A 57,216-nucleotide genomic window follows, 5' to 3' on the forward strand; every position below is an offset into this window, starting at 1 on the left:
GCAAAGATCGCGTCACAAAAATGTGTACAAGAGATTGGATTGACCTGATCAGTTAATTTTCCGGATTGGTATGAGTCTTATTATTCGTCTCAGAGTTTGTAGAGGCGCTTTACGTTGATCACGAGCTCTGATATTCCGACACTTATTATTAAGCTCTGCTCTCTCTAGCAGCGCTTGATTACGTAAGTTTATACTTGTGGCTATTGGTTCGTTGATTAACTTTTCCTGAGCGTCTTGAGAGCTCTATCTCCTACTAATTTGAACTGGCTGATAAAGATGCCTCGTTTCTAATAACAAGGTTTTGTTGGTCGGTAACTCTTGCTATCTCCCTCTACTTAATAGATTAATCTACAGGCAGTTACGTGAACTCCCCGGTTATAACGGTTTATAGTTGGAACGTTGATGGCTATTTAATTGTTAATTCAACGTGACTTTAAGTGGGCATCTGTCTGCGGGTAAATATCTTTAAGCGCCTTCTCTCAAGCTGATCTCCATTTGTTCTTGAACTTCAAGGTATCACTTTTCTCTATGACTCCTCTCGAACCTCTTATAAGGACTTGTTTATAAGAATGGTAAAACTACGTACAGACACAACTAAAGTCGTTCTCCGTGTGTTTGAGAAGCCCAGTTGAGCAATTTCATGGTTAGTTGGTATTGGGCAGGTAAGTGTTTGATGAGCTTGGTTTATAGCTATTGTAGAAGTTATCTAGGGTTAAATAGCAGATACAAAAAAGCCGATGCTAGACATCGGCTTAGTTTGAGTCGCTTAGAGTTAAGCGGGTTGAACTAGAGCGAGCGCTTTACGAGAAACCTCGTGAGCTGCTTTCGTTAAGTTTTGCTTCTCTAGTGCGTCAGATAGGTATCCGTAATCTGAAACATTTGAGCGAAGTGCTAGGGCTTTTTCGAAGTGGCTTTGTGCTTCCGCCCACTTCTGCTCTCTTAAGTAGAACTGAGCCAGCGCGCTGTGTGCTTCGGCATTACCACTGTCTTTACTAATTGCACGTTCTAGCATGACCACTACTGGGTGGTGATCGGCTAGGTTCAGCTCTGGAAGCAACATGTAGAGTTCATTTGACCCACTCTTTGCAATGTTCTCTTTGATCACAGTGAAGGCTTCTGAGTCAGCTTTGCGAGCGATAAGTTGCTTCACAAAGCAGGATACAAGGTGCGAACTTTGTTTCTGTTTTCTTGAAAGCTTGTTCCAATGGCTGATTAAACCTTCGCTACCTTGCTGTTGTGCCACATCATGAAGTAGCCCACATTGTGCTTTCTGTTCTAATTCACGTTGCTCATCAGCTGTTAGAAGTTTGTTCTTAACTAATTTAGGAGTTAACTCTAGCAATGGCTGCCATAACTTCAGTTGCAAGTAAGTGGCTTTTAACAGGCCAAGTACAGCAGTGTTATTAGGGTATGTGCCTTTTAGGGTCGAAAGTGTATCGAATGCAGCTTCGTAGTTTGACTCGCTGATTTGCTGTTTAGCTTTAGTTAGCTCAACCGCTAGTAGAGAGTCGTCCTGTTGGCTAGCAAGCTCGATGTACTTATCTCGCTCACTTGTATTACCTTGTTCGTGTGCCGCTTGAGAAGCGACTAAATAACAAAGTAGAGGCATGTCGTGATGGTTAGCCCAACGAGTTACTTTCTTCTCAGCGCCTTTCCAGTCACCTTCAAGTAGCTTGATAATGCCTTCATTGGTATAACGACGAGAACGTTTCAGCTTACGAACACTGAACCAGTTCCAAGTTGTCGAGCTTGCGTACATAAGCTTTTTAAATAGGTACTCTAAGCCGAATAGAGCCGCTAGAAGAGCAATGACAAAGATAACCAGTGTTGTCACGCTCATCTCAATAGTCTTATTCGCAATTGAGATCAGAACGTAGCCTTGTTGACCAGAGAACTGAGTACCAACAATTAACCCAGCACCTAGAACGAGAAAAAGAAAAATCCAACGAATCATTATTTTTCCTCCGTGGTCATAACGGTGACTTCACGACGTAGGCGCTCACGTATCACATCTGACAACTCATTTTGAGATTCAAGCTTTACAGGGTATTTCACAGAGATGTTCTGTTCACTTAGCTGTTTAATCGCTTTCTCAAATTCAATCACTGAGTTGTTATCTTGGTTTAGATACGCTTTCGACCACTCGCTAGCGGTATTAAGAGCTGCGCTATAGAGTTCACCTTGTTCTTTGTAGACGGCGCGAATCGCGGTTTCTAATTTACCTTTGATGTTTTCACGCAGGTAGAAGTGTTGTTCAGGAGAGAGTAGAGGGATAACTTCGCCATCACGACTACGGAAGGTAATGAAGTTTTCTGAGAAGTCTTTCATCGACGTCATCAGGTTGTTCTGCCAATCATTAATATCTTGCGATACCGCTTTTTTCTCAACAACCGCAGCTTCCGGAAGAATCGCATTGGCAAGCGGCAGTGTATCGACTTGCTGTTGCAAGCTTGTGATACGCAGAACTAAGCCGTCACGGTCGATCAGAGGAATAGTGCGAAGCTTGGTAATGTCATTGGTCATTGATTGACGCAGTGACACTAAGCTCGGGTCATTCAGTGCTGCGATACGTTGATCGGCGCTTTCCATTAACTTGGTTGCGCTAACGGCATCATGCTCGAGGAACAGTTTACGTCCTGCTAGTTTCACAAGGTAATCGGCTTCGGCAAGTAACCAGTCATTCGGGCGGCGACCTTTCACGTCAGCCACTGCTAACTGCAGGCTTTGAATGCTCTTCTGCTGTTGAGATTGCACGACCTGAGTTTTCTCCACCGCGTGTGAGGCTTCTTGGATAGTCTCTTGCTTGATGGTTTGTAGGTCTTTATTTACCGCAGATTGGGTATTTTGAAGTTGTGCTTGAAGAGCGGCTATTTGAGCCGAGTATTCAGCGCTCTTTTGCTGCATTTGAAATGCGATACCGCCACTGAAGATAATTGAAATAGCGATCGCAATAGCGCCTAGTTTGACACCGCGCTTACCTTGCTTTTCTGCTTTCTCTATTTGCTCTTTATGCTCAGCTTGAGGCTGCTCATTTTTAGCGGTATTTGAAGCAGAGGCATCAAGCTTCTGCTCAGGTTGTTTTGTCTCTGTAGAGTCAGCTTTTTCGTTTTCAACAACTACTGGCTGAGTATCTTGTTTCTTTTCAGGTTCAATATGCTCATTATTTTTTTTGCTTGTCATGCTTATTTCCTGTTTCTAGCTAGGGCCGGAGAGCAGCCAGTAATATTTGGTTCGTAGCACTGTGAGTATTGGTCACATTCGAGAAGCCGAGTTGTTGTGCTCGTTCTACAATGCGCTGGCTTGGGACAAATAGATGTCTTGTTGAAAGCCAAGCCAAATACTCATCAGGGGTAATTGAGCAGAGATACTCCAATTGTTCCTGACTAGTGATGACAACTTTGGACGTTTTTTTGTTTATCCATGTTTGATAGGTATTGTGGTCGCTAATAGGAATATATTCTCTACGGTAGGTCTCACAATAAGAGACTTGTGCACCTCGATTGAGTAGAGAATCCCTAATGAGCTCACGCCCACCATTGCCACGTAGTATCAAAATGGACTTATTTTCTACGCCATTAAGTTCAGTAAGTTTAAGAAGATGTTCACTATCACTAACTTGAGGATAGTTTACTTTTTGTTTACAGACTTTGCTTAAAACGTGCGCAGTTTTTTGACCAACGCCAAGATAAAGCGGCGAAGTAGGCCAAATGGATGAGGTTTTTGAAAGGATGCTTTGGGCAGCCGCCACGGCGTGGTGACTGACTGCAATAATGATATCGCTGTTATTAAGCTGGGTGCTTAAATCCGCAGAGTTGGGATTATCCACGATACGAATCAGCGGATGATGGATTGCTTGAACCCCTTCATCCGCTAGTTGTTGGCAAAGCGATTGTCCCTCTGAACCGGGACGAGTCACCAACACTGTCATGATTATTCTTGGTCAACGTAGAGCTTGGTTAAGATTTCTCTCGCGCCATCATCCAGCAATTGATTTGCCAGAGTCACGCCAAGTGCTTCTGCATCTTTGCGAGGGCCAGAGATCTCACCACGAACCATCTTAGAACCGTCCGGTTCACCAACTAATGCACGTAGCCAGATGTTTTCGCCATCTAATAATGAGTAGCTGCCGATAGGAACCTGACAGCCACCTTCTAGGGTAAGGTTCATTGCACGTTCGCACAGTACACGATCAGCCGTGTCTTTATGATTCAGTGGTTCAAGGAGTTTAATCAGACGCTCGTCATCAAGGCGACACTCAATACCAACAGCGCCTTGGCCAACAGCAGGGAGAGACTGCTCTGGTTCGATGAAGCTACGAATACGCTCTTCTAGCTCTAGACGTTTAAGACCTGCAGCAGCCAGTACGATCGCATCGTATTGACCATCATCGAGTTTACCTAGACGAGTACCAACGTTGCCGCGCAGCTCTTTGATGATCAGATCTGGGCGGTATTCTAACAGTTGGCATTGGCGACGCAGACTGCACGTACCCACGACAGCACCTTGTGGGAGTTCGTCGATGTTGTTGTAAGTGTTTGATACGAAAGCGTCACGCGGATCTTCGCGCTCACAAATTGTTACCAGACCTAGACCTTCAGGGAAGTCGACAGGTACATCTTTCATTGAGTGAACCGCTAGGTCAGCACGACCTTCTAGCATGGCTACTTCAAGTTCTTTAACGAACAGTCCTTTACCACCCACTTTAGCAAGCGGAGTGTCTAGGATGATGTCACCTTTGGTCACCATAGTTACCAACTCAACCTCTAAACCAGGGTGAGCAGCTTGCAGTGCATCCCTTACAAAGTATGCCTGCCAAAGGGCAAGAGGGCTTTTTCTGGTCGCGATACGGATTGGTGCTGAATTTGTCATGGTGTTTCCGATATAGGTTCTGTAATAGCCTAATCCTACCATTATGAGGCGAGAATTCTTACTGTTTGATCATTCCATACTTTGATAGCTGAGAGATTTTCATGAGTTCACCAAAATAGTGTGATTAGTATCTCATTTGAAACATGGGCTATTATTAGAAATAGTCAATAAAGAGGACACTACGGCGCCGTGAGTTTAACTTTCTGTCATCAAGGAATTGACCAGTATGACGGGTTCCTTTGCTTTACCATTAAGGGTAAAAGTGTTAAATTGATCACGTTTTGTTGCTCCTTTCGTTCAGTAACTAAACAGAACTGCACTTAACCTCAAACCAAGGACTTACCTTGCAGGCTTACACTCAAACTTTGATTCAACGATTAGACAATCTAAATCAGCAGCGCATTGATCGTGCGTTGGCGTTGATGAATGTGCAAGGCCAGCGAGTATTCAACCTTATTCCCGCACTGCTTCACTTCAATCACCCGATGATGCCTGGTTATTATGACCAACAAGTTCCTTTTGGAATTCGTAGCTTCACGCTTAATGAATTCCAAAAGCAATTTGTCTCTGATACCGAATTAACGCTGGGTGGCAAACTCACCGAGACGGATGAACCAGCAATCCTTGGCTTGTACACCATGGGTAGTACTTCTTCTATTGGTCAAAGCACTTCAAGTGATCTTGATATCTGGGTGTGTGTTTCCCCGGATATGGATGGCGCCTCTCGCGATAGCCTAACCAACAAGTGTCTCTTGATTACCGATTGGGCTGAAACCTTGGGAGTAGAAGCGAACTTCTTCTTGATGGATGAAGAGCGTTTCCGTTCGAACCATTCAGAAGAGATGACCGGCGATAACTGTGGTTCTTCACAGCACTTATTATTGCTTGATGAGTTTTATCGCTCTGCGGTTCGTTTGGCTGGTCAGCGTTTGTTGTGGCAAATCATTCCGCCAGAAATGGAAGAGTGTTACGACGAGTATGTTCAAGGTTTGTGTCAGGATGGCTATCTTGATTGCTCGCAGTGGATCGATTTCGGCAAGCTGAATCGCATTCCCGCTGAAGAGTACTTTGGTTCAAACCTGTGGCAGCTCTATAAGAGTATCGACTCACCGTATAAATCGGTTTTGAAGGCGATCCTGTTAGAAGCCTATTCATGGGAATACCCAAACACCCAACTGCTGAGTATTGATACCAAGCGTCGCTTCTTCGCGGATGAACCGGATCTGTATGGCATGGATAGCTACTATCTGATGCTTGAAAAGGTAACGCGCTATCTAGAACGCATTAACGACCACACTCGATTGGACTTGGTAAGGCGCTGTTTTTATCTTAAGACCCACGAGAAGTTGTCACGAGATGCGGGCATTGGCTCCGTTGCGTGGCGTCGTGAAGCCTTAACCGAGATGACTAAATCTTGGAATTGGGGACATGAAACCATTGCTGAGCTCGATAACCGCCGTAACTGGAAGGTTGAGCAGGTTAAAGTGGTGCACCATGCACTGCTTGATGCCTTGATGCTGAGCTATCGTAATCTGATTCAATTTGCGCGTCGTAACGACATCACTTCGGCAATCAGTCCACAAGATATCAGCATCTTGGCACGTAAGCTTTACGCTGCGTTTGAGGTATTGCCAGGTAAAGTGACACTGCTGAACCCACAAATCTCTCCGGATCTGCATGAACCCGACTTGAGCTTCATCGAAGTTCGTCAGGGTCAGTCGAATAAAGCAGGTTGGTACTTGTATAAGCAGCCACTGGTTGCACACCGCATTCTTGGTCAGCCTTCTCTAGAGCACCATGAGTACTTGAGTAAGTTGGTAGCATGGTCGTTTTTTAATGGCTTGATTACCGAGTCGACACGTTTGCACTCTGTGGTACGTGACGCTCACATCGATATCGATAAGTTCTATCAAATGGTGAGCGACCTGCGTAATACGTTTTCTTTGCGTAAGCGTCGCCCAAGTATGCAAGCACTGGCGAGCCCGTGTGAAATAAGCCAACTGGCGATGTTCATCAACTTTGAAAGTGACCCAACTTCTGAATTAAGTGGTCGTGCGTTGAAGGTTGATCTTAAGAACGCCGATATCTTCAGTTTTGGTGAAGAAGGTAAGAGTTTAGTCGGAAGTGTTGATCTGGTTTATCGTAACTCTTGGCATGAAGTACGTACGCTTCATTTCCAAGGTGATACTGCAATGCTTGACGCGTTGAAGACGGTACTTGGTAAAATGCACCAAGATGCGTTACCGCCAGAATCGGTCGATGTGTTCTGTTACAGCAAAAACCTGCGTGGTGTGATGCGTAATATGGTGTATCAACTGCTTGCTGAGTGTATCGACTTACGATTGAAACCGATTGAGCCGGAGAAGCGCCGCCGCTTCAAGGCTATTCGTCTGGCAAACAAGATGTTTGGCCTGTTCTTTGAACGTCGTGGTGTTTCGGTGCAGATGCTGGAAAACTCGGTCGATTTCTATCGTAGTATCTCGACGAATAAGCTCAAAGGCTCACCTTTACTGATGCTCGATAAAGAGCAAGAGTATCAGCTACCAGAAGTGGTGGATGGTTTTGCGAGTGAGGGCTTGATTCAGTTCTTTTTCGAAGATACCGACAAAGGCTTCAATATTTATGTATTGGACGAGTCGAACCAAGTTGAGGTCTACCACCAGTACAGCGGTGAAAAAGATGAGATGATCGCGAGCGTGAATTCTTTCTACACATCGGTAAAAGATGAGTCGAAGATGTCGTCTAAGTTGATTAACTTTAACCTACCTCAGTACTACCAAATCGTTCATCCTGAAGAAGGCAATTCTTACGTTGTGCCTTATCGTAACGATGCAACTTTAGCTTCTCGGAGCTCAAAGATAGTCAACATCTAGTCTTACTAAGCCCGATTGATATTGAAAAAGGAGTGATTGATTCACTCCTTTTTAGTTTTGCTTACAAATGATTAGACCCAATCAATCGCTTCACCTGCGTGCTTCACGCATTCTTCTTTAACCATCTCAAACAGCTCCATGCCCGTCTTTGAACATGTCCACTTGTCGTCAACTAGCTTGAAGTGAAAGCCACCAGATTTAGACGCTAACCAGATTTCTTTCATTGGTTCTTGGCGGTTAATGATGATTTGGCTGCGGTTCTCAAACTCCAGCGTCATCACGTTACCAGTCACTTCGTAATCAATATCTGCCTCTGATTCATCGATAGCTTCTTCGATGTTTTGCATCTGTATATCGACCAGCTGATGAAATTCAGTCTCGTTCATCCTTTCTATCCTATTGCTTTTCCTGAGTGTGGTGCGATTATAGGGGGCATTGAGTTAATAATCACGATATGCAAAATGAAAAAATTAATTGCTGCTCTATTTATGATGTCCGTTATTGGACTTTCTGGTTGTGGTCAAACGGGTCCTTTGTACGATCCTGATGAAGTTCAGCAAACCGAACAATCACAATAAGTGAAAACACGCAGAAATCGTTATTTATAAGGGATAAGAACTTTGGATTACTTCAACTATCAGGAAGATGGCCAGCTTTGGGCTGAGGACGTCGCACTTTCACAACTAGCAGAGCAATATGGTACACCGCTGTATGTATATTCTCGTGCAACATTAGAACGCCACTGGAATGCGTTTGATTCATCGGTTGGTGAGCATCCGCACTTGGTGTGTTATGCCGTTAAAGCTAACTCAAACCTTGGCGTGTTGAATACTTTGGCTCGTTTGGGCTCTGGCTTCGATATCGTTTCTGGCGGTGAGCTAGAGCGTGTGGTTGCTGCCGGTGGCGATCCAGCAAAAGTTGTATTCTCTGGTGTCGGTAAAACAGCCGCTGAAATGAAGCGTGCGCTTGAGTTGAACATTAAGTGTTTCAACGTAGAGTCTGAACCAGAACTAGAGCGACTGAATAAAGTAGCTGGTGAGCTTGGTGTTAAAGCGCCGATTTCACTGCGTATCAACCCAGACGTTGATGCGAACACTCACCCTTATATCTCTACTGGTCTGCGTGATAACAAGTTTGGTATCGCTTTCGACCGTGCTCCTGCTGTCTATGAGTTTGCAAAAACACTCGATAACTTGTCTATCCATGGTATTGATTGCCACATTGGTTCTCAGTTAACGGATATCGAACCTTTCATCGATGCAACCGATCGCCTGCTTGCGCTGATCGACCAGCTACGTGCTAACGGTATCAACATCAAACACCTTGATGTCGGTGGCGGTTTGGGTGTGGTTTATCGTGATGAATTACCACCACAGCCTTCTGACTACGCGAAAGCCTTATTGGCTCGCCTAGACAATCATTCTGATCTAGAGCTGATTTTCGAGCCTGGAAGAGCGATTGCTGCTAACGCTGGTGTATTATTAACGAAAGTCGAGTTCCTCAAGCCAACAGAGCACAAGAACTTTGCCATCATCGATGCAGCAATGAACGACCTAATGCGCCCAGCACTTTATCAAGCTTGGCAGGATATTGTTCCTGTTAGCCCTCGTCAGGGTGAAGCTGTGACTTACGATTTGGTTGGCCCAATCTGTGAGACAGGCGATTTCCTAGGTAAAGATCGTGACCTTGTTCTTGAAGAAGGTGATCTGCTAGCAGTTCGTTCAGCGGGTGCTTATGGCTTCGCGATGTCATCTAACTACAACACTCGTTCGCGTGCGGCTGAAGTGATGGTGGATGGCGATAAAACTCACTTGGTTCGTCAGCGTGAAGAGCTTACGAGTCTGTGGGAACTTGAAAACATTCTTCCGGAGTAATTTTAAGCGTTATGCACTTCCACTTTTCTAAAATGCATGGTTTGGGCAATGATTTCATGGTCGTGGACTGCATTACTCAAAATATTTTCTTTTCTCCAGATTTGATCCGTCGTTTGGCGGATCGTCACACTGGTGTGGGCTTTGATCAGCTACTTGTGGTTGAGGCTCCCTATGATCCAGAAACTGATTTCCATTACCGCATATTCAATGCGGATGGCAGTGAAGTGGAGCAGTGTGGCAATGGTGCACGTTGTTTTGCACGATTCGTTCGCATGAAAGGCTTAACGAATAAGTACAGCATCAACGTGAGTACCAAGAAAGGTAAAATGGTTCTCAAGATTGAAGAGAATGACCTGATCACGGTGAACATGGGCATTCCTGAGTTCGAACCCGGCAAGATTCCATTCAAGGCCAAGCAGCCAGAGAAGACGTATATCCTAAGAACGGATGTACACACCTTATTCTGTGGTGCGGTAAGCATGGGTAACCCACATGTGGTTACCGTGGTTGATGACGTCGACACGGCTGATGTGGACACCTTAGGCCCACTACTTGAATCACATGAACGTTTCCCTGAGCGTGTTAATGCTGGCTTTATGCAGGTCGTTAACCGTGAAGAAGTTCGTCTACGTGTTTACGAACGCGGCGCGGGTGAAACTCAGGCATGTGGCAGCGGAGCGTGTGGCGCAGTTGCAGTGGGTATCACTCAAGGCTTACTGGCTGAGAATGTGAAGGTTCGTCTACCAGGCGGTGACTTACACATTAGCTGGCAAGGCCCGGGTAAACCTCTGTTTATGACCGGCCCTGCAACGCATGTGTTTGATGGTCAACTTTCTTGCTAATAACGACCCAAAACAAATATATTCATAAAAATAAAGGATAGGTTTTGTCTTACGTTGAAGCCGACGCACTCACCGCAGAAGTGGTCGCGGAATATTTACGTGATAACCCAGATTTTTTCCAAGACCGAAAAGATTTGGTTGATCGCCTTGCTATCAATAACGTTGAGCAGGGCGCTGTTTCTCTGGTTGAGGTTCAGCTTAAACGCCAACGTCATCGAATCGAAGAGCTTGAAGAAGAGATCACTGGCTTGATGTCGTTGGCAGCAAATAACGATAAAACCTTCTATGAGTTTATGGATCTGCAAGCGCAAGTGCTGAAATGCAGTGACTTCATGCAGGTGATAAAAGCCGTTGAACAAAAAGCGTTAGATCTTGGGCTTAAGGCTCATGTTCGTATTCTTTCGCAATCTGGCTTTTATCAGTTGAGTGCTGAGGGTTACTCTAAGTTTTCGCTTAACCATTTCAATGGCAAAGATGCTTATCTTGGACGCTTGAGAAAAGCCGACAGACACGATTTGTTTGGTGATTATCCAGTTCCAGAGCTAGGCTCTTATGTAGTACTACCGCTTGCTAAGCAGTCTCCATTGGGTTTGCTCGCCTTTTCTAGTGAAGATGGCGGACATTTCCAACCCCATATGGATACGCTCTTTTTACGCCATTTAGCACTTGTTGTCGCTCATTTGGCGGACACCTTACCTTGGCAGATAAATAATGAGCCTAGAGCCCAAAATACCTCTTCCTAACAGCCTTCAAAAGCCACTTTCTCGCTTCTATGAATATCTCCGAAGCGAGAAGGGACTCAGCCTACACACCCAACGTAATTACAAACAACAACTTGAAACCATGGCCGGTCATTTAGTCACTCTAGGGCTAAAGGATTGGGGTCAAGTCGATGCGGCGTGGGTCAGACAACTGGCCAGTAAAGGCATGCGTGAGGGAATGAAAGCGAGCAGCATTGCAACGCGCTTATCGTCACTGCGCAGCTTCTTTGATTTCCTTGTGTTGCGTGGCGAAATGACCGCCAATCCAGCCAAAGGTGTCTCTGCACCTCGCAAACAACGCCCTTTGCCTAAAAACCTCGATGTTGATGAAGTGGGTCAACTGCTTGATGTGAATGAGGACGATCCATTGTCGATTCGTGATCGAGCGATGATGGAGGTGATGTATGGTGCTGGATTACGACTGGCAGAACTGGTCGGCATCAATCTGAAAGATGTGTTGGGTCGACAAGGCGAAATCCGAGTGATTGGTAAAGGCGACAAAGAACGCAAAGCGCCTTTTTCTGGTTTAGCTAAAGAGTGGGTCGATAAATGGCTCAAAGTTCGTGGTGAATTGGCTTCACCGGGTGAAACCGCGCTGTTTGTCTCTAAGCTCGGGACTCGTATCTCTCACCGCAGCGTGCAAAAGCGCATGGAAGAGTGGGGCAAGAAGCAATCTGTCGCGAGCCACATCAGCCCGCATAAACTGCGTCACTCCTTTGCAACGCATGTGCTGGAATCGAGCCAAAATCTTCGTGCTGTGCAAGAGTTGCTTGGCCATGAAAACATCTCGACGACCCAAGTGTATACCCACTTAGATTTCCAACACTTAGCACAAGCTTATGATCAGGCTCACCCGAGAGCTCGTAAGAAGAATAAAGATTAGATTAAAGGGTTTACTATGCGAATTTATCGAGGGTTAAAGCCCATCAAAGCCATGACCTTTGACTTGGATGACACCCTGTATGACAACTGGCCTGTGATCATGAAGGTTGAGAAAGAGATGGCACAGTGGCTTTATCAAAAGCACCCAGTGTCGGCTTCTTTATCGCTTGAAGAGTGGCAGGGCATTAAGCAGCAAGTCGCATCTGAAAACCCAGCTTTGAAACATGATGTCACCGTGTGGCGTGAAACTCAGATTAAGAGTGGTTTGCTGCAATTGGGTTACTCTCTGCAGCAAGCAGAGCAAGCGGCTCGAGAGGGCATTGAGCATGCCTTGTGGTTGCGTAATCAAGTCGATGTCCCTCAAGAAACGCATCGAGTGATGACTGAACTTAGCCAACGTATTCCTCTGGTTGCGATTACCAATGGCAATGTCGATCCACACAAAATTGGCTTAGGGCTGTACTTTCAATTAATCCTTAAAGCCGGCCCTGATGGCAGAGCAAAACCCTATCCAGATATGTTTGAAAAAGCTCAGCAACACCTAGGTTGTGACGCTGAGAATATTCTTCATGTTGGCGATCACCTCAAAACGGATGTCTATGGAGCCAAGCAAAATGGCTTCCAAGCGTGCTGGTTTAATGACACTGGTTCCAATTTATACCGCTCCCCGAAGGCGAGTGTGCTCCCTGATGTTGAAATAGACCAACTTAGCGATCTTATGCGACTAATTTAATGGCTCGGTAAGCTTATTGTGTCGCATTTATGCTATTGAATTGTTACATTAGTCGCCTATAAAAGCCTGATTAGGCTAGGATAATTGGCGACTACTTTTTATCGATTCATTTCAGTCATAGCAGTGGTTGCGGGTTGTTACTTCACTCGATTTTGAACAAGGGTTGGCATGCAAACATTTACATTTCTCGCAAATACTGAGGCGTTATTTAGAGCTCAATTTGATCAGCGAGAATGGTGTGACAGCAAACAGTACCTTATTCAAATTTTCTCAGCTCAATCTTCAGATCTAGCTCGTCAAATCGCGGGTGTTGCCCTCAATCGTTTAAATAATGCGACGCTAATTGGCCAGAGTGCTCGTCATGTTATCTGTGATAATTGCCTTGAAAGTGCATGCACCTTAGTCATCATCAGTGAGTTCAACGAAACCCATCTAACCTCTGCGGTCCAGCCTTTTTCCGGCAATCCAAATCAAGACAGCCAAGAGCTCGCTTCTCAACTAGATCTCTCGAAAGATGCTAAAACGGTCATCAGCCTATGCGATCAGGTTGAAGGGCGTGATTATCCTATTTATAGCGCTTTTGAAAATTTGCCTTACGCCTTGCCGATAGCTGGTGGACTGTGCCATGAGAATGAATTTGGCCGTTGGGTTATGTATAACGAGCAAACCTACCAGCACGCCTGTGTTGCTGTGGCTCTGACTAACCCAAGATTGAAGGTTTGGTCGGACGCGTACTCTGAGTGGAACCCGATTGGGATGAAGCTACGAGTCACACACGCAATCGGAAATCGCTTATACGCATTGAACGACAAGCCGGCTATTGAAGTATTTAAACATTACCTTGCGGATGGCAAAGACCTTCCTTTTAGCCAGCTGATGAGCTTTCCGCTTTATCGAGAACTTGGCAGAAAGAAGGGTATCTCGACGCCGCTACGTATTAATGATGATGGCAGTATCGAGTTTGATAGCCCTTGGCATGTCGGTGAAGAGGCGCAGTTTTGTTATAACCACCCATCTCTCACTGCAGAAAAGGTACGCCACGGGGCCGAGATGCTAGCCATGCATCAGCCTGAATCGGTGATCATTTATAACTGTGTATCTCGACTTGAGTTTATCGACAGTAAACTTGAGCTCAAGCCATTTGAAGGGATAGTGAATACATGTGGTGCCTACTGCATGGGGGAGCTATACCGTAATGAAGACCGCCAAGAGATACTGCACCATAGCCTGACTTATATCGCTATGCGCGAGTCTGACGAGATTAAAGAGTTTCATTGCGAAGACTTTCAGTGTGGCTCAACCGTGTCGCCATTGCTTAACCTTGTCAGAAATGCAGTCGCTGATCTTGACAGTATGAATACTCAGATGGAAAAGAAACTCCATCAACAAGCGCGTCGCTTAACCGAAAGCTATCGTATTGACTCGCGTACTGGTTTGCCGAACCGTATCGTATTGAAAGAACGCCTCAATACTATTCTGTTTAGTGAACACTTACTCACGTTAAAGCTCACGAATTTCCATCAAGTTAACGAAAAATACGGCTATCAAGTGGGTGACCAGTTACTGCTTGATCTGTCTAATCACTTCATCGAGCGATTGCAGCTTCGTGTCGTCAAAGAGCCTCGCGTGAAAGTAGAGCTGTTCAGTATTGGTGTCGGAGAGTGGGCGATTATCTTTAATGCCAGTGTTGGTAGTGCGAAAATAAAAGAAGGTTTCGTTGAGTTCGCCGATGACATCGAACACATAAATTTTGAGCCGTATGGTTTGGCTGATATTGATTACTTGTCAGTTTCTCTGTGTGGCGGCTTTGCTAGTCGTTGTGACTTCTTAACCGACAGTGGTGACGAGATCTTATTGAAAGCGATCGAAGCTCGACGCTATGGAGTGCGTAATAATACCCATATCACCAATGCCAAAGACATTCAGGTGAGCGAAGAGGACCGAAAAGAGCAACTTGGTTGGTTGAGCTGTGTGAGCCGTGCAATTTTAGATCAGAACATCATCACTTACTCACAGCCGATTGTGGAATCGGGTACGCACGAAATGATTGGCCAAGAGTGTTTGGTCAGAATCATGGAGTCGGATGGTACTATTGTGCCACCAGGAAAGTTCTTACCTATCATTGCTGACACCCACCTATACACGCGCCTTAGTCGACACATGATTAAGAGCACTATTGGCTACATGGCAGATAAGCAGAGTTCGTTTTCTATCAATCTATCCCCACAAGATTTGTTGAGCGACAAGACGCTTGAGGTGCTTGAGGCTGCGATCAGTGGTATGAACGATCCTACTCGACTTGGTTTAGAGGTTTTAGAATCAGAACAGATTAAAGATTATGGCCGCATGATTGAGGTGTGTGATCACTTCCGTGCTCTGGGGGCGAGAATTATTGTTGATGATTTTGGCTCTGGTTACTCCAACATCGATGAAATTATCAAGCTAGAGCCGCAGATCATTAAGCTCGATGGTAGCTTGATTCGTAATATCGACAAAGACCAAAAACAAAGAAACATCGCTTCTCAGTTGGTTCGTTTGTGCCAAGTGTTCAACGCCAAAACGGTCGCTGAATTTGTCCATAACCAACAGGTTTGTGAGATAGCAGAGCAAATGGGTGTCGATTATCTGCAGGGGTACTACTTTGGTGAGCCTAAGCGACTGTTTTAGCAGTTAAAGCTTCTAGCATTGTGTAACTACTGACGATAAAAGTACTGCGCCGCCATTAATGACTGCTTTTTGGTGGAATGAATGATGTCTAACTAAGGTCACATTATTCATAACACGATCGTAAGTATTCCGTGCAAGCCTTATCTATAATAAGCACAATAACAAATCATTAACGTAACGATTAATGTGAATATGCAGTCGACTTCTCTCCTGATACAAGACATTGAGCAAACCCAACGTGAATTGGAAAAGATAGATTTTCATCAACATGAAAGCCTACTGATTCAGGTGTTTTCGTCTTTCGAGAAAGGTTCTGTTTTGGCTGCCTGCCAAGTGATTCAATCGACTTTTCCCAATGCCAAACTGATTGGTTGCAGTGCTAACCACTACATCAGCCAAGGTGTCATCCTGCACCAAGGTCTTTATCTGATTGTTAGCCGCTTTGACGCGACGTCTTACTCTTGTGGTGTTGTCGAATATAGCGAACAACCATTACTCGATAGCCACGCTATGTGGCAACAGCTTGAGTGCAATGATAATACTCAAAGCATCATCTGTTTCGCAGACCGCTTGCAGATAAATAACCGAGATCTATTTTCAGCGTTTGAGCAGTCGAGGTATTCATTACCTATCTGCGGCGGAGCATCGACCATCACAGATAATGGACGTTGGGTGATGTTAGATGGCATTTGCTATGAAAATGCCTATGTGATGTTGGCGTTGCACAGTGTCGAGCTCTCCATCGCTAAGGGTTATTACACTGAATGGAATCCGATTGGTCGAACTTTTCGAGTGACCGGTGCTCAAGAGAACCGGTTGTTGGAACTGGATGGGATGCCTGTTCGCGAACTCTACAATCGTTACCTCGCTGATGGCTTCGAAGTGCCTTTTGAGCAACTGCATAACTTTCCCTTGATGGTCGGTGACCCCAAAGAGCAAAACATTCACTTACCGCTCAAGGTAACGGAAAGTGGGGAGATAGAATTCAGCGGCCAGTTCCAAGTGGGTGATGAGGTCCGGTTTTGTTATGACCATCCATCTTTGACCCTAGAGCAAATACGACTGGGCGTGCAGCAGATCGCCTCTCATAGGCCAGAACAGTTCTTCATTTACAACTGCACTTCTCGTATCGACTTTATCGATGGTAACCAAGAGGTTGAGGTTTTCCAAAAATTGGCCGACAGCTATGGCGTTTACTGCATGGGAGAACTTTATCAAGAGAATGGCCAACAGCGAATCTTGCACCATAGCCTCACTTATCTTGCGCTTAGAGAAGGCGAGGGTAAGGCGGTATTGCCATTAGAGACGCAACCCGCGACCAACATATCCCCTCTGTTTTCATTGATCCGAAATGCACTGCTTGATGTCGATGACATGAACAACAGCATGGCGAGTAAGATTCAGCAGCAAGCCACTGCATTGACGGCAAGCTATCGAATTGATCACCGTACAGGTTTACCCAATCGAAGTGTGCTGCGTGAGAAACTGTCGAAAATGAGCAGTGACAGCCACTTACTAGCTTTGAAGGTCACGACCTTTGGTCAGATCAATGAGAAGTATGGCTATCGAGTGGGTGACAAGCTTCTGCATGATTTGAGTGAGTACTTTCAAAAGGCGCTGTGGCAGTTCTTTGATGAGGGCTGTCAGCTCTACAGTATCGGTATTGGTGAGTGGGCGGTGGTGTTTGATAGTTGGGCGAGCCAAGAACATATTCATCAGCGATTCTCGGAATTTGCCGATCAAACCGAGCATGTGAATTTTGAGCCTACCGGTTTACCCGATATTGATTACTTGTCGGTGTCTATCTGTGCGGGTATCGCCAGCCGTCGAGATTTCCCGACTACCTCTATTGATGACTTATTGTTGAAGGCGATTGATGCGAGGCGCAGCGCTGTCAGCCAGAACAAGCACCTAGTGAGCGCCAAGGCACTCATTCAATTGGAGAAGCATCGCCAAGAGCAACTTGGTTGGCTGTCGTGCGTGAGTCGCGCGGTGCTTAATCAGAATATTGTGGCGTGCTCTCAGCCCATAGTTTCAGCACACAGTCATCAGGTAGAGAGCTACGAGTGTTTGGTTCGAATTGAAGAGGACGGTCAGTTAATTGCACCGGGTAAGTTCTTGCCAATCATTGAAGGAACCCATCTCTATACACGCCTCAGTCGTCAGATGATAACGCGCACCTTCGATTTTATGAGTCAGCGAACCGATTCGTTCTCAATTAATTTAGCGCCACAAGATTTCAGCAATGAGAAAACCATTCTTCACCTTGAACAAGCGATCAAGAAAATCAGTCACCCACAGCGTATTGGCTTGGAGGTGTTAGAAACGGAACAAATTCAGGATTACGGTCGCTTGATTGAGGTGTGTAATCACTTCCGCGATCTTGGTGTGAATATTATTGTTGATGACTTTGGTTCGGGCTATTCGAACATTGATGAGATATTGAAGCTAGAACCACAGGTGATCAAGCTTGATGGCAGTTTGATTCGCAATATTGATAAAGATAAAAAGCAGCGCAAGATCGCTCAGCAGTTGGTGAGCTTATGCCAGATTCTGAATGCTAAGACGGTGGCGGAGTTCGTTCATAATGAGCAGGTGTGCCGTATTGCTGAAGACATGGGGGTCGATTACTTGCAAGGGTATTACTTTGGTCAACCTCAGCGTTTGTTTTGATGGAGCGAGCGTTTCACGTGAAACACTGGTTGGCTCAATAACGAAAATACGATGTAAAAAGGGTGAGCTTATGGCTCACCCTTTTTGTTTCAGTTTTACGTTACTTACCGCAAGCCTCTACGTGGCTTCCTCTATTTGAGTGAATGACCACATTTATCCGCTTGAAACACCTTTAGGTAGTGTTGGTAGTAATCGTTAATCAACTTAGCCGGTTCGGCTTCACCTAACGTTTTTAGCAACTCAACGCCAACTTCGCAGGTACATAAGTGCCCGCTGTCTTGATTGCGGCGCAAGGTGTATGACGATTCAGTCGTGATATCGAGATGGATTTGAGGAATGGTGTTTAACCACGCGCTCTTGTTAAGCATCTTCTTCGCTTCTTGCCATGTGCCATCCAAGATGATGAATAGCGGCTTACGGCTCTGGGCTTGGGTCATTACAGCTTGCTGGCACTCGACACTTTGATCACTTGGGAATAAAAGAAACGGTTGTCGTGTTTCATCGTCAAGCAGTGCGATGAGCTCCGCTGGTGGTGTTTTCCTTTGCCATACAATGGACTGACACTGATCAAGGGATTGCTGAAGCAGCTTCCCTGTATTGGTATCGCGTGACAGTTCATTCTCATGAGTGAGCAGTACAAGATCGATTTGGCTTGCGACACTAGGTATCAGGTGACAAATACATTGGTGAGTGAAGCTACAACCATGGCAAGCTTGTTGGTTACTCATGTTTACAACTTAACTCCACTTTGTGCGGGTGAGATACCATCAGCAAACAAAACCACGTCGCTGATATCAGCATCATCTGCAACTGGAGCGACACTTGGGTTTAGCGGGTAGCTGACACCAGAGTATGAAAGTGTGTGTTTCGCCGGTGTTGCACCGCCGCCACTGACATTGAAGATCAGATCCTGCCAGCCGTGGTTTTGCGATTTACCTAAGCGTATGTCGCCCTTAACCAGTGTCACTCGGCTATTGAAGCGCCAGTTATCTTGATGGTTTTCGAAAATTAGCAGTGTACAGCCACCAGAACCACACCAATCGAGTTGGGCGAACAGCTCTTCTTTACCGTCGCCGTTGAGGTCGTAGGTTAACCAGCGGTATTTAGTGTCGTCAGGTGAGCTGTTGTTGATCTTAAAGTATTCGCGGATCGCTTGGTCGACTTTTGGATCAAGTTGATCGCTGGAGTTCACCTGCTTTGCGGTTAGATCAACGTTAGTGGTGGTGTTTACTTGTGCTTGCGCACCCTTAGCTTCGAATAGCACCAGACCGCCATTGGCAATCGGATACACCACGTTGCCCACTTTCTCTTTTTCAGCGATTAGCTTGCCATTATCGAGTGTGAAGATGCGCTCGGAGATCAAATATTGTTGCTGGTGGCGAGTCATAACCACTTGTACCTGATTTTGGTTCAGTTGCTGCCAGAAGCCTTGTTCAACAATAGAAGGGTCTCCATTGCTGTATGAATAAGTCGTGATAGCACTGTGGTCATTGTTGAGTTCAAGGTTGATAGAGAACCCTGAGTTTTGCGTTGAGCTAGCGAAGTAGAGTCCGCTCCAGTCCAGCGTTGGATCTTGGTTAGAGACCGTCGCACAGCCATTGTAGTTACTGTCATTGAGGTTAAGCTTGGCATGCCATCCATAGATAGAATCGCTCATGCCGTCGCTACAGCTCTCTTTCGTAAGGTTGAGTTTGCCTTGTGCAGCTTCACCTTCTAATTGGTAGTCACGGCTGCTTGGTGTGGTGCGGCTTGATTCAATATCGAGGGTCTGTGGCTGTTCGCCCATCTTGGTGTATTTCAGCTGGTCTTTATCGAAGGTTGCTGACCAGAAGGGTTCATTACCAAATACTCGTGTTGAGCGCAGCGGTTGGACGCAGCGATCTGGGTTCTCTGCGGTTAGGATGTTCACTTGGTCAACCACGAAACGCGCTGTGAAATCTGCGTTATAACCCGTTTGGCTCGGCACGGTTAGGTGACCAATCAGCTCGCCATATAAGGCTTGGTAAGGTCTCGTTGAGAGCCCTTGTGCTTCTAACGCTAACTCTGGAGATAAGTCTAACCAGTATTGTTGTTGGCTACCGCAAGGAGTGAAGGTTCGGCTTTCATGGCCAACCACCACCTGACCACGCATGATGAAGGTTTGCGGTTGAATGCTCAGTGGCTCATCCAAGTTTGCTGGGGGCTGTTCAGGTTGTTGCGGCGTATCAGGTGCCGTAACACAGCCTTGTAGAGCGAACGCGACTAGCCATGTCACTGGGTTTTTCATTACCTTCATGTTATATCTTCCTCGGAGCAACCGTTAATTGGATTTATTATGGCATATTGGTTATTTAAAACAGAACCCGACACCTTCTCTATTCAGACTCTTAGAGTACAAAAAACCTCTTGTTGGGAGGGTGTACGCAACTATCAGGCTCGAAACATGATGCGTGATGACGTCAAGCTTGGCGATCTGGTGATGATATACCACTCATCATGTAAAAAAGTTGGCGTAGCGGGGATCGCTAAAGTAACCAGAGAAGCCTACCCAGACCACTTTCAGTTCGACCCTGAGAGTGATTACTACGATCCTAAGTCTTCACCCGATAACCCACGCTGGATCATGGTGGATGTCGAGTTTGTGCGAGTGACTGAGCGCTTGATTCCTTTGGTTACGCTTAAAGCCATGCCTGAACTCTCCGAAATGCCCTTGGTGAAACGCGGTAATCGCTTATCGATCATGCCTGTGACTGAACAAGAGTGGCAGGCAATCTTAAGCAAAGAAGTGTTAGGTTCTCGATAGCGTTAGAGAGAGCTTTTTACGTAAGGTTCAAAAAAGGCAGCCAGTTGGCTGCCTTTTTATTTATTCAGATCTGTTCAACGAGCGAGATTAGAGCAGATGCTTTTCTAGGTAGTGAGCAACGGCATCGTCTGCGTTACTGCCAATCACTTCATTGTCAGGTAGTGCTTTCATCACTTTCTCATGTGATGTACCCATGATTAGACCTTTACCCGCCATAGCCAGCATTTCAGCGTCGTTCATGCCATCACCAAAGGCAACACAGTTATCCAGAGTCAGGTTTAGTGATTTTGCAACAGCGTCTAGAGCGTGGCCTTTAGAGACTTCAGCTGCCATCACTTCCAGACACCAAGGTGTAGAGAAGGCGATGTTCAGTTTGTCGCCAAAAGCATCTCTTAGCTTTTGTTCAAACGTGACGAGATATTCGTGGTCTTGTTCTGGATGTGTGAAGAAGACTTTCGCGATGCCTTCGCTTGGTGCGTTTTCAGCTTCAAAGCGCTTGTAGCTAAAGCCAGACTCACTGTGGAATTTAGCCAACATTTCATCTTCACGGTCTAGTAACCAATCTTCATTCTGGTACATGTGAATAAAGAGGTTTGGATCTTGGCGCACAATATCAATAACTGGCTGAACGAGTTCCTGAGGTACGTTCTGGCTATACATCAGTTGATCGTTTTGGTCATGCACGCGTGCACCGTTTGAAGTGATCATGTACGCCGGAATACCTGCTATCTGACGAATACCCGCCACATCGACGTGGTGACGACCCGTAGCGAAGATGAAGGTATAACCTTGGTCGTGTAATTTCTTAAGCGTTAGCTTGGTAAAGTCGCTTAGCTGATGGTTGGGAGCCAAAAGCGTACCATCTAAATCAGAAGCAACAATTTTCACGGAATCTTTTAGTGCAGGAATACTCATTTAACCCTCATTGCAAAATGCTTAACCAATATTGACGCTAGCCAGCGCTAGAATCGTTTTAACTACAATATCTCTAGGTAGAAATTGTATGCCAAATTCATGCAAGAAAAGAGGGCAAAGCTCACTTACTTCTCTTCCTCTTTAGCGCTTATTTTCTTGGTAGGTTGCTTAGCCTATTAGCTCTAGGCGAAAAACTGATTGATCGCATCCAGTGTTTGATTGCGATATTCATCCTGCTCAAACAACACCTCATGCCTAGAACCCTCAATCAACTTAAACTGACAATCAGAGTTGGTTTTCTTCAGCTTAGAGATGAACTTTACTTGAGCACTGTTACTGACAATCTTTTCATCCCCAGCTTGAATCAATAGCAGAGGGATCTTGATTTGACGAGTTTGTTGAATTGCTTGCTTGGCGGCCATTAACCCTTGCCACACCCAACGCGTGCTTGGTCCACCCACTTGCAAAGATGGAGACTCGTCATATAAGCGACGGAACCACTGATAGCGAACCTTACTGTGGCTCAGTAAGTTGTTTTCAAAAGGCTTCGAATAATATGCTTGCTGGCCCGGCGCGTAAGTTGGCTTGGCATAAAAAGCGGTAAGCACTTGTCCAACGATCATCGCGATAGGTTTCAGGTACCACTCGGTATTGATACCAAACATCGGAGCGCACAGAGTCACCTTATCAAACGGGTGGTCTGGATGGGTTTGTAGGTAGCGAGTGGCTATGGTGCTGCCCATTGAGTGTGCGAGCAGGTAGCGATTGGAATACTTACTGAGATCAAAACTGGCAATGACGTCAGACATGTCAGATGCATAATCATCAAACTCATGAATGTGACCAATGTCAGAGTCTGTTACCATACGTTCAGACTGGCCTTGACCTCGGTGGTCAAATGAATAAACGTCATAGCCTTGTTGATAAAAATCATAAAAGATTTCTTGGTATTTTTGGCAGCATTCGATACGGCCATTTGAAATCACAATAGCTTTGCTGTGCTTTTCTGAGGTGAGGCTGCACCAGTACAGTTTCTTTTTACCAGACGATGTTAAAAACCCCTCTTTTCTTTGTTGCCAAAGAGCGTTGATCGGGTGTTTAATCGCATGATCGAACTGAGGTTCTTGAGTGTAAGGGAAGGTGGCTTCGCTGTGGTTTTCCATGGGAAATTACCTGAACTGATGCGTGTGAGAGCTTTATTGCTACTAATGTTGTTAGATTAAAGAACTAGTAAGGAAATGCAAATGGATACTCATGTTTGGCTTGCTTATGTTGTCACAGCGATTTTGTTTAGCTTGGCTCCGGGCTCGGGTACCGTTAACTCAATCAGTAATGGGCTTAGCTATGGCACTAAAAAGTCACTCGCATCAATTGTTGGCTTACAGCTTGGTCTTGCGTTTCACATTATGCTGGTGGGCGCGGGTATCGGTGCACTCGTTGCTAAGTCTGCGTTGGCGTTCACCATCATTAAGTGGGTCGGCGTGGTGTACTTACTTTGGTTAGGTATTCAAAAGTGGCGTGATAGCTCGAGCCTAGTAGCATCTGAAGAAAGCTCTACTCTGTCGAGTGGCAAACTGCTGAGAAACGCTGTGCTTATCAACCTAACTAACCCGAAATCAATCGTGTTTTTGGTGGCTTTGTTTCCTCAGTTTATTGACCCTACACAACCTCAAGCACCTCAGTTATTAGTGCTAGGTGTGACGACAGTATTCATTGATAGCGTTGTTATGTTGGGTTACACCTCATTAGCGTCACAAATGGGACGTTTTATTCGCTCTGATCGCATAATGGGTAAGATAAATAAAATATTTGGTGGTATGTTCATGGGCTGCGGTGCTTTGCTAGCTGCCGCGAAAGCTTAGATTAAGCGACTGAGTTATAGTTAAACCAATCAGAGTTATCAAGAAATGACCGCTACATACGTTGCTCGACAACCTATCTTAAATCGCAAGAGGAATACACTCGGCTATGAGTTGTTATTTCGCGATGGAGAAAAGAATGCGTACCCAGCGCATATTGAGTCTAATCGAGCAACGTATCGTCTGATTGTTGAGAACTTCTTGTCTGTTGGTCTTAACCCTTCTATTCCATCTTCACGCTGCTTTATCAACTTCCCTTATCAAAGTTTGATTCGTCGACTGCCCTTAAGTTTGCCGAAAGATAAGGTGGTGGTAGAGATTCTGGAAACCTGTAAACCAACAGATGAATTGTTGGAAGCGGTTAAAGACCTTTACCAAGCGGGTTACATGATTGCCCTAGATGATTTTACTTCGACCCCAGAATGGGAACGTTTCCTTAAATACACGCATATCGTAAAGCTCGATATTATGCAGATGGGTTTGGATGAAGCGTGTGATTTGGTTAGGGCGCATCAAGGGAAAAAGTTTAGCTTTTTGGCGGAGCGCGTTGAGACCGAACAAGAATTCCAGCAAGCCAAAGAGGCTGGCTTTAAGTTTTTCCAAGGTTACTTTTTCAATAAACCGGAAATCATCAAGAGTAAATACATTAGCCCTGAGCAAGTGATTGCTATGGAGCTGTTTCAAGAAGTGTGTAAGCCCGATGTGGACTTTCAACGGGTGGAGAGCATTGTCGCGAAAGATGTGGCGCTCTCATATAAGCTGCTGCGTTTTGTGAATACTATGTCGCCGCGCCTTGAAGTTACCATCTCTTCTTTTCGTCAGGCTTTGGTATATCTAGGTCAAGAGAAACTGAAAATGTTTGTCTCGTTAGCCGTCGCCTCTTATGTGTCCGATAAAAAGCCTAAAGAGCTGTATGGATTGTCTCTACAGCGTGCTCAGTTTTGTCAGCGTATGTCTCGCTATCAGGCATTTGAAGGGTATAGAGAACAGGCCTTTATGATTGGCTTATTCTCCTTGTTGGATGCTCTGTTGGACTTGTCGTTAGATAACTTAGTCGAGCAGTTGCCGCTGTGTAAAAGTATCAAGGTTGCTCTATTACGTAGAGAAGGGCCATATGGTACCTTGCTCGCACTTGAAGAGAGCTTTGAGCATGCCGATTGGCAACAGATTGATGAGCACTGCGCCGATTTAGGATTAAGCGTGGATCAGGTTAAAACGGAGCTTACTGAAGCGCGCCGTTGGAGCCATACCGTGACCAACAAGCTCTGATATTTCTTCGTTAAACTTTTATGACAATTGAAACGCACGCCTTGACGTGCGTTTTTTTATATCTAAGATATGTGCATATCCATATATGAGTATGTTTTTATGCTTCCTCACCAATTTTTTAAATTACTGTCCGATGAAACGCGAGTGCGTTGCTTAATGTTGATAGTTCGCAATGAGTGCTTATCGGTTGGTGAGTTGACTCAGGCATTGCAAGAAAGTCAGCCAAAGGTTTCACGCCATCTTGCGCAGCTGCGTTCAAACGGTGTTTTGACTGATGTTCGCCAGGGGCAGTGGGTGTTTTACCGCCTGTCACAAGATTTACCAGGTTGGATGCTAAAGTTAATTGACGACCTTATTGCATCGAACTGTTTGAAAACTGAATACCAGCAAGATATTGAGCGCTTAGAGTCGATGAACTCACGCCCAGTATGTTGCGTTTAAATACATTAAAACTTAATGCCGAAATAGTTGGAGTTGCAGCTAGGCGACAAGTGAACTTATCCCTATGAGCATAGTGGCTCTATGTAATTAGGGCGGCCGGCGCTCCGGTAAGTGAACGTAGTCAACAACGCTGCGGCTTCAAATATGAAGGCAATTAACTGAGAGAACAGAAAATGACAGTCAAAGTAGGTATTAATGGTTTTGGTCGTATCGGCCGTCTAGCACTTCGCGCAGCATTCGATTGGGATGAGCTAGAATTTGTTCAAATTAACGATGTTGCTGGCGACACAACAACACTGGCCCACCTTCTAGAATTTGATTCAGTTCAAGGTCGCTTTCACCACGAAGTAACTGCAGAAGGCGATGAGATGATCATTAATGGCCAGCGCATCAAGACCACACAAGAGCGCGATATCGATGCGATCGACTGGTCTGGTTGTGATGTGGTTATCGAAGCGACAGGTGTTCACCGTAAGACCTCTTTCCTAAACAAATACCTAGAGCAGGGCGTGAAACGTGTTGTGGTATCGGCGCCAGTGAAAGAAGAAGGCATCGCAAACATCGTTGTTGGTGTGAATGACAATATCTTCGACCCTGCGGTACACAAAATCGTAACGGCAGCGTCTTGTACAACGAACTGTATCGCGCCAGTGGTTAAGGTGATCAACGAGAAGCTTGGTATCGAGAACGCAGCCTTCACCACTATTCACGATTTAACTAACACGCAAACTATTCTTGATGCGCCGCACAAAGACTTACGCCGCGCACGTGCATGTGGCATGAGTCTTATCCCAACAACGACGGGCAGCGCCAAAGCGATTGTTGAGATCTTCCCTGAGCTAGAAAACCGCATCAACGGCCACGCAGTTCGTGTACCGCTAGCGAACGCTTCTCTGACAGACATCATCTTCGAAGTGAAGCAAGACACCACGGCAGAAGAAGTTAACGCGATGCTGAAAGAAGCGTCTCAGAATGAACTAAAAGGTATTCTTGGCTTTGAAGAGCGTCCACTGGTTTCTATCGATTACAAAGGCGACCAACGCTCAACAATCGTGGATGCACTATCAACGATGTTGGTCGGTAAGCGCATGGTTAAGATCTACGCTTGGTACGACAATGAGATGGGTTACGCAACACGTACCGCTGAGCTTGTTCGTACCGTTGGCCTTGCTTAATAAGAATCTGGAGAAGATATAATGATACATCCAACATGGCAACTAGACCTAGAGCAAGGTGCGCTAGTGCTTACTCCGTGCCCAGGCACAAAAGAAGCAACGCTTGATGCATCACTGGCTCAGCTAAAAGAGCAAGGCGTTGAAGCTATCGTGACAGCACTTGATGACCATGAGCTTGCAAGCAAAGACGTGGCGGCACTTGGTGAAAAAACACGTGCGTTAGGTATGCAATGGTTCCAGATCGAAATTGAAGACGACTGTGCACCGGGTGCTGGTTTTGCTGCGAAGTGGCAAGCAGCTAGCCCTGAGCTACATAACATCGTCGATAACGGCGGCAAGGTTGCAATGCATTGTATGGGCGGCTCTGGCCGTACTGGCTTGCTGGCTGCACACCTGCTGTTAGAGAAGAGCTGGGACATGAGCAAGATTGTTCAAGAGGTGCAGGCACTGCGTCCAGGTGCCTTCACTAAACCTATCCAGGTTGAATACATTAATGGCGTAGCGAATAGCTAATAGTCATCAGTGTTAGACAGGGAGCTTTTGGTATCTGGAGTGTTGAACTTATCATGATCCAAAAGCTCTTTTTGTTTAGATTGCAGAGATAGCGTTATGTTTTCAAATCTAAGTAAGAGCGTTCGCCAATACATGTTGGTGACTTTTAACTACTGGAACTTCACCATTACTGATGGTGCACTTCGCATGTTGGTGGTTCTGTATTTTTACGACCTTGGCTACAGTTCGTTAGAAATCGCCTCACTGTTCCTTTTCTATGAATTCTTTGGTGTGGTGACTAACCTAATCGGTGGCTGGTTAGGGGCGCGTCTTGGCCTCAACAAGACCATGAACATTGGGTTAGGCATGCAAGTCGTCGCCTTGGGTATGCTCGCGGTGCCAACGGCAATGCTGACCATTCCTTGGGTCATGGCGGCGCAAGCCTTGTCTGGTATCGCTAAAGACCTCAATAAGATGAGTGCCAAGAGCTCAATTAAGACTCTGGTTCCTGATGAACAACAAGGCGCGCTTTATAAGTGGATTGCGATTCTGACCGGATCTAAGAATGCGCTTAAAGGGGCAGGCTTCTTTATTGGTGGTTTACTGCTTTCAACGATTGGCTTCCAATACGCCGTGCTCGCGATGGCAGCCGTGTTGGCATTGGTCTTCGTTGGCAGTGTGTTGAGCTTAGAAGCGGACATGGGCAAAGCGAAAACCAAGCCTAAGTTCAAACAGATCTTCTCTAAGTCTGAATCCATCAACATCCTATCCGCAGCACGTATGTTCCTGTTTGGCGCTCGTGATGTGTGGTTTGTGATTGCTTTGCCGATTTACCTAGGCAGTGTGTTTGGTTGGGATCACTCATGGGTTGGCGGTTTCTTAGCTGCTTGGACTATCGCTTATGGCTTTGTACAGGGCATAGCGCCGAAGATTACTGGTAAAGCTCAAGGTAAGGTGCCAGATGGCCATGCCGCGCTGTTATGGGCTGGTGCGCTGGCTATAGTGACCGCTGCTATCGCTTATGCGGTACAGATTGGCTGGCAACCAGAGCTCGTTATCGTGGGTGGTTTGATGGTATTTGGTGCCATCTTTGCGGTGAACTCATCACTTCACTCATATTTGATAGTGAGTTATGCGAAAGGCGATGGCGTTTCTCTTGATGTCGGTTTCTACTACATGGCAAACGCGATGGGCCGTTTGATTGGCACGATATTGTCGGGCTTGGTATTCCAAATGGCAGGTTTGTCTGCGTGTCTGTGGGTTTCCTTCGCATTCTTGGCGATAACGACGGTGATCTCTCTGCGTTTACCGAAAGTGCCGCAAATTTCAGCGGCATAAGCTTCAGCCACATGAGCCTCATTTGTGAGAGCTCAAGTCGCAGAAGCTAGAGTCGTATGAGCTAAATTCGCGATAAGTATCTCCTTTAACACTAAGCTGACTTGGTATTTATTCCGGTCAGCTTTTTTATTGCTATAGTAGAATGATTGAATATTAATCAGGCATTTACATGAAGCAGCGAATTCTCTTTTTTGATTTAGCACGATGTGTCGCGGCCGTAGCGGTTATCGCGATTCATGTTTTGGCGCCTTATCGCAATGAGTTGGGCACTATTCCTTTCGGTGAATGGCTTACTGCCATTACGGTAAACGGTTTCAGCCGCTGGGCAGTACCTGTGTTCATTTTGATTACTGGCGCACTGATGCTCAGTGATCAGCGCCCGTTTGACGCCAAATACTACCTCAAGCGTCGTTTGGGCAAGGTACTGATACCTTTCATTGTCTGGTCGCTTTTCTATACCTATCTGTCGGGCTGGTCGGCAATGGGCTTTGATGCCGACGTCAGTTGGGACGTGTTGCTTAATAGCTACCATCATTACACCTATTACCACCTTGGTTTCTTCTATTACTTCATCCCACTCTATTTTGTGATTCCGTTCTTGCAGATCATGGTTAGAAAGTACGGTGATAGATCGGTCTATGCCTTTACGGCGGTATGGTTGTTCACAACATTGCTGTTCTTACTGAAAATCGATGGCCCTTGGAGTCACGAATTGTGGTTGTACACCGGTTACTTACCATTGGGTTACTTGCTGTATAAGATTGTGCCACTTAACAAGATGACCGTTGGCGTGAGTGTGTTACTGGGTGGGCTAGCGTTACTAACCACGGTTTACATGGTGGTTGATGCAAGCTTGGTAGCAGAAGAGTACACGGTAGGGCGCTGGCTATCTTACAAAACGTTGAATACCGTATTAGCCGCGAGCATGGTGTTCATGGTATGCCGTTACTATGGTGAAGGCCTGTCTGAGAAGAGTAACCAAGTGGTTGGCTTTATCAGTAAGCACAGCTTAGGTATTTACCTACTGCACCCGATTTTCTTGTGGCCGATGAAAGAGTTTGGTTGGTACCAAGGACATCCGGCATGGGTTATTCCATTATGGATTGTGATCAGCGGAGCTGGCGCATTATGGATGAGCTGGTTGGTGTCTAAGTCAGAGAAAATGCGTTGGTTATTGCCTTAGCGGTGATTGCTAAGGCTTTCTGATGGATTGCTTAGGGACGACAGTTGAAGCGGCTGACGTTTAGCGCTTCAACGCAAAGTGTAAGAACTTATCGCCTTGGTAGGTTAAGGTTCCTTTGTCGCCAGGGTTAAGGGCGTGGAAATAGTGGATGCCGACTTGGAATTCTCGCTTCGGACCAACCACACCACGTTGAACGTAAATCCAGTACTCTTGATCTTCTTGGCCCGGTTCTGCGTCAGGAAGGTCGATCGATTGTTTGTCTAACACCGTGACATTCACTTTCTTCTCTGGCGCATTTTCACCTTGCGAGTGTTTTCGATAGAAACCAATAAATACCCAAGCCGCTAGAGCAGCGAGAGCAAAGATGGCAAAAAAGAGTGAATTAGGCATATAACCTCCATGTAGTCGTGATGGTTATTCTAGTCTTTCAGGCAATAGGGATATGTGTTTAAAGCCGTTATTCGTGAACTGTTGTAAGCCAAGCTGATTATTTTTCGGCAGACATCACATTTAATGGTCAGTTTGGGATAAAGCATTGTTATTTATTGTCTCTTTCTCTCGTAAATAACAGTGATTTTGTATAAGAATAGGGAAATGCTCGACTAGAATTATAGTGTGGAGTGGGAGGGCTAAGATGACCGATATTGAAAAAGTGGTGACAAGAACTCGCAATATAGAGAAATTATTGAGGCTTCAATATCATGCCGAAGGCGAAGGATTGCATGAGCTTGTAACAAGCTGTGAAGAAAGGCTACCGCACGATATGGTGAGCAAGCTGCGCTATATCGCAACGTGTCGTAATAAGGTAGTCAATGAGCATGAGGCTAAGTTGGAAGACCAACATAAGTTCATCATGATGTGTAACGACTGTGAGAAGGAGCTGACTCCACGTAGTGGTCGTTTTATCTGGCGAGTTGCGATCTTACTGATGATGGCAATGACTTTAGCTGCCGCAGGTTTCTATTATGCGAACTGGGATGTGCTAACACTGCATCTGTTTTCGAAGTGAAAAAATTGAACAAAAAAAGGGACGCTCATGGCGTCCCTTTTTTTATCTGTAACTTGCTTAGTACATCATCGGTAGTGTCATTAGACCTACAACTACCGCGATCATTACAAGTCCTTGTCTTTGCGAAGATGAAATCATAACACTACTCCTAAATTTGGTTGTCTCTCGCTATGTTTTAAAGAATAGCACTACTTATGGCCTTAGATCAAGAATTACTTTCGAAAGCTTTAAAAGTAGTAGAAAACTATGAGTTTTTGGCTTGTTTGGCAGTGTTTAACTGTGTTTTATGGTGTGTTCTTAATTTGTTCGTTGTGATTTATGTTTGTTCTAATTTGATTTAACTTGTTGTTTTGTAATGGTTATTTTGTGTAATTTATATTGTTAAAGGTTGTTAAACTGTATTAATAGAGGTTGGTGGTGGCTAGGTTGGTTTTGGTTGGTTTTTTAAGTTTTCGGCTTGGTTTTTGTGGCGATTTTTACCGGAGGCTTGAAATAACCTGACAAAACTGGGCGTTAAAAAAGAAAACTGGCTACTTTACAAGTCTAGGCTTGGTTGGCGTTTTTATTTTCCTATTAATCTTGAGTTTGTTTATTTAAGTTATTGTTATTATTTATTTTAAATGTGGTTATTTTAATTTTTTAAGTGTGGTATTTTACGGAATTAGGCCGGTTTTGGTGGGGTCGATAGGTTAGAATTGGCCAAAATTCAAGTATGGCGACTCTAATGCCAGTTTGAATGGGTTTTATGATGATTCGTTCTAGTTTTAAACGAATGGCCATTGTCATGGTGGTAATTGTTACGACTTCAATCTAAAGAGACTCTTTTTAGTGGAAGCGTAATCAAGATCCAATTTTGAGGGGCTGAGGCTTTACATCAACACTCGTGTGCCTAGACTTGCGACGATTTAAAGCAATAGGGCAAGTGGTATGTGGAGTTGGTTAGCGGTTTCCTTATCTGGTATCGGAGCAATAGCAGGAACGAAACATGGACATATCGGTCAGGCCTTATCGTATAAGGTATTTACCTTTGTATTATTAGCGACAATTGCTTTAACTCAGTCGGTTGTGGCTGACTTTACCTATTGGATAGTTGCGGGGTTGGCTATCTCTGCGATCGCAGATGTGCTTCATACTCTCACTCAAAAACGCCCTCTGCATTTTGTCTGCTTCTTATTGGCTCAACTCTGTTACAGCAAAGCTTTTTGGTTACAGCTATCAGGTGAAATGGTTTGGTGGTTGTTCGCGCTGTTATTGGCAGCTTGCGTTGTTGCTTTCTTTTTACTGCTGCCACGCTTAGACAAACTCGTTTTTCCCGTGGTCATCATGGGCATTGTGCTTATTCAGTTAGCATGGGCTTCTGGTGAGGTTTGGCTGCTGGATCCTCAGTTATCACACGCGGTCGGTTTTGCTGGCTGTAGCGTGCTGCTCCTTTCGGCCTTAGCTTATGCGCTAAACAGTTACCGCAGCCCAATCAAGGGCGCTTACTTTTGGGTAACGGGCAGTTACTTTCTGGCGCACGCTCTCATTGTTGCTTCCCTTACCATTTAGAGTAGAGCTCGCTTAACTCTGAGCTACATCAAGGCAGCTCAGATGAAAGTAGGTACTCTACGTCTACTTCATTAAACATGAGATAGAGTTATGACTACCGAAATTCATGCACACAACGTTTTAAACCTGCTTAGTGAAAAGCCACTGACTCGTGAAGAGTTGACGCAAGAACTCGCTCAAACTTATGGCGCAGAAGCGCGTTTTCATACGTGTAAGCTGAACGGTCTGGATTTAGATGGATTGCTGAAGTTTTTCCTGAAGATGGAAAAGGTCGTGGTTATTGATGACAAGCTTTGCACTAATCGCGAACGTGTGTGTAACCACTAATTCCCAGAGATTTGGTTTTTAGAGCCTTTTGGCTTTTATCGATAAGAAGAGTGGATGCGACGTTTCGGCTTCACTCTTTAAATTCTCTTTTTCCTTTTTTCTTTTTCCTTTCTATTTGCTCTCGCAAAATTCCCTTCTAATTACATAAGTTAATCCTTTTATTACTGCGTTCGAAAATCAATGTTGAGGCTGCTATACTCCGCGCACTTACGCTTTTCGAGACAAACTTATGGAAATTTTATCTGCAGCAACCATGCTGTTTCTTATTATGGACCCGCTTGGCAATCTACCAATCGTGCTCTCTATCCTTAAGCATATTGACCCGAAGCGTCGCCGTATTGTTCTGATTCGTGAGCTGATGTTCGCACTGGTTATCTTGCTGCTGTTCTTATTTGCGGGTCAAAGCATCATGAACTTCCTGCACGTGCAGCCTGAAACCTTGAGTATCTCTGGCGGTATTATTCTGTTTATTATCGCGATTAAGATGATTTTCCCAAGTGCGGGTAGTATTACTGGCCTCGCGGCGGGTGAAGAACCGTTTATTGTGCCGATGGCGATCCCAATGATTGCTGGCCCTTCAGTGATTGCGGCATTGATTCTGTTGTCGACACAGCACCCTGACAATATGTTAGAGCTTTCAGCGGCTGTGATGCTGGCTTGGGGCGCTACCTTCTTCATTCTGATGTTTAATGGCTTCTTCCTGCGAGTGCTGGGAGAGAGAGGGCTTAAAGCCATCGAACGCTTGATGGGCTTGTTGTTGGTTATGCTGTCGACGCAAATGTTCCTCGATGGTGTGAAAGGCTACATGGGCTAACATCAATATCATTGCTGAATAAAAAAACGCCGCTCAAATGAGCGGCGTTTTTGTCTCTACTGTTTCTGTCATGATGTTTTCTGTAGCTAAGCGTTTTATATCTGGGCTTAAGCTCGATTACATCATGTGTTTGCGTCGGATATCGAGTAAGGCGAAGACACCGAAAATCAATATTGACCACTTCTCCCAACGTGACATCTCGATCTTGTCGCCGAAAGCACCGATGAAAATCAGCATCTGCAGGCCGTGCATGAAGAACAAGAATGCTGTCATGATATAAAGCGCAATCGCAGCATTACCCGGGAACGGGTAGAAAATATTTACGATCAAGATAAACCAAACAAAGGCGATGGCTGCTTTTGCTAGTGGAAGCAAGAACTTCATTCAATAACTCCTATTCTTCAGTAATTCGATTGAACAGTCGGTAGCTTGACTGTCCGGTGGTCTTATCGCGATGCAATTCCCAGTTCTCTGGCATAGCTTCGAGTTTCAGTTCTTTCTCTGTCTCGACGTAAATGATGGCATTGTCTGCAAGCCAACCGTTACTCTCAAGCAGTTGTACTGTTTCTGCCAGTAAGCCTTTGCGAAATGGTGGATCAAGGAAAACCATATCGTAAGGAGTGCCTGGTTTCTTAAGGAAAGAGATAGCATCAGTATTCACGACATTAATGTTGTCTGCCTTGAGCTCTTTCGCGTTATCAGAAAGCTGTTTAGCCGCCTTTTGATTCATTTCGAGCAGTGTCACCATTTTGGCTTGGCGAGAAGCTGCTTCAAAACCTAGACCGCCAGAACCGGCAAATACATCCAAGCAAGTTGAATGTGGGATATCTTGAGCCACCCAGTTAAAGAGTGTTTCTTTTACTCGGTCAATGGTTGGGCGTAATCCTTCTAAATCATGAACAGGCAGCTTTCTACCTCTCCATGAGCCACTAATAATTCGAACAAAGCCTCCGGATGGCTTTTTTTGTGATGTGTTTTGCTGGCGACGTCTTACCATAGATTTTTTGACCGCTAATAAAGTGATACTATACCGAGCCCAATTTAAGTGGGTTCGTGTATTAAATAAATTTGCAATGACAAAGTGTATCAAGCTAAAAGCAAACTTATCACTGCTTTGTCATTTTTCTTTACTATTCGTTTGTACAAGCTTGTATTGTATAACAATAGCAAAGAGTCGACGTGTATTAAGTCAATACAGCTAATTAGTAGATCTAGGAAACTCCTCTGATGACGGAAAAAAAGAAGCGCGGATTATTATCGTGGCTTGGTTTTGGTGAAGAAGAACAAAGCCCAAAAACTCAGAATGAAGCGAACGTAGAAAGCGTTGAAGATCAAACTGAAGTTGAATCACAAGTTGAGGCTGAACAGGTCGCGCCTGAAGCTGAACAAGTTAAGCCAACTGAATCTGAGCAAGCGCTTGAAGAAGCTCAACAAGAGCAGCAACCTGTCGCAGCAGAAGCAGAAGCAGAAGCAGAAGCAGAACAGGAAGAAGTGGCAGTTCCTCAAGCTAAGGTTGAAGAAGTACAAGAGAAGCCGACAGAAAGCTTCTTTGCTCGTCTTAAGCGCAGCCTAAGCCGCACTAAAGCAAACATCGGTGCTGGTTTCTTTGGTCTGTTCAAAGGCAAGCAAATCGATGAAGACCTGTTTGAAGAGCTAGAAGAGCAACTTCTGATTGCTGACGTGGGTATGAATACCACGGTTAAGATCATTGAAAACCTGACAGAAAAAGCATCTCGCAATGACCTAAAAGACGGTGAAGCGCTTTATGGTCTGCTCAAAGAAGAGATGGCAGACATCTTAAGCCAAGTGGAACAGCCACTGGTTGTTGATACCACTAAAACACCTTACGTTATCTTAATGGTGGGTGTGAACGGTGTAGGTAAGACAACTACGATCGGTAAGCTGGCGAAACAATTCCAAAATGAAGGCAAGAAAGTGATGCTAGCAGCGGGTGATACCTTCCGTGCTGCAGCCGTTGAACAGCTTCAGGTTTGGGGTCAGCGTAACGATGTGCCAGTTATCGCTCAACACACTGGTGCGGACAGTGCGTCTGTTATCTACGATGCGATTGAAGCAGCGAAGGCTCGTGGTGTTGATGTTGTGATTGCTGATACAGCCGGTCGTTTGCAGAACAAGAGCAACCTGATGGAAGAGCTACGCAAGATCGTTCGTGTAATGAAGAAGATTGATGACTCTGCGCCACACGAAATCATGCTAACGCTCGATGCAGGTACAGGTCAGAACGCTATCAGCCAAGCGAAGTTGTTCAGTGAAGTGGCTCCAGTTACGGGTATTACACTGACTAAGCTAGATGGTACGGCGAAAGGTGGTGTAATTTTCTCAATTGCTGACCAGTTCCAGATTCCAATCCGCTACATTGGTGTGGGTGAAGGTATTGATGACCTGCGTCCATTTGAATCTAAAGACTTCATTGAAGCACTATTTAGCCGCGAAGAGTAACGCGAGTAGCAAAGTGGTTTATCCTTAATCTGCTACCGTTTTTAAATTTGATATTAGTGATCGTAAGAGGAATTTTCGGTGATCAAATTTCAGCAAGTGAGTAAAGCCTACCGAGGTGGAAGACAAGCGCTCCAAAAAGTGGACTTTCACCTGAAACGTGGAGAGATGGCTTTTTTGGGTGGGCACTCTGGGGCTGGTAAAAGTACCTTGCTGAAGTTGATCTGCGCGATAGAGCGTCCAACCGATGGACGTGTCTGGTTCAACGATCACGATATCACTCGTATCCCAGCCAAAGACATTCCTTTCTTACGCCGTAATATTGGGATTGTTTTTCAAGACCATCGCCTGCTGATGGACCGTTCGATTTTCGATAACGTCGCTCTGCCTATGCGTATTGAATCTATTTCTGAAAACGAAATAAAACGCCGAGTCAGTGCTGCGTTGGATAAAACCGGTTTATTAGATAAAGCCCGTTGTTTGCCAAGCCAACTTTCTGGTGGTGAACAGCAACGCGTGGGTATTGCGCGCGCCGTGGTTAACCGTCCAACTCTGCTTTTAGCCGATGAGCCTACCGGTAACCTAGACCCTGAATTATCTAACCGTGTATTACGCTTGTTTGAAGAGTTCAACCGTGCGGGTGTGACGATCATCCTAGCGACGCACGATATCGGGTTAGTGAACACTCGCCCTCAGTACCGCCATCTTGAATTAAACCAAGGATTTTTGAGTGAGGTTGAAGACTATGGCCGCGAATAAGCGCATCAAGAAACCTCAATCTAATCGAGCAGCAAACCGCGCTTCAAGCGACGGCTTCTTTGTTGTTCACTGGAAACAAGCCAAGTCATCGTTCTCACAAATGTGGCAGCGCCCGTTAGGCAACTTGCTGACCCTTGCGGTGATCTCTATGGCGTTGGCGATGCCAGCTTGTTTGTACCTATTGGGTAAAAATGTTGGGGAAGTGGCGCAAGATGTCACTAGCCCGTCACAAATAAGTGCTTATGTAGAGGATGGTATTCCTGAGCCACGAGTAATGGTGCTTAAGGATGAAATCGAAAGTTGGGATCAAGTTGAGCTGGTGGAGTACATTTCTCCGCAGCAAGGGCTTGCTGACCTCAGCCAGTATTCTGGTTTTGAAGACGCCTTAACCATCCTCGACGATTATTCACTGCCAGGTGTGCTGGTGATTACGCCAAGCGTGCACAGCGATACCCTAATCAAAAAACTGGCAGGCACAGTTAAACAACAAGAATTAGTCACCGATGTTCGCCTAGACGAAGATTGGTTAGCGCGATTAGATGCGATCAAAGCATTAGCGGCTGTCATCGTGATTACCTTAACGGTATTGATGTTGGGCGCGGTATTTCTGATTATCGGCAATACACTACGATTTAATGTGTTGGCGCATAAAGAAGAGATTCAAACCATGAAGCTGATTGGTGCGACCGACAGCTACATTCTTCGACCATACCTTTATGCTGGGATGTGGTTTGGCGTTTTAGGTTCGATTAGCGCTTGGGTAATGACGGCATTGATTACCGTATTGCTGAACAGCGCGGTGGATGACTTGGCTCAGCTATACGACAGCCACTTCCGTTTAATTGGCCTGAGTTGGGATGAATCTTTACTGCTTTTGATCGTCGGAACTCTGCTTGGTAGTGTGGCTGCAAAGCTTTCTGCACAGCGTCACCTAAAAGAAATTGAACCAGTTTAGGTGAATAGAGTCATATTTAGACGAAAAATAGGCACTTCTTTAACCAGTTTTTGCCTTGTATAGACGAATTGATTATGCATAATTACTTCCCCCTCCTTGAAACCTGTTCATTTTAGGTTCAAGATTGTAGGGTTTTAATAGATGTATTACTCCAGATCAGAGATTGATGAGGAACCGAATGGCAAACCAAGCGTATCAAATGGCTTTAGTCACACAAGATAGTTTAGATAGCTATATCCGCTCAGCGAACAGCTACCCTATGCTGACTCCTGAAGAGGAACGTGGACTTGCAGAGCGATTACATTACAAAGGTGAGATCGACGCTGCGAAAGGCTTGATCCTTTCCCACCTAAGATTCGTGGTGCACGTTGCAAGAGGCTACTCTGGCTACGGGCTACCAATGGCTGATCTCGTCCAAGAAGGTAACATCGGCTTGATGAAGGCTGTTAAGCGCTTCAATCCAGAAGTTGGTGTTCGTCTCGTCTCGTTTGCTGTTCACTGGATCAAAGCTGAAATCCATGAATACGTTCTACGTAACTGGCGTATCGTTAAAATTGCGACCACTAAGGCACAGCGTAAACTGTTCTTTAACCTTCGTAAGTCTAAAAAGCGTTTGGGTTGGTTCAATAACGGTGAAGTTGAGACGGTTGCTCGTGAACTGGGTGTTGAGCCTTCAGAAGTTCGTGAGATGGAATCTCGCTTAGCAGCACAAGATGCGACGTTTGAAGCGCCTATGGACGATGACGATGGCGGTTCTGCTTACACTGCTCCAGTTTACTACCTAGAAGACAAGGCGTCAGACGTTGCTGAGACGGTTGAAGCGGCTAACTGGGAGTCACACACCAATAATCGCCTAGGGCTAGCACTAGCAAGCTTAGACGAGCGTAGCCAACACATTGTTCGCTCACGTTGGTTAGACGACAACAAGGCAACCCTGCAAGACTTAGCGGATACCTACAGTATATCAGCTGAGCGTGTTCGCCAGTTAGAAAAGAATGCGATGAAGAAATTGAAACAAGCCGTTGGTGATTTCTAATAGCTTCTACTTTCTAGTAGAGCTAACAAATAGCTGAATTTTGAAAAGGCCGAGATCGAGAGATCTCGGCCTTTTTGTTTTGGATCGATTTCTCAACTTTTGCGATCGAAATTTGCAAAATGATTTTGTGGATAACTCTGTGAGAAGTTTATTCGTCAGCTATCTAAAAGCAGTGTGTAGTAAGGCTTTGACGGGGTTTTTCGAGTGGGGATATGTTTCAGTTAACCCACAGTTAGATCAGGATCATTACTACATGTTGTGGATCTATTTTTGAAAAGACACTTTATTCACGCAATTCACAGATTTATCCACAAATGGTGTAAAAGTGATCGCTGGTGGATAACCTTATTAAGTGGATGTGAATGTTAGCCTTGGGATAGGTTACAATGGCAGCAAAGTAAATCAGTATAAAAAGAGAAAGTCATGGACCAGTTTAAACATATCGATGTTAAAGGCGCTCAAGCCCTCATCGAACAAGGCGAAGCTCGACTTGTCGATATACGTGACCCGCAGTCTTTTGCGGTTGCCCACCCAAAAACAGCCTACCACCTGACTAACGATACGATGGTGTCATTCATGGATGAGGTTGAGTTCGAACAACCTATCTTAGTGATGTGCTACCACGGCATCAGTAGCCAAGGTGCGGCACAATATTTAGTGAACCAAGGCTTTGAAGAGGTATATAGTGTTGATGGTGGTTTCGAAGCTTGGCATCGTGCTGAACTTCCAGTGATCGCAGGTTAATGACTTTCATCACCTGAACCGCCTCAAGCATCCCTCATAGAATGAATAGGAAGTAACAATGATTAGATTGATGGTGTTAGACAATCCACGTCTTGCTCAAGCATTTATTGATTATATGGCCTCTCGTCAGATCCCTATTCAGATGTCTCCAGAGGGAGAAGGGCGTTTTGCTCTTTGGCTTCTTGATGGCCAATTTCAGGTTGAAACCGAAGCTGAGCTGAATCGTTTTCTGGCTGAGCCCAATCATAAGCGCTATCAAGCTGCATCTTGGGACATGGCAGAGACCAGAAAGAGCAACTTCCATTACCACACGCCAAGCTTCATGGGCATGATCAAAGCCAAAGCAGGCCCAGTGACACTAAGCCTGATGTTGGTGTGTGTGGTGATTTTTGCGCTGCAACAGATCGGTTTTGGCCAAGCTATTTTCAATGCCCTACATTTCCCAGCGGTGGATGGACAGCAATGGCAGCTGTGGCGTTGGTTGAGTCATGCCGTTCTACATTTCTCTGTTATGCACATCGCATTTAATATTTTGTGGTGGTGGCAGCTAGGTGGAGACATTGAGAAGAAACTTGGCAGCCTCAAGCTACTTCAGATCTTTGCTGTCTCTTCTGCGCTTTCAGGTGCTGGGCAGTATTGGGTTGAAGGGGCGAACTTCGGTGGTTTGTCTGGTGTTGTGTATGCCTTGGTTGGTTACTTATGGGTGGTTGGTGCGAAGGCGCCACAACTTGGTTTAGGTATCCCAAGACAGATTGTCGGCTTTATGTTGGTGTGGTTGGTGCTTGGGTACATGCAGCCATTTATGGCTATCGCCAATACGGCGCATTTAGCTGGTCTAGCCGCTGGTGTGATTATTGGCTTTATCGATGCGATGAAAGCACCAAGCTCGGCAAGAAGCTAATTCATATCTTCTAATGAGTAGCCAAACGATAGAGACAAAAAAAGCGGCCAGATGAGCCGCTTTTTTATTGGGATTCGTTTTACATCATTACTGATAAAGGTATTTGGTAAACAGTAAGTCAGCAATCAGGGTTTTACCTGTCTCTGGAAGCAAAATCTTGTTGAGGTGTTCAACTAAGGATTTTCTTAAGTCTTCACGGCCAGATAGAGATTTAATGGTTTCTTCGTTTTGTTTGCCAAGCAATTCAATCACCGCATCGCGAATCAGTGGTTGGTGATGCTCAATAGCGGCCAAGTCGCTACTATTTGCCACCATGATGTCGAGGCGAACCTGAATGTAGCCCAGTTTTTTACCTTTAGTGTAAAAATTGGTGGTCAGGTCTGGCTCTAGCGTGAAGTAGGCGAGTTTAGCTGCCGACTCCTCTTCCGCGAAACTTGATGCTGAAAAGAGTAGGGTAATCGCAAGAAATATTTGGGCTACATAACGTTTGTGCATATTTGTGACTTTTCTTTAGTTTATTCGCGATATTCGAAACGCATTAGTCTTGTTACAATGAGCGGTCTAAATCTAAATACGTTTACAATTCGAAGAACGCTTTAATTTTGTTCGAAAGTTGAAGCTTTATTGTACGTGTAAAGTCACCTATTGAATACTAGTATGAATCAGCCAATATCGCTGTATCTTAATTCGTTAATGAATGTAGATTGGCAAAGTACAGAAACATTTGATTTTCCTAATGAAACCACCAAAGAGTGGCTGATGGAGCAAGGTTCTCTTTCCCGCAAGTTGGGGAAGTGCTGTCAGCACCTGTCTGTTGAGTTGCTTCATAATCAAGTTGTAGAACGCTCAATGCTGCAACAAGACGAGGAACATCTTTTATCATCGTTTGATTGCTTACTGCGTAAAGTGATTTTAAAGGGTGATGACGAACCGTGGGTGTTAGGTCGAACCTTGATTCCCCGAGTCACATTAGAAGATCATCAGCACTCAGACCTTTCTCAACAAGGTAATGTCCCGCTTGGATTGACCGTTTTCAGTGCTGAGAACGTGGAGCGAGATGCGCTGCAAGTCGGTTGGGTTATCGCAGGCGATGAGCGATTACTCGCGCGTCGTTCTCGATTATGGATGAACCATAAACCGATGCTTGTGGCAGAACTGTTTTTACCAACATCACCCATTTACTCTAAGGAGAGTGTGTAAATGCTTGCCACCAAAGCGAAGGCGTATTGGCAATTAACGCGAATGAATCGCCCGATTGGTACCCTATTACTCCTTTGGCCGACCTTGTGGTCACTGATTATCGCCGCACAAGGTATGCCTGATTTTGATGTCTTGGTTGTTTTTGTACTCGGCGTGGTGTTGATGCGTTCAGCTGGCTGTGTGATCAATGACTTTGCGGACCGTAAAGTAGATGGTCATGTTAAACGTACCAAGCAGCGTCCACTGCCGTCTGGTTTGGTTTCCAGTAAGGAAGCGATTCTGCTCTTTTTAGTGCTAGCCGTAGTTTCATTCTTGCTGGTACTCACCATGAATCCACTGACCATTAAGCTCTCATTTATTGGTGTGGGTCTGGCGTTCATTTACCCTTTCATGAAGCGTTTTACGCATCTTCCACAGTTGTTTCTTGGCTTAGCGTTTAGTTGGGCGATACCAATGGCTTGGGCGGCACAAACCAATGAACTGCCAAGCATTGTGTGGTTTGTCTTCGTGATTAACGCGTTGTGGACGATTGCTTACGACACGCAATATGCGATGGTTGACCGAGATGATGACTTGAAGATTGGTATTAAATCGACGGCTATTTTATTTGGTCGCTTCGATAAACTGATTGTTGGCTCTTTGCAACTCGTCACCCTAGCGATGCTGATTGCGTTAGGCATGCATTACCAACTAGGAGATACCTTCTATTGGGCATTGTTGGTAGCGGGCAGCTTGTTTGTGTATCAACAACACCTGATGCGCCACCGTGATCGAGACCTATGCTTCCAAGCCTTTCTCAATAATAACTATGTTGGAATGGCAGTGACAGCGGGCTTGTTCATTACCTTCTGGTAAGCATCCGCTTTTCGAGTTAACGAATGCTAAAGAAAAAGGCACCCATTGGGTGCCTTTTTTGATCGCGTTGAATCTGCTATCAGAGCCCTGCTATATACAGGAATTACTCGACTTGGTGAATACTCTCTTGAATAGTCAGACGGACTTCTGGGTAAAGCATCGAGTAAAGAAGCTTAGCGAATTGCTGAGTCTTCTCTAAATCGCAGTTGCCGTCGTTATCTAGGTACTGTTGCTGCTTCAACGTTGCGAACATAGAAGCAAACACACCTTTATCGAAGAATTCGGGAGCATTGATACCATGCAATCGACCAAGTCGCTGTGCGATGTCTTGGCTTTTCTGCTCAAGGTCAGATTTGTCCAGTTCCGGATTCTCTGCCAGCAAGTTTAGAGCAATAGAGTAGCGCTGTAGCGTTTCTGAAATCGTACGGCCTAACAGCATAAGAGCTTGGCTGTTCGATTGGTTGATCGTCACTTCATTGTCAGACACAACAATCATGCCCTGGCTAACAAGTTCATCAATGATGTTTGATACTACGCCTTCAAGCTGTGATTCGTCGTAGCTTAAGAACAGCTCTTTCTTTAAGAACGGATAAATTGCTGCAACATTCTTTTGAATCGCTTCAATCGATAAACCGCGCTGACGAATGGTCATCTGGGCAATTAAAGATGGCAGAGCGAACAAGTGAATGATGTTGTTTCGGTAGTAGGTCATCAGAATTGACTGGTGACGGTCTAGCGAAATAATGTCGCCCATTGAGTCTGATTCAATTAGGAACTTGTTCAGCGATTCAGCGTGTTTTACCAGATCTTCAGCACTGTCTTTTGGTACCGTAAATGTATCAGAGTAAGGTACGTTCTTAAGCAGAGACAGGTAGCAATTGATCTGAGAAACCAAAGAGTCACGAGACAATGCGCGCTGTCTTGAGGCTAATAGCGCGGTTGCACAAAGGGTCAATGCGTTGGTCGCCGCGGCATCGTTAATGTGCGTCATCATTTTGGTCGCCAGGTCATTAACCACTGGATTCATCCATTGTGGTTTACTGGTGCCCATTGGGTCGATGTCTTTGGTCCACTCTGGTGAGTGCTCATTCAGGTATTGGTTCAGTTGAATCGGCTCACCGAAGTTCACGTAGCCTTTACCAAAGTTACGCAGCTTACGAATGGTACGAATCACTAAGCTCGCGTTTTCTTTTTCTTTACGCTTGCCACGAAGTTCTTTCGCGTAAGTCGCTACTTCCATCACGTGCTCGTAGCCGATGTATACAGGAACCAAAGTCACCGGACGGTTCATGCCGCGCAGCATTGCTTGGATTGTCATCGCTAGCATGCCCGTTTTCGCTTGCAGTAGACGACCTGTACGAGAACGACCACCTTCACTGAAGTACTCTACTGAGTAACCTTTAGCGAACAATTCCGCTAGGTATTCACGGAAAATCGTCGAGTACAGTTTGTTGCCTTTGAAGCTACGACGAATAAAGAACGCACCACCATGACGGAAAATAGGACCGGCAGGGAAGAAGTTCAGGTTGATACCCGCAGCGATGTGCGGAGGCACCATGCCTTCGTGGTAAAGCACATAAGAAAGCAGTAAGTAGTCCATGTGGCTACGGTGACAAGGCACGTAAACAATCTCGTGACCATCTTGAGCCAACTTACGAACCGTTGAAGCGTTGCTGATATGCAGGCCTTGGTACAACTTATTCCACAGCCAACCAAGAATCTTCTCACCACGCTTGATCAGCGAGTAAGAGAAGTTCGCAGCAATCTCGTCCATGATGTCTTGAGCTTCTTTGCTCGCTTTCTCGATCGAGATGTTCTTTGCTTGTGCTTCGTCTTCAATCGCTTTTTTGATCGCTTCTGATTTTAACAGGCGATCAAACAGAGCTTGGCGGCTTGGTAGGTTAGGGCCTGATGCTGCAAGCTTTTGGCGAGAGAAGTGAATACGTGCCACGCGCGCCAGTTTGTGCGCGATGGTGCTGTCGGTGCCGTGTGAGTTGGCCATGTAACGCAGAGAAACCACAGGACTAAAGCGAACCAAGCAGTCACGACCGGCTAGCAATACCGCTTTTGATTTCTCTAAGCCGTTCATTGCCTGTAGGTAAGGCTTCTGGTTATTCTCTTTACCAGGTTTGCGCCCCCACAAAACGGTAGCAGGGATAACTTGAACATCGAGTTCAGAGTCGTCGGCGTGCAGTGAAAGCAATTCAGAGAACACTTCAATTGAAGAGCTTGGTACATAATCATCGTCTTGCAGCAGAGTTTTGCGAGAAGAGATGAAAACGTAGCGTTGCAGTGATTTGCCGTTGATTTCAAGCTTGCTCAACGGATCAGGTAGGCCTAATTCAAGTGCATGTTTTTGCAATGTAAGAATGTCGACACTTGAGCGAAACGGTAAGGCGTATACAATCGGTTTGCTCAAATCAATGTTCAAATCCTCAACAGGGTTTGAAGGAATTGATGTGCCCTTTACCAATACGGATAAAGGTAGCTTCATTAATGAACGTGAAAAAGATTGTCCAGAAGACATATAGGTTCACTGCCTCAATAGTTATTTCAATGTGCTGAAGCGTATCTCTATTTCTCTGATAAAAAGGATAAATCCTATGAGTGAAATAGGGATAAGCCTAGGCGTAAATTTAATCGATGCAAGAATACCAGAAACTGGTCTAACCTTTTAATGGAAATAGTCATATTGCCGTTAAGTTTGTGGAAAATCATTCATCGACTGATTGAGTATAGGGTTAAAAATGACCAAAAAATCAAACACCGGATTCAAACGCATCATCAAAGCAGCAGGCTTTTCATGGCAAGGCATTACGAGTTCGTTTAAAAATGAGGCTGCATTTCGACAGGAAGTGTTCATGGCGGTCGTGCTTATTCCGTTGGCATTTTACCTAGATGTAAGCCAAGTTGAACGAATCTTAATGATCTCATCGGTGGTATTGGTGATGGTTGTCGAGCTAATCAATACCGCGATTGAAGCGGTTGTCGACCGAATCGGCAGTGAATATCATGAGCTTTCTGGGATGGCTAAAGATGTCGGTTCGGCAGCAGTTTTCATCTGTTTGGCACTCGCAGGTTATGTGTGGCTAGAGATCCTGTTTTTGTAATTTGCTAAAAATGAACTAAAAACAACCAATTGCTTTGCTTTTGTTCAGTTACTGGATATACTCACAGTCAACTGTATAAAAAGACAGGTGAATCATGAAGCCGTTAACGCCCCGCCAGCAACAAGTCTTTGACCTTATCAAAGGTAAGATCGAAGATTCCGGTATGCCACCGACACGTGCAGAAATCGCGCGTGAACTAGGCTTCCGTTCTGCTAATGCTGCAGAAGAACATTTGAAAGCTCTTGCTCGTAAAGAAGCGATTGAGATTATCCCGGGTGCGTCTCGCGGTATTCGTATTTTGCTTGAAGATGCAGCAAACGAAGAGCAAGGTTTACCATTAATCGGTCAGGTTGCCGCTGGTGAGCCTATCTTGGCTCAAGAGCATGTAGAAATGCATTACCAAGTTGATCCAGGCATGTTTAAACCACAAGCTGACTTCTTACTTCGTGTAAATGGCGAAAGTATGAAAGACATCGGTATTATGGATGGTGATTTATTAGCTGTTCATAAAACACAAGATGTACGCGATGGTCAGGTTGTAGTGGCTCGTGTCGATGATGATGTAACGGTAAAACGCCTAGAACGTAAAGGTTCAACGGTTCTGTTACATGCTGAAAATGAAGAGTTTTCTCCAATCCATGTCGATCTAGAATCTCAACACTTGTCTATTGAAGGGCTTGCGGTTGGTATTATTCGCAACACCGACTGGATGTAGTCAGTACAAATAGCTTATTGATATTTATTCTCAATAACTTGCCATTGTAATTGATATTCATTATCATCTTCTTTGTCGAGATACAAGGAAGATGATGATGCCAAACCCAACCAAACCTCAAATGAAGCCGCTTACTCGTAAGCCGCGCTCCTCTGTTCAAAAGGCTTCTTCTGAACAAGGGTCTGTACATCAAGAATTCCAAGTTCCGACCAACCTCGTTCAACATCTTTGGTTTCGTAGTCGTGAAAGCCTAGCCGATGATGGTCTCGTTTATGACCCCATCGCAGCTCAAGCCTGCAAGCGTTGCCAGCTCGCACCTGAATGTCTTACTGGCGAGCTAGACCAACAACAACTTCTCTACGCAACACTGACTCAACTTTGTGACTCTCAAGTTCAGCAATTTCTATCTCACAACCCAGATGCTTGGATCATCAATGTTGGAGCAGGGCTCGATACCCGCTTCTACCGTTTAGATAATGGACGCTGCCATTGGGTTGAGCTGGATGTCACGGAAAACCTTGTGTGGCGCCAACGTCTGTTCCACAAAAATGAACGCTATCGTTTGGAGTGTGGTTCTGTCGATGACCTGACTTGGTTGGATGAACTCAATATTCCAGAACAAGCCTCGGTGATGGTGGTGTGTGAACATGCTCTGCTGGATTGCAATGAACAGCAGACGGCGAACTTCATTCAGTCTTTGAGTCGCTACTTTACTCATGCACATGCGTGTTTAGTCTTAGCTGGAGATAAAAGCTCAAGTACGTTGGGGCAAAAACTTGGTTCAGGAAAGTATGCGCATGGCCTATCTTCTCCAATAGACAGTGTTCTCAATTGGTTGCCATGGGCACAATGGGTAAAAGCGTTTTCTCCACTAGACCAAAAATGCAACCGTTGGAAATTGTGGCAGCGACTTCTTTGTAAGATCTCTCAGGTCAAAAAGCGTTTAACGCCGCAGTTAGTGCTCGTTAAGTGGTAATCCTAGGTGTTTTGTATTTCGAGTAACTGAGTACATAGCCGGTATAAGTAAAATTCCACAACATAGTGAAAGCCCACCCACTAGGTTAAACTATCGCCTCTAATCTAAGAGGTGATCGTGAAGTTATTTAATCCCCAAACTATTTTTCAAACGCTATCCAATCAGGCGATGCATAAAAAAGTGCTGTTGCTCGCGATCCCGATGGTTCTCTCTAATATTACTGTTCCACTGTTGGGCTTAGTCGATGCGGCGGTTATCGGTCACCTAGAGCACTCTTGGTATTTAGGTGGTGTGGCGCTGGGCGGCACAATGATCAGCGTGACCTTTTGGTTGCTTGGTTTCCTGCGTATGTCGACAACAGGGCTAGCTGCACAATCTTATGGTGCGAATGATGGCAAGCAACTAGGCTTAGTTTTTGTGCAAGGCGTGACCATGGCCTTAGGGTTTGCTGGTGTCTTTTTACTTTTACACAGTTTAGTCGCCGATTTAGTTTTCTCATTGAGTAGCGCCAGTGATCAAGTTAAGCACTATGGTCAGCAATATTTCTCAATCCGCGCTTGGAGTGCACCTGCCGCGCTGACTAACTTTGTGATTCTAGGTTGGCTGCTCGGGACTCAAAACGCCAAAGCGCCAATGTGGATGGTGATCATCACCAATATCACCAATATCGTTTTGGATATCGTTTTTGTTATCGGCTTAGGGTGGCAAGTGGAAGGTGCTGCATTGGCATCTGTAATGGCTGATTATGCCGGTCTAACATTTGGCCTAATTTGTGTTTACCGAATCTGGGCGAAGAAGCAGTTACCATCGCCATGGGATCTGCTTAAGAAAACCAGCCAAGGTTTGAGTCGTTTCGTGAAATTGAATCGCGATATCTTTCTTCGTTCATTATGCCTACAAGCGACTTTCACTTTCATGACCTTCCAAGGTGCAAGCTTTGGCGATGATGTTGTTGCGGCCAATGCCGTGTTGATGAGTTTCTTGATGATCATCTCTTATGGGATGGATGGCTTTGCCTACGCAATGGAAGCGATGGTCGGTAAGGCGATAGGCGCGAAAGACAAAGATGAGCTGAACCAGTCATTGATTGGAACTTTCTTCTGGAGCTTCAATATTTGTTTGGTACTGACCATAGTGTTCGCACTCGTTGGCTCGAGCTTAATCAATATGATCACCACAATCCCAGACGTGAAGAGTCAAGCCGAGGTGTATTTACCGTGGTTAATCGCAATGCCATTGGTGTCTATGTGGTGCTTCTTGTTGGATGGTATTTTTGTTGGAGCAACTAAGGGCAAGGATATGCGCAATAGTATGTTTGTTGCGACCTGCAGTTTCTTCGCGATTTTCTATTTAGCATCAGGTTTAGAGAACCATGCACTGTGGTTAGCGATGCTGAGCTTTATGGCAATGCGCGGAATTGGTCTTGGTGTGTTGTTTGTTTCTCAGTGGAAGAAAGGGGAGTTTCTCGCTTAGCTCGAGGGCTCTGTTTGTGGAGAGTAAATGAGGCTGTACAGGTAAAGGGGTATTTAGAACATCATGATCTAATTACTATCAATACCTTAACATTCAATATCTTAAATAAAAACAGCAAGCGCATGGCTTGCTGTTTTATGCATTTGGCCTATGGGTGGTCAAATACTCCTATTGGTTCTATATCTAGAATAAACGGTTAAGCCCGTTGAGTGCTGCAACACGATAAGCTTCCGCCATCGTTGGATAGTTAAAGGTCGTATTCACAAAGTACTCGATGGTATTTGCTTCACCTTTCTGCTCCATGATCGCTTGTCCGATATGGATGATTTCAGCGGCACGCTCACCAAACACGTGGATACCTAAAATCTCTTTGGTTTCGCGATGGAACAGGATCTTCAAGCTACCAATATCTTTACCCGCAATTTGAGCACGAGCTAGGTGTTTGAAAGAAGAACGTCCTACTTCATACGGTACTTTAGCTGCGGTAAGTTCTTGCTCGGTTTTACCAACAGAGCTGATCTCCGGAATGGTGTAGATGCCGGTTGGAATGTCTTCGATAAGGTGGCGTTCAGCTTCACCCTTCACAATTGCCTGAGCCACAAATCGACCTTGGTCATAAGCCGCGCTTGCTAGGCTAGGGTAGCCAATCACATCACCGACAGCGTAAACATGGTCAACATTGGTTTGGTAATTGGTATTTACTGAGACTTGCCCACGCGAGTCCGCTTCTAAGCCAACAGCACCAAGGTTCAGTTTATCGGTATTACCCGTTCGGCCATTGGCATACAGTAGGCAATCAGCGCGCATCTTTTTACCTGACTCTAGGTGAATGATCACGCCATCATCAGTGCCTTCAATTTTCTCAAAGGTTTCATCGTTGCGAATCACGACACCGCTGTTCCAGAAGTGATAAGAAAGTGCATCTGAGGTTTCATTGTCTAGGAATGACAACAGACGGTCACGAGTATTGATAAGATCGGTTTTTACACCCAAACCGCGGAAAATCGACGCGTATTCACAACCAATAACGCCAGCACCATAGATGATGATGTGTTGCGGGTCGTGTTTAAGAGAAAGAATCGAGTCACTGTCGTAGATACGTTCATGCAGGAAGTCGACGTTATCTGGTTGGTAAGGGCGAGAGCCTGTCGCGATAACAAATTTGTCTGCACTGTAATGTTCTTCAGTGCCATCGCTTTGCATTACCGAGACAGTGTTGGTATCGATAAAACGTGCAGTACCAAAGACCAACGTGCACTGGTTGCGGTCGTAGAAGCCTTGGCGTAATCGAGTCTGCTTGTCGATAACCGATTTGGCATGCCCCAAAATGTTAGAAAACGTTGAGTGTATGCTTTTGTTGTTCTGACAAAACAGCGGATTACTGTTGAATTCGATAATACGACTTACGGCATGACGCAGTGCTTTTGAAGGAATTGTTCCCCAGTGAGTACAACCACCACCAACGCTGCTCTCTTTCTCAATGATTGCAACGTTCAACCCGGCTTTGGTTAATCCCATCGCTGCCCCTTCTCCTCCGGGGCCACTACCAATTACGATTACATCAAAGTGGTTGGAGTGCGGCATAGATATCTTCCTTGTTATATTTGATTAACATTGCTTTAGCGAGATTTTAACCGATTCTGTTCTCGGGTACATGAAAAGGGCATCAGAGAGTCGGTGGGATCACGCAGTGTTATCGAAAAAATAATATTTGGTATGTCGTATGTCTCCAAATGACAGCGTGGATATTGAAATTTTTTCTTCGAACGTATTTACTTCGGTACGTGAACAAAGAGGTATGTTTAGTGTCTTATATAACCAGAGTGCCTTATATAAATAAGTGATTCGCGTTATATTGAATAGAGTATTAGACATGCCTGTTTAGGCTGTAAAAGAAGAAATTGATAAAGTATGAAACCAATGGGCATTCGCGCACAGCAAAAAGAAAAAACTCGTCGCAGCTTAATCGATGCAGCATTTAGCCAGCTCAGCGCCGATCGTAGTTTTTCCAATCTAAGCTTGAGAGAAGTCGCTCGTGAGGCTGGAATAGCACCGACTTCCTTTTATCGTCACTTCAAAGACATGGATGAGCTTGGCTTAACCATGGTTGATGAAGGTGGCTTACTGCTGCGCCAGTTAATGCGTCAAGCTAGGCAACGCATAGTAAAAGAAGGCAGTGTGATTCGTACATCGGTTGAAACCTTTATGGAATTCATTGAAAGCAGCCCTAACGTATTCAGACTGTTATTGCGAGAGCGCTCAGGAACTTCATTTGAGTTTCGTGCAGCGGTAGCTCGTGAGATACAGCACTTCTCTGCTGAGTTAACCGAATATTTGATAACGACTGGCATGACACGAGACGAAGCTTTTACTCAAGCTGAAGCCTCCGTTATCTTGGTCTTCAACTCAGGGGCAGAAGCATTAGATTTAGATCGACGTCAGCGAGATGAACTGGCTGAACGCTTGATCATGCAATTGCGAATGATGGCCAAAGGGGCTTTTTGGTATCGTAAAGAACGTGAACGTAACCGATTAAAAGGCGGGATTGAATAATGTCGAATGAAAATAATACTGTAAACCGTGGTTCAGAAAGAAAGACACTCGTACTTGCTGTTATTGCCGGTGTGTGTGGTGATGCTCTGTTATCTTGGGTAACAATGAGCGAAGTGGGCTTCTCTATTTTCCCACTGATTGCTTTAGTCTTGGCTGTACAAGCACTTTACCAAGAGTACCTAACTAACCCAGTATCTGAAGATATTCCACTAGTAGGTTTGGCTTGTTTCTTTGTAGGTGCATTTGGCCACTCGGCTTTTGTGAAGGCACAACACCCTGATGCTGGCTCAAACTTCTTTGCGATTATTGTCGCGATGTTGCTTCTTGCATGGGTAGGTAAGAAACTCGGCTTTATCGGCAAAACTGCTTAAGCTGATTTAGAAATTAAAAAAACGAGCCAATGGGCTCGTTTTTTGTATCTGCTGTTTGGCTTAGACCTGAAAGCGATACTTACGCTTTACGCTCTAGGAATACGCCAGCTTCCATGTGGTGCGTGTAAGGGAACTGGTCAAACAGAGCAAAACGAGTGATGTCGTGCGTTTCGCTTAGGATGTCTAGGTTCTCTTTCAATGTTTCAGGGTTACAAGAGATGTACATGATACGCTCGTAGCCTTGAACCATCTTACAAGTATCAACATCCATACCTGAACGCGGTGGATCAACAAAGATAGTGTTGCAGTTGTAGCTCTTAAGATCGATGTTCGCTTGCTGTAGACGACGGAACTCACGCTTGCCTTCCATTGCTACAGTAAAATCTTCTGCAGACATACGGATGATCTGAACATTTTCAATGTTGTTCGCAGCGATGTTGTATTGCGCAGATTCTACTGACGGTTTCGCCAGTTCAGTTGCCAGTACACGCTCGAAGTTTTGTGCTAGCGCTAATGAGAAGTTACCGTTACCACAGTAAAGCTCAAGTAAGTCGCCTTTGCTGTCTTGAGTACAATCGACAGCCCATTCCAACATTTTCTCTGCCACTTTGCCGTTGGGTTGAGTAAAGCTGTTCTCTACTTGTTGGTAGATGTAGCTATCACCATTCACATCTAGCTTTTCAATTACGTAGTCGCGGTCCAGTACGATTTTCATCTTACGCGCACGGCCAATCAGGTTTAGGTTAAAACCTTCATCGTTTAATTGCTGCTTAAGTGCTTTAGCATCTTGAATCCACTGTTCACCTAATTGACGGTGGTAAAGCAATGACACCAAAATTTCGCCGCTTAACGTAGAAAGGAAGTCTACTTGGAATAGCTTGTGGCGCAGAGAGTGGTTGTCCTTCATTGCATCTGTTAATAGAGGCATTAGGTCATTGATAAGACGGCTAGCTGCAGGGAACTGGTCTACGCGGTATTTTTCTTTAGTCTCTTGATTGAACATGACGTAATACATATCGTCACCTTCATGCCACACGCGGAACTCAGCACGCATGCGGTAGTGTTGTTCTGGAGATTCATACACTTCCAGTTCAGGCACATCATATTCTGAGAACATTTCTGTAAGACGCTCTGTCTTTTCTGCCAGTTGTTCTTGGTAGCGTTGCGGGTTTACATCTAAATTCGCCATGGTTATGCCTTTTGCTGTCGTGCTTTTAAATCAAGAGCGCAGATTTTATTCAATCACAGGCGCTTGTCCAGTGTTGAGCGCCATTCAATGTAAATCGACCATGAAAACTATAGCTTATAACTATCTTAGACTAGACAAATGATTCAGAGGTCAATACTATCTCCGGCAAGCTGGTGCCATTTAGATGTATAGATGGCTGAAGAGGGAATCTGGTGTGAATCCAGAACTGACGCGCAGCGGTAAAAGAGAACGAGTATTCATCAGACACTGCAAATAGCTTTTTGTGGGAAGTCGAATATCAGGTAACCATAAGGTTGTGCTCTTGAGTCCGAATACCTGCCAGCGGCTAAACCATGACATGTGGTTTGGTAGGAATTTACGCGATTTAGGATCACAACATGAACAAATCCCTTTTAGCGGTTGCTGTAGCATCGCTGCTTTCACCTATCTCCAATTTACACGCCCAACAAGCATCTGCCGACGAAACCATGGTGGTTACGGCTAACCGTTTTGAGCAAAGCACGGAAAGTGTTGTCGCTCAAGTTGAAGTAGTAACACGCCAAGATATCGATCGAATTCAAGCTAAGTCTCTAACAGATGTGTTTAGACGATTGACGGGTATTCAGGTTTCACAAAATGGAGGCCGAGGACAGCAAGCTTCGATCTTTGTTCGTGGTGCTAACTCTGATCAAGTGCTTGTTCTCATTGATGGTATTCGTTTTGCGCGAGCTGCAAAGGGTGGTGTCGATTTTAGCCAGTTACCAATTACATTCGTTGACCGAGTGGAATACGTTCGAGGAGCTCGTGCCGCTATGTATGGCTCAGAAGCTATCGGCGGTGTTATCAACATTATTACTGTTGCAAACTCTGACAATGAAAAAACGGCAGTTAGTGCAGGTTTAGGAAGCTTAGATTACCAAGAGCTGAGCTTTGTTAGTGGTACTAAGGTCGGTGAAAATGGTCACTTGAACGTATCTGTTGGTTACGATTCCGATGAGGGATACAACGTTCATCCATTACCAGGTGTTAATGATGGTGATCGCCATGGTTTTGAATCACGCAATGCTCTAATTGGTTATGTTCATAATTTTGATCAGCAATGGAGTGGCTTCGCGAATTTCCGTATGTTTGAAACCATTTCTCAGTACGATGGTTCATTTGGTACAGACCATTCTTACAAAGAAGCTGAAGTTCAAAATTCGACCTTTGCTACTGGTGTTAAATATAGTGGCAGTGAACTTAAGTCTGATTTCTTAGTTAACTATCAGAATCAAGATAACTGGAACTACGAACAGTCTTTAGGCAAGAACTCAGCGTCAGCAACATCTGATGAGCTTGAACAGCTAAATGTTCAATGGGTGAATTCATACAAACTAACGTCGTCACTGACTCTTAGTGGTGGTGTAGATTGGCGTGATGAGGCTTATATTGTTAAGCCTTCGAATACTGAATACGACAGAACGAATGTTGCGTACTTCGCTGCATTAAACGCAGATGCGGATAAAGTGTTCGGAGAACTGAGTCTTCGTGTTGATGACAATGAGCAGTTTGGTACAGAAACTACTTACAACACAGGGTTAGGCTATCGTTATGCTGAGTGGCTTGTTGTAAAAGCAGCTTATGGCACATCCTTCAAAGCACCTAACTTGTATCAACTATATAGCTACTACGGTAATGCACAGTTAGAAGCTGAAAAGGCAGATTCATTTGAACTGACTTTTGGTGGCTTAATCAAGGATGTTGATTGGTCGATTACTGGCTATGACACGAACGTCGAAGACTTAATTGATTACAACTACGCGACAAGTAAGTACTACAATACCGATGGCGAAAGCCAATTACGTGGTGTGGAAATGGTCGTTGGATTTGATACTAGCTTTATTAACCACCAAGTGAGCGCTAATTTCCAAGACCCAGAAGATCAATCTGGTGAGCAACTGATACGCCGAGCTAAGAAGATTTACAAGTATAATGCAGTGGCTAGTTTCGATGATGTTGATGTTTCATTAGGTTTCCAATATGTAGGTGAGAGACCGGACTTCTCTGAAGATCTCGCAGCGTATAGCTTGTTTGATGTTTCAGTGAACTACTATGCGAATGAAAACCTTACTTTAAATGGTCGAGTGGATAACTTAACTGACGAAGAGTACGAGACTGCTGGTGGATACCCATCACCAGAGCGTACATATTACGTGAATGCTACTTACCAATTCTAATTATCACCTAAACCGCCTTCGGGCGGTTTTTTCTTATTGGGTATATCAATGAAAAAGAAAGTCGTCATAAGTTGGTCGTCAGGCAAAGACTCTACATTAACCCTAGAACGTCTACTTGAAAGCACCGAGTATGAAGTTGTTGCTCTCTATACTACGTATGTTGGAGATGAGGTCCCTTTCCAAGTCACGCCAATCGAGGTTGTCGGAATGCAGGCTACATTGATCGGTTTGCCTCTAATAACGATTGAGCTGCCGGAGGTGTTCCCAAGTAACGAGATCTATCAAAGTACGATTGTTACGGCGCTTAAAGGATCGGGTTTATCTATTGATGCCGTGGCATTCGGCGATATGTTTTGCAATGGTATTGCTGATTACCGAAGAAGTTATATAGAACCTGCGGGCTGGGAGTGTGTATTTCCTCTACTAGGAGAGAGTAGCCAAACTCTGGCTCAAGAAATCATAAATAGAGGAATCGAAACCTTTCTCGTCACAGTTGATAGCGATGCATTAGACATGAGCTATTGCGGGAAAGAATACACGCCTGAACTAATAGACAGTTTGCCAAGTCACGTCGACCCATGTGGAGAAGATGGTGAGTTCCATACCTTAGTAACGTCAGCGCCATGCTTTAAAGGTAAGCTCAAGATAGAGCTAGAAAATGTAGAGCAGGGTGAGCGCTTTGGGCATCAACGCTACCGAGCTTGCATTATATAGAGTGATGATTGGCGAAAACTAAGTGAAGGGGTATCATTGCTGCGGAACTTCTTACAGGTAATGGTTGTGTCGAAAAGCATACAAAAAAACATATTGGTCTTTGATTCTGGAGTTGGCGGCATCTCTGTATATAAAGAGATAAGCCAGTTACTACCAAATCACAACTATATCTATGTATTCGATAACGAGGCTTACCCATATGGTGAGCTCGATCAGCAAGTCCTCATTCAGCGAGTCCAAAGTATCGTCGCCAGTTTTGTTGCGAGTCACGCTATTGATATTGTGGTGATAGCTTGTAATACGGCCAGTACGATAGTCCTGCCTGCACTTCGCGCTAATAACCTTATCCCTATTGTCGGTGTTGTCCCGGCAATCAAACCTGCCTCGTTACTGGCTAATAAAGCGGTTGGACTTATTGCAACCCCTGCGACGATTACTCGTGAATACACACACGAGCTCATCAAAAACTTCTCGAGCAATAAAAGAGTAGAGCTGTTGGGTTCTACTCGACTGGTGGATATGGCCGAAGATAAACTCAGAGGTGAGGAAATTAGCCTTGAAGAGTTACAGAAAATCCTTCAACCGATGATCAACACGATTGATGTGGCTGTTTTAGGATGTACTCATTTCCCACTTATCAAATCTGAGATTCAACAAGTACTAGGTGAAAGTGTAATGCTGATAGATTCTGGTAAAGCAATAGCGAAGCGAGTTCAAGATTTGTTGGGTTTGGAAAGCGTTAATAAAGAAGGGGGAGTACGTGAAGTTTTTTGTAGTGCACTTCCTAAAAAAGAAAGTGCACTAAATAGTATGTTAAAGCAGTTAGGGTTTAGCTCAGTTCAGATTCGTCCGCTTCAGGATGTTTAGGATCATTTGCAACACGTACTTTTAAAGTGCGTTGCATGTAATCTTTATCGTTAAGTGCAGAGATTGCATGATTCACATCATTACTTGCCATAACAACAAATCCAAAGCCTCTTCTTTTACCAGTACGTTTGTCTTTCATTAAACGTACTGCAAATACTTCACCATGCTCTGAGAATAATTCACGTACATGTGATTCGTTCGCTTTGTATGGAAGGTTACCCACATAAAGTGTTTTGGTTGAAGCCTTAGGTTCTGAATCTGATTTTGAGTCGGTGCTTGAAAAGTTAACAACAAAAGCGGAAGCCAAGACACCAAGGATAAAGGTAATTGCAGGCGATATATCTACCTGAGAGAAAACAATGCCGCCTAATACAGCCAGTGCGACAATTAACAACATCGATTTTTTTGAGTTCATATCGGAATACTACATATTAATAAACGAAATAGACGCATCTACCATTAACAAAATAGACACATGAATCTTACGTTCATGGCTTCCATTTTTCCAATGTATTGCTGTGATACGTCTCAAATGTTTAGTTTTTATTCGAAAAATGCGGATCTGGTGGCTTTTTAGGCGAACAAAACTTTTATTTCAAAAAGCCCTTGTGCTCCATCTCAATCTCTCTATAATGCCGCCTCACCGACACGGAGTGAGACGAAAGTCACACAGCGAAATCGGTAGAGAAAAAGAGTTTGAAAATAACCCTTGACTCTCAAAGTGGTGCAGGTATAGTACGCACCCCTAGCGACTGAGATGTGAATCACAAAACGCTAGCGCTCTTTAACAATTTAAACC

General features: G+C 44.9%; 55 protein-coding genes and 1 riboswitch. Of the genes, 38 read left to right on the forward strand and 17 right to left on the reverse strand.

Features of this window, described 5'->3' with window-relative positions:
- Positions 1–772: 772 nt before the first annotated feature.
- From AB4274_RS13875 to hemC, 4 genes are read right to left on the reverse strand one after another with little or no spacing between them, the layout of a single operon-like run.
- Positions 773–1,954, reverse strand: coding sequence for a heme biosynthesis protein HemY (locus AB4274_RS13875; protein ID WP_017063752.1), 1,182 nt, complete (start codon positions 1,952–1,954; stop codon positions 773–775).
- On the reverse strand, positions 1,954–3,180 hold the full coding sequence (locus AB4274_RS13880) for a uroporphyrinogen-III C-methyltransferase (RefSeq protein WP_017061006.1): 1,227 nt from the start codon (positions 3,178–3,180) through the stop codon (positions 1,954–1,956). The genes AB4274_RS13875 and AB4274_RS13880 overlap by 1 nt, the downstream gene beginning before the upstream one ends.
- A 19-nt stretch (positions 3,181–3,199) precedes the next feature.
- Entirely contained in the window at positions 3,200–3,928 is a 729-nt protein-coding gene (locus tag AB4274_RS13885) for a uroporphyrinogen-III synthase (RefSeq protein WP_017061007.1), read from the reverse strand.
- A gap of 2 nt (positions 3,929–3,930) precedes the next feature.
- Positions 3,931–4,869, reverse strand: coding sequence for a hydroxymethylbilane synthase (hemC, locus tag AB4274_RS13890; protein WP_017061008.1), 939 nt, complete (start codon positions 4,867–4,869; stop codon positions 3,931–3,933).
- Positions 4,870–5,213: 344 nt separating this feature from the next.
- Here hemC and AB4274_RS13895 point away from each other — a divergent pair, with 344 nt between their 5' ends.
- On the forward strand, positions 5,214–7,742 hold the full coding sequence (locus AB4274_RS13895) for a class I adenylate cyclase (RefSeq protein ID WP_372112367.1): 2,529 nt from the start codon (positions 5,214–5,216) through the stop codon (positions 7,740–7,742).
- Positions 7,743–7,813: 71 nt separating this feature from the next.
- Here the strand turns inward: AB4274_RS13895 and cyaY are convergent, their stop codons facing one another.
- Positions 7,814–8,128: an iron donor protein CyaY gene (gene cyaY, locus AB4274_RS13900; protein ID WP_017061010.1), complete on the reverse strand. Its 315-nt coding sequence runs from the start codon at positions 8,126–8,128 to the stop codon at positions 7,814–7,816.
- 75 nt (positions 8,129–8,203) lie between these two features.
- Here cyaY and lptM point away from each other — a divergent pair, with 75 nt between their 5' ends.
- The 8 genes from lptM (at position 8,204) to AB4274_RS13940 (ending at position 18,174) form a co-directional block, all read left to right on the forward strand.
- Entirely contained in the window at positions 8,204–8,320 is a 117-nt protein-coding gene (gene lptM / locus AB4274_RS22145) for an LPS translocon maturation chaperone LptM (RefSeq protein WP_017063757.1), read from the forward strand.
- Between the two features lie 42 nt (positions 8,321–8,362).
- The gene (gene lysA, locus AB4274_RS13910; protein WP_017061012.1) at positions 8,363–9,616 is read left to right on the forward strand and encodes a diaminopimelate decarboxylase; all 1,254 of its coding nucleotides are present in this window, start codon (positions 8,363–8,365) and stop codon (positions 9,614–9,616) included.
- 11 nt (positions 9,617–9,627) lie between these two features.
- Positions 9,628–10,458 carry a diaminopimelate epimerase gene (gene dapF / locus AB4274_RS13915; protein WP_017061013.1) on the forward strand — a complete coding sequence of 277 codons (831 nt, stop codon included), beginning with the start codon at positions 9,628–9,630 and terminating at the stop codon, positions 10,456–10,458.
- A gap of 44 nt (positions 10,459–10,502) precedes the next feature.
- Positions 10,503–11,201 carry a DUF484 family protein gene (locus AB4274_RS13920; protein WP_017061014.1) on the forward strand — a complete coding sequence of 233 codons (699 nt, stop codon included), beginning with the start codon at positions 10,503–10,505 and terminating at the stop codon, positions 11,199–11,201.
- Entirely contained in the window at positions 11,170–12,102 is a 933-nt protein-coding gene (gene xerC / locus AB4274_RS13925) for a tyrosine recombinase XerC (protein WP_017061015.1), read from the forward strand. The genes AB4274_RS13920 and xerC overlap by 32 nt, the downstream gene beginning before the upstream one ends.
- Before the next feature lie 15 nt (positions 12,103–12,117).
- The gene (gene yigB, locus AB4274_RS13930; protein ID WP_017068593.1) at positions 12,118–12,834 is read left to right on the forward strand and encodes a 5-amino-6-(5-phospho-D-ribitylamino)uracil phosphatase YigB; all 717 of its coding nucleotides are present in this window, start codon (positions 12,118–12,120) and stop codon (positions 12,832–12,834) included.
- A 168-nt stretch (positions 12,835–13,002) separates the two neighbouring features.
- A complete protein-coding gene (locus AB4274_RS13935; protein ID WP_372112368.1) occupies positions 13,003–15,501 on the forward strand; it encodes an EAL domain-containing protein in 2,499 nt (832 codons plus the stop codon).
- 192 nt (positions 15,502–15,693) lie between these two features.
- On the forward strand, positions 15,694–18,174 hold the full coding sequence (locus tag AB4274_RS13940; protein ID WP_372112370.1) for an EAL domain-containing protein: 2,481 nt from the start codon (positions 15,694–15,696) through the stop codon (positions 18,172–18,174).
- A 131-nt stretch (positions 18,175–18,305) separates the two neighbouring features.
- Here the strand turns inward: AB4274_RS13940 and AB4274_RS13945 are convergent, their stop codons facing one another.
- Both AB4274_RS13945 and AB4274_RS13950 read right to left on the reverse strand, forming a co-directional pair.
- The gene (locus AB4274_RS13945) at positions 18,306–18,902 is read right to left on the reverse strand and encodes a tRNA-uridine aminocarboxypropyltransferase (RefSeq protein ID WP_372112371.1); all 597 of its coding nucleotides are present in this window, start codon (positions 18,900–18,902) and stop codon (positions 18,306–18,308) included.
- Positions 18,903–18,904: 2 nt separating this feature from the next.
- Positions 18,905–20,449: a COG3650 family protein gene (locus AB4274_RS13950; protein WP_372112373.1), complete on the reverse strand. Its 1,545-nt coding sequence runs from the start codon at positions 20,447–20,449 to the stop codon at positions 18,905–18,907.
- 39 nt (positions 20,450–20,488) lie between these two features.
- Here AB4274_RS13950 and AB4274_RS13955 point away from each other — a divergent pair, with 39 nt between their 5' ends.
- A complete protein-coding gene (locus AB4274_RS13955; RefSeq protein WP_017061021.1) occupies positions 20,489–20,956 on the forward strand; it encodes an EVE domain-containing protein in 468 nt (155 codons plus the stop codon).
- Between the two features lie 87 nt (positions 20,957–21,043).
- On the opposite strand, the gene AB4274_RS13960 is transcribed toward AB4274_RS13955, so the two are convergent.
- The gene (locus AB4274_RS13960) at positions 21,044–21,871 is read right to left on the reverse strand and encodes a Cof-type HAD-IIB family hydrolase (RefSeq protein WP_017061022.1); all 828 of its coding nucleotides are present in this window, start codon (positions 21,869–21,871) and stop codon (positions 21,044–21,046) included.
- A 182-nt stretch (positions 21,872–22,053) separates the two neighbouring features.
- Positions 22,054–23,034 (reverse strand): alpha/beta fold hydrolase, encoded by a 981-nt coding sequence (locus AB4274_RS13965; RefSeq protein WP_372112375.1) that lies wholly within the window; start codon positions 23,032–23,034, stop codon positions 22,054–22,056.
- A gap of 81 nt (positions 23,035–23,115) precedes the next feature.
- Here AB4274_RS13965 and rhtB point away from each other — a divergent pair, with 81 nt between their 5' ends.
- The 7 genes from rhtB (at position 23,116) to AB4274_RS14000 (ending at position 29,628) form a co-directional block, all read left to right on the forward strand.
- Complete coding sequence (gene rhtB / locus AB4274_RS13970) at positions 23,116–23,733, forward strand: homoserine/homoserine lactone efflux protein (protein WP_017061024.1); 618 nt, start codon at positions 23,116–23,118, stop codon at positions 23,731–23,733.
- Between the two features lie 45 nt (positions 23,734–23,778).
- Positions 23,779–24,999, forward strand: a complete 1,221-nt coding sequence (locus AB4274_RS13975; RefSeq protein ID WP_017061025.1) for an EAL and HDOD domain-containing protein — start codon at positions 23,779–23,781, stop codon at positions 24,997–24,999.
- Positions 25,000–25,098: 99 nt separating this feature from the next.
- Positions 25,099–25,440, forward strand: coding sequence for a metalloregulator ArsR/SmtB family transcription factor (locus AB4274_RS13980; RefSeq protein ID WP_017061026.1), 342 nt, complete (start codon positions 25,099–25,101; stop codon positions 25,438–25,440).
- A gap of 173 nt (positions 25,441–25,613) precedes the next feature.
- Positions 25,614–26,615 (forward strand): ArsJ-associated glyceraldehyde-3-phosphate dehydrogenase, encoded by a 1,002-nt coding sequence (locus AB4274_RS13985; protein ID WP_017061027.1) that lies wholly within the window; start codon positions 25,614–25,616, stop codon positions 26,613–26,615.
- A 21-nt stretch (positions 26,616–26,636) separates the two neighbouring features.
- Positions 26,637–27,128 (forward strand): cyclin-dependent kinase inhibitor 3 family protein, encoded by a 492-nt coding sequence (locus AB4274_RS13990; protein ID WP_372112377.1) that lies wholly within the window; start codon positions 26,637–26,639, stop codon positions 27,126–27,128.
- Positions 27,129–27,224: 96 nt separating this feature from the next.
- A complete protein-coding gene (arsJ, locus tag AB4274_RS13995) occupies positions 27,225–28,445 on the forward strand; it encodes an organoarsenical effux MFS transporter ArsJ (protein WP_048610756.1) in 1,221 nt (406 codons plus the stop codon).
- A gap of 169 nt (positions 28,446–28,614) precedes the next feature.
- Positions 28,615–29,628, forward strand: a complete 1,014-nt coding sequence (locus AB4274_RS14000) for an acyltransferase (protein WP_372112379.1) — start codon at positions 28,615–28,617, stop codon at positions 29,626–29,628.
- A gap of 60 nt (positions 29,629–29,688) precedes the next feature.
- Here AB4274_RS14000 and AB4274_RS14005 read toward each other — a convergent pair whose 3' ends face one another.
- A complete protein-coding gene (locus tag AB4274_RS14005) occupies positions 29,689–30,018 on the reverse strand; it encodes a DUF2500 domain-containing protein (RefSeq protein ID WP_017061032.1) in 330 nt (109 codons plus the stop codon).
- 244 nt (positions 30,019–30,262) lie between these two features.
- Here AB4274_RS14005 and AB4274_RS14010 point away from each other — a divergent pair, with 244 nt between their 5' ends.
- From AB4274_RS14010 to AB4274_RS14025, 4 genes are all read left to right on the forward strand, one after another.
- A complete protein-coding gene (locus tag AB4274_RS14010; RefSeq protein ID WP_004736595.1) occupies positions 30,263–30,637 on the forward strand; it encodes a hypothetical protein in 375 nt (124 codons plus the stop codon).
- A gap of 927 nt (positions 30,638–31,564) precedes the next feature.
- Positions 31,565–32,185 carry a lysoplasmalogenase gene (locus tag AB4274_RS14015; RefSeq protein WP_102393081.1) on the forward strand — a complete coding sequence of 207 codons (621 nt, stop codon included), beginning with the start codon at positions 31,565–31,567 and terminating at the stop codon, positions 32,183–32,185.
- 90 nt (positions 32,186–32,275) lie between these two features.
- A complete protein-coding gene (locus tag AB4274_RS14020; protein ID WP_017061034.1) occupies positions 32,276–32,512 on the forward strand; it encodes a YecH family metal-binding protein in 237 nt (78 codons plus the stop codon).
- A gap of 229 nt (positions 32,513–32,741) precedes the next feature.
- Positions 32,742–33,326 carry a YhgN family NAAT transporter gene (locus AB4274_RS14025; protein WP_017061035.1) on the forward strand — a complete coding sequence of 195 codons (585 nt, stop codon included), beginning with the start codon at positions 32,742–32,744 and terminating at the stop codon, positions 33,324–33,326.
- 117 nt (positions 33,327–33,443) lie between these two features.
- Here the strand turns inward: AB4274_RS14025 and AB4274_RS14030 are convergent, their stop codons facing one another.
- Positions 33,444–33,710: a DUF1145 domain-containing protein gene (locus AB4274_RS14030; protein ID WP_016784000.1), complete on the reverse strand. Its 267-nt coding sequence runs from the start codon at positions 33,708–33,710 to the stop codon at positions 33,444–33,446.
- 10 nt (positions 33,711–33,720) lie between these two features.
- The gene (gene rsmD / locus AB4274_RS14035; protein ID WP_017061036.1) at positions 33,721–34,323 is read right to left on the reverse strand and encodes a 16S rRNA (guanine(966)-N(2))-methyltransferase RsmD; all 603 of its coding nucleotides are present in this window, start codon (positions 34,321–34,323) and stop codon (positions 33,721–33,723) included.
- A 230-nt stretch (positions 34,324–34,553) separates the two neighbouring features.
- On the opposite strand from rsmD, the gene ftsY reads away from it, so the two are divergent.
- From ftsY to glpG, 6 genes are all read left to right on the forward strand, one after another.
- Positions 34,554–35,786 carry a signal recognition particle-docking protein FtsY gene (gene ftsY / locus AB4274_RS14040; protein WP_017068601.1) on the forward strand — a complete coding sequence of 411 codons (1,233 nt, stop codon included), beginning with the start codon at positions 34,554–34,556 and terminating at the stop codon, positions 35,784–35,786.
- A gap of 78 nt (positions 35,787–35,864) precedes the next feature.
- The gene (ftsE, locus tag AB4274_RS14045; RefSeq protein ID WP_004736585.1) at positions 35,865–36,542 is read left to right on the forward strand and encodes a cell division ATP-binding protein FtsE; all 678 of its coding nucleotides are present in this window, start codon (positions 35,865–35,867) and stop codon (positions 36,540–36,542) included.
- The gene (gene ftsX / locus AB4274_RS14050) at positions 36,529–37,497 is read left to right on the forward strand and encodes a permease-like cell division protein FtsX (protein WP_372112381.1); all 969 of its coding nucleotides are present in this window, start codon (positions 36,529–36,531) and stop codon (positions 37,495–37,497) included. Before ftsE ends, ftsX begins: the two co-directional genes overlap by 14 nt.
- A gap of 178 nt (positions 37,498–37,675) precedes the next feature.
- Positions 37,676–38,533 (forward strand): RNA polymerase sigma factor RpoH, encoded by an 858-nt coding sequence (gene rpoH, locus AB4274_RS14055; protein WP_017055518.1) that lies wholly within the window; start codon positions 37,676–37,678, stop codon positions 38,531–38,533.
- 423 nt (positions 38,534–38,956) lie between these two features.
- On the forward strand, positions 38,957–39,277 hold the full coding sequence (gene glpE / locus AB4274_RS14060; protein ID WP_017061039.1) for a thiosulfate sulfurtransferase GlpE: 321 nt from the start codon (positions 38,957–38,959) through the stop codon (positions 39,275–39,277).
- Between the two features lie 58 nt (positions 39,278–39,335).
- The gene (gene glpG, locus AB4274_RS14065) at positions 39,336–40,178 is read left to right on the forward strand and encodes a rhomboid family intramembrane serine protease GlpG (protein ID WP_017063770.1); all 843 of its coding nucleotides are present in this window, start codon (positions 39,336–39,338) and stop codon (positions 40,176–40,178) included.
- Between the two features lie 87 nt (positions 40,179–40,265).
- Here glpG and AB4274_RS14070 read toward each other — a convergent pair whose 3' ends face one another.
- Complete coding sequence (locus AB4274_RS14070) at positions 40,266–40,673, reverse strand: flagellar basal body-associated protein FliL (protein WP_017063771.1); 408 nt, start codon at positions 40,671–40,673, stop codon at positions 40,266–40,268.
- 162 nt (positions 40,674–40,835) lie between these two features.
- Between AB4274_RS14070 and AB4274_RS14075 the strand changes: the two genes are divergently transcribed.
- On the forward strand, positions 40,836–41,378 hold the full coding sequence (locus AB4274_RS14075) for a chorismate lyase (RefSeq protein ID WP_164091128.1): 543 nt from the start codon (positions 40,836–40,838) through the stop codon (positions 41,376–41,378).
- Positions 41,379–42,233 (forward strand): 4-hydroxybenzoate octaprenyltransferase, encoded by an 855-nt coding sequence (ubiA, locus tag AB4274_RS14080; RefSeq protein WP_017061043.1) that lies wholly within the window; start codon positions 41,379–41,381, stop codon positions 42,231–42,233.
- Positions 42,234–42,336: 103 nt separating this feature from the next.
- Here the strand turns inward: ubiA and plsB are convergent, their stop codons facing one another.
- Complete coding sequence (gene plsB / locus AB4274_RS14085) at positions 42,337–44,760, reverse strand: glycerol-3-phosphate 1-O-acyltransferase PlsB (protein WP_371725603.1); 2,424 nt, start codon at positions 44,758–44,760, stop codon at positions 42,337–42,339.
- A 220-nt stretch (positions 44,761–44,980) separates the two neighbouring features.
- On the opposite strand from plsB, the gene AB4274_RS14090 reads away from it, so the two are divergent.
- From AB4274_RS14090 to dinF, 4 genes are all read left to right on the forward strand, one after another.
- Positions 44,981–45,343: a diacylglycerol kinase gene (locus AB4274_RS14090; protein ID WP_372083421.1), complete on the forward strand. Its 363-nt coding sequence runs from the start codon at positions 44,981–44,983 to the stop codon at positions 45,341–45,343.
- A 94-nt stretch (positions 45,344–45,437) separates the two neighbouring features.
- On the forward strand, positions 45,438–46,058 hold the full coding sequence (lexA, locus tag AB4274_RS14095) for a transcriptional repressor LexA (protein ID WP_019820514.1): 621 nt from the start codon (positions 45,438–45,440) through the stop codon (positions 46,056–46,058).
- A gap of 97 nt (positions 46,059–46,155) precedes the next feature.
- Positions 46,156–47,034 (forward strand): class I SAM-dependent methyltransferase, encoded by an 879-nt coding sequence (locus tag AB4274_RS14100; RefSeq protein ID WP_017061046.1) that lies wholly within the window; start codon positions 46,156–46,158, stop codon positions 47,032–47,034.
- Between the two features lie 117 nt (positions 47,035–47,151).
- Positions 47,152–48,507 (forward strand): MATE family efflux transporter DinF, encoded by a 1,356-nt coding sequence (gene dinF, locus AB4274_RS14105; RefSeq protein ID WP_017061047.1) that lies wholly within the window; start codon positions 47,152–47,154, stop codon positions 48,505–48,507.
- 183 nt (positions 48,508–48,690) lie between these two features.
- On the opposite strand, the gene sthA is transcribed toward dinF, so the two are convergent.
- Positions 48,691–50,091, reverse strand: a complete 1,401-nt coding sequence (sthA, locus tag AB4274_RS14110) for a Si-specific NAD(P)(+) transhydrogenase (RefSeq protein ID WP_017061048.1) — start codon at positions 50,089–50,091, stop codon at positions 48,691–48,693.
- 327 nt (positions 50,092–50,418) lie between these two features.
- On the opposite strand from sthA, the gene fabR reads away from it, so the two are divergent.
- The gene (gene fabR / locus AB4274_RS14115; protein WP_010438693.1) at positions 50,419–51,060 is read left to right on the forward strand and encodes an HTH-type transcriptional repressor FabR; all 642 of its coding nucleotides are present in this window, start codon (positions 50,419–50,421) and stop codon (positions 51,058–51,060) included.
- Positions 51,060–51,431: a YijD family membrane protein gene (locus AB4274_RS14120; protein WP_017061049.1), complete on the forward strand. Its 372-nt coding sequence runs from the start codon at positions 51,060–51,062 to the stop codon at positions 51,429–51,431. Before fabR ends, AB4274_RS14120 begins: the two co-directional genes overlap by 1 nt.
- Positions 51,432–51,510: 79 nt before the next feature.
- On the opposite strand, the gene trmA is transcribed toward AB4274_RS14120, so the two are convergent.
- On the reverse strand, positions 51,511–52,620 hold the full coding sequence (trmA, locus tag AB4274_RS14125; protein WP_017061050.1) for a tRNA (uridine(54)-C5)-methyltransferase TrmA: 1,110 nt from the start codon (positions 52,618–52,620) through the stop codon (positions 51,511–51,513).
- 154 nt (positions 52,621–52,774) lie between these two features.
- Positions 52,775–52,979: riboswitch (cobalamin riboswitch) on the forward strand.
- A 39-nt stretch (positions 52,980–53,018) separates the two neighbouring features.
- Between trmA and btuB the strand changes: the two genes are divergently transcribed.
- The 3 genes from btuB to murI are packed head-to-tail and all read left to right on the forward strand — an operon-like array spanning position 53,019 to position 56,417.
- Positions 53,019–54,836 (forward strand): TonB-dependent vitamin B12 receptor, encoded by a 1,818-nt coding sequence (gene btuB, locus AB4274_RS14130; RefSeq protein ID WP_017070283.1) that lies wholly within the window; start codon positions 53,019–53,021, stop codon positions 54,834–54,836.
- A gap of 48 nt (positions 54,837–54,884) precedes the next feature.
- A complete protein-coding gene (locus tag AB4274_RS14135) occupies positions 54,885–55,550 on the forward strand; it encodes an ATPase (protein WP_102332806.1) in 666 nt (221 codons plus the stop codon).
- Between the two features lie 60 nt (positions 55,551–55,610).
- Positions 55,611–56,417: a glutamate racemase gene (gene murI, locus AB4274_RS14140; protein ID WP_372112383.1), complete on the forward strand. Its 807-nt coding sequence runs from the start codon at positions 55,611–55,613 to the stop codon at positions 56,415–56,417.
- On the opposite strand, the gene AB4274_RS14145 is transcribed toward murI, so the two are convergent.
- Entirely contained in the window at positions 56,380–56,832 is a 453-nt protein-coding gene (locus AB4274_RS14145; RefSeq protein WP_017061054.1) for an RNA-binding protein, read from the reverse strand. The two genes, murI and AB4274_RS14145, sit on opposite strands and share 38 nt — an antisense overlap.
- Positions 56,833–57,216 lie beyond the last annotated feature (384 nt).

The sequence above is a fragment of the Vibrio sp. 10N.261.55.A10 genome (assembly GCF_041470825.1).
GTDB classification, from domain to species: domain Bacteria; phylum Pseudomonadota; class Gammaproteobacteria; order Enterobacterales; family Vibrionaceae; genus Vibrio; species Vibrio crassostreae_C.

Excerpts from the sequence above, each read along its gene's own strand:
- AB4274_RS13875 (WP_017063752.1), bottom strand. The coding sequence starts at position 1,954 with ATGATTCGTTGGATTTTTCTTTTTCTCGTTCTAGGTGCTGGGTTAATT.
- AB4274_RS13880 (WP_017061006.1), bottom strand. The coding sequence starts at position 3,180 with ATGACAAGCAAAAAAAATAATGAGCATATTGAACCTGAAAAGAAACAA.
- AB4274_RS13885 (WP_017061007.1), bottom strand. The coding sequence starts at position 3,928 with ATGACAGTGTTGGTGACTCGTCCCGGTTCAGAGGGACAATCGCTTTGC.
- hemC (WP_017061008.1), bottom strand. The coding sequence starts at position 4,869 with ATGACAAATTCAGCACCAATCCGTATCGCGACCAGAAAAAGCCCTCTT.
- cyaY (WP_017061010.1), bottom strand. The coding sequence starts at position 8,128 with ATGAACGAGACTGAATTTCATCAGCTGGTCGATATACAGATGCAAAAC.
- lptM (WP_017063757.1), top strand. The coding sequence starts at position 8,204 with ATGAAAAAATTAATTGCTGCTCTATTTATGATGTCCGTTATTGGACTT.
- dapF (WP_017061013.1), top strand. The coding sequence starts at position 9,628 with ATGCACTTCCACTTTTCTAAAATGCATGGTTTGGGCAATGATTTCATG.
- xerC (WP_017061015.1), top strand. The coding sequence starts at position 11,170 with ATGAGCCTAGAGCCCAAAATACCTCTTCCTAACAGCCTTCAAAAGCCA.
- yigB (WP_017068593.1), top strand. The coding sequence starts at position 12,118 with ATGCGAATTTATCGAGGGTTAAAGCCCATCAAAGCCATGACCTTTGAC.
- AB4274_RS13935 (WP_372112368.1), top strand. The coding sequence starts at position 13,003 with ATGCAAACATTTACATTTCTCGCAAATACTGAGGCGTTATTTAGAGCT.
- AB4274_RS13940 (WP_372112370.1), top strand. The coding sequence starts at position 15,694 with ATGCAGTCGACTTCTCTCCTGATACAAGACATTGAGCAAACCCAACGT.
- AB4274_RS13945 (WP_372112371.1), bottom strand. The coding sequence starts at position 18,902 with ATGAGTAACCAACAAGCTTGCCATGGTTGTAGCTTCACTCACCAATGT.
- AB4274_RS13950 (WP_372112373.1), bottom strand. The coding sequence starts at position 20,449 with ATGAAGGTAATGAAAAACCCAGTGACATGGCTAGTCGCGTTCGCTCTA.
- AB4274_RS13955 (WP_017061021.1), top strand. The coding sequence starts at position 20,489 with ATGGCATATTGGTTATTTAAAACAGAACCCGACACCTTCTCTATTCAG.
- AB4274_RS13960 (WP_017061022.1), bottom strand. The coding sequence starts at position 21,871 with ATGAGTATTCCTGCACTAAAAGATTCCGTGAAAATTGTTGCTTCTGAT.
- AB4274_RS13965 (WP_372112375.1), bottom strand. The coding sequence starts at position 23,034 with ATGGAAAACCACAGCGAAGCCACCTTCCCTTACACTCAAGAACCTCAG.
- rhtB (WP_017061024.1), top strand. The coding sequence starts at position 23,116 with ATGGATACTCATGTTTGGCTTGCTTATGTTGTCACAGCGATTTTGTTT.
- AB4274_RS13975 (WP_017061025.1), top strand. The coding sequence starts at position 23,779 with ATGACCGCTACATACGTTGCTCGACAACCTATCTTAAATCGCAAGAGG.
- AB4274_RS13980 (WP_017061026.1), top strand. The coding sequence starts at position 25,099 with ATGCTTCCTCACCAATTTTTTAAATTACTGTCCGATGAAACGCGAGTG.
- AB4274_RS13985 (WP_017061027.1), top strand. The coding sequence starts at position 25,614 with ATGACAGTCAAAGTAGGTATTAATGGTTTTGGTCGTATCGGCCGTCTA.
- AB4274_RS13990 (WP_372112377.1), top strand. The coding sequence starts at position 26,637 with ATGATACATCCAACATGGCAACTAGACCTAGAGCAAGGTGCGCTAGTG.
- arsJ (WP_048610756.1), top strand. The coding sequence starts at position 27,225 with ATGTTTTCAAATCTAAGTAAGAGCGTTCGCCAATACATGTTGGTGACT.
- AB4274_RS14000 (WP_372112379.1), top strand. The coding sequence starts at position 28,615 with ATGAAGCAGCGAATTCTCTTTTTTGATTTAGCACGATGTGTCGCGGCC.
- AB4274_RS14005 (WP_017061032.1), bottom strand. The coding sequence starts at position 30,018 with ATGCCTAATTCACTCTTTTTTGCCATCTTTGCTCTCGCTGCTCTAGCG.
- AB4274_RS14010 (WP_004736595.1), top strand. The coding sequence starts at position 30,263 with ATGACCGATATTGAAAAAGTGGTGACAAGAACTCGCAATATAGAGAAA.
- AB4274_RS14015 (WP_102393081.1), top strand. The coding sequence starts at position 31,565 with ATGTGGAGTTGGTTAGCGGTTTCCTTATCTGGTATCGGAGCAATAGCA.
- AB4274_RS14020 (WP_017061034.1), top strand. The coding sequence starts at position 32,276 with ATGACTACCGAAATTCATGCACACAACGTTTTAAACCTGCTTAGTGAA.
- AB4274_RS14025 (WP_017061035.1), top strand. The coding sequence starts at position 32,742 with ATGGAAATTTTATCTGCAGCAACCATGCTGTTTCTTATTATGGACCCG.
- AB4274_RS14030 (WP_016784000.1), bottom strand. The coding sequence starts at position 33,710 with ATGAAGTTCTTGCTTCCACTAGCAAAAGCAGCCATCGCCTTTGTTTGG.
- rsmD (WP_017061036.1), bottom strand. The coding sequence starts at position 34,323 with ATGGTAAGACGTCGCCAGCAAAACACATCACAAAAAAAGCCATCCGGA.
- ftsY (WP_017068601.1), top strand. The coding sequence starts at position 34,554 with ATGACGGAAAAAAAGAAGCGCGGATTATTATCGTGGCTTGGTTTTGGT.
- ftsX (WP_372112381.1), top strand. The coding sequence starts at position 36,529 with ATGGCCGCGAATAAGCGCATCAAGAAACCTCAATCTAATCGAGCAGCA.
- rpoH (WP_017055518.1), top strand. The coding sequence starts at position 37,676 with ATGGCAAACCAAGCGTATCAAATGGCTTTAGTCACACAAGATAGTTTA.
- glpE (WP_017061039.1), top strand. The coding sequence starts at position 38,957 with ATGGACCAGTTTAAACATATCGATGTTAAAGGCGCTCAAGCCCTCATC.
- glpG (WP_017063770.1), top strand. The coding sequence starts at position 39,336 with ATGATTAGATTGATGGTGTTAGACAATCCACGTCTTGCTCAAGCATTT.
- AB4274_RS14070 (WP_017063771.1), bottom strand. The coding sequence starts at position 40,673 with ATGCACAAACGTTATGTAGCCCAAATATTTCTTGCGATTACCCTACTC.
- AB4274_RS14075 (WP_164091128.1), top strand. The coding sequence starts at position 40,836 with ATGAATCAGCCAATATCGCTGTATCTTAATTCGTTAATGAATGTAGAT.
- ubiA (WP_017061043.1), top strand. The coding sequence starts at position 41,379 with ATGCTTGCCACCAAAGCGAAGGCGTATTGGCAATTAACGCGAATGAAT.
- plsB (WP_371725603.1), bottom strand. The coding sequence starts at position 44,760 with ATGTCTTCTGGACAATCTTTTTCACGTTCATTAATGAAGCTACCTTTA.
- AB4274_RS14090 (WP_372083421.1), top strand. The coding sequence starts at position 44,981 with ATGACCAAAAAATCAAACACCGGATTCAAACGCATCATCAAAGCAGCA.
- lexA (WP_019820514.1), top strand. The coding sequence starts at position 45,438 with ATGAAGCCGTTAACGCCCCGCCAGCAACAAGTCTTTGACCTTATCAAA.
- AB4274_RS14100 (WP_017061046.1), top strand. The coding sequence starts at position 46,156 with ATGCCAAACCCAACCAAACCTCAAATGAAGCCGCTTACTCGTAAGCCG.
- sthA (WP_017061048.1), bottom strand. The coding sequence starts at position 50,091 with ATGCCGCACTCCAACCACTTTGATGTAATCGTAATTGGTAGTGGCCCC.
- fabR (WP_010438693.1), top strand. The coding sequence starts at position 50,419 with ATGAAACCAATGGGCATTCGCGCACAGCAAAAAGAAAAAACTCGTCGC.
- AB4274_RS14120 (WP_017061049.1), top strand. The coding sequence starts at position 51,060 with ATGTCGAATGAAAATAATACTGTAAACCGTGGTTCAGAAAGAAAGACA.
- trmA (WP_017061050.1), bottom strand. The coding sequence starts at position 52,620 with ATGGCGAATTTAGATGTAAACCCGCAACGCTACCAAGAACAACTGGCA.
- btuB (WP_017070283.1), top strand. The coding sequence starts at position 53,019 with ATGAACAAATCCCTTTTAGCGGTTGCTGTAGCATCGCTGCTTTCACCT.
- AB4274_RS14135 (WP_102332806.1), top strand. The coding sequence starts at position 54,885 with ATGAAAAAGAAAGTCGTCATAAGTTGGTCGTCAGGCAAAGACTCTACA.
- murI (WP_372112383.1), top strand. The coding sequence starts at position 55,611 with ATGGTTGTGTCGAAAAGCATACAAAAAAACATATTGGTCTTTGATTCT.
- AB4274_RS14145 (WP_017061054.1), bottom strand. The coding sequence starts at position 56,832 with ATGAACTCAAAAAAATCGATGTTGTTAATTGTCGCACTGGCTGTATTA.